The 55,555-nt window shown below is 63.7% G+C and carries 53 protein-coding genes and 2 pseudogenes (2 of these 55 running past the window's edge); 25 read left to right on the top strand and 30 right to left on the bottom strand.

Annotated elements, in window-relative coordinates; translation table 11 throughout:
• Nucleotides 1-12: the beginning of a pantetheine-phosphate adenylyltransferase gene (gene coaD / locus QA649_RS23190; protein ID WP_283019230.1), read on the bottom strand. Its footprint begins 486 nt before the window's first position; only the first 12 of its 498 coding nucleotides appear in the window; its start codon is at nucleotides 10-12; the stop codon falls past the left edge of the window.
• Between the two features lie 269 nt (nucleotides 13-281).
• On the opposite strand from coaD, the gene QA649_RS23185 reads away from it, so the two are divergent.
• Together QA649_RS23185 and QA649_RS23180 are read left to right on the top strand one after the other, a co-directional pair.
• Complete coding sequence (locus QA649_RS23185) at nucleotides 282-539, top strand: hypothetical protein (RefSeq protein ID WP_018642145.1); 258 nt, start codon at nucleotides 282-284, stop codon at nucleotides 537-539.
• A 193-nt stretch (nucleotides 540-732) separates the two neighbouring features.
• Nucleotides 733-2,586, top strand: a complete 1,854-nt coding sequence (locus tag QA649_RS23180) for a KUP/HAK/KT family potassium transporter (RefSeq protein ID WP_283026075.1) — start codon at nucleotides 733-735, stop codon at nucleotides 2,584-2,586.
• A gap of 54 nt (nucleotides 2,587-2,640) precedes the next feature.
• Here QA649_RS23180 and QA649_RS23175 read toward each other — a convergent pair whose 3' ends face one another.
• The 3 genes and pseudogenes from QA649_RS23175 to QA649_RS23165 form a co-directional block, all read right to left on the bottom strand.
• Entirely contained in the window at nucleotides 2,641-3,408 is a 768-nt protein-coding gene (locus QA649_RS23175; RefSeq protein WP_283019229.1) for a hypothetical protein, read from the bottom strand.
• A gap of 434 nt (nucleotides 3,409-3,842) precedes the next feature.
• On the bottom strand, nucleotides 3,843-6,611 hold the full coding sequence (gyrA, locus tag QA649_RS23170) for a DNA gyrase subunit A (protein ID WP_283019228.1): 2,769 nt from the start codon (nucleotides 6,609-6,611) through the stop codon (nucleotides 3,843-3,845).
• A 168-nt stretch (nucleotides 6,612-6,779) separates the two neighbouring features.
• Nucleotides 6,780-7,179, bottom strand: a pseudogene (locus tag QA649_RS23165) (DUF2306 domain-containing protein).
• Between the two features lie 335 nt (nucleotides 7,180-7,514).
• Here QA649_RS23165 and QA649_RS23160 point away from each other — a divergent pair.
• On the top strand, nucleotides 7,515-7,844 hold the full coding sequence (locus QA649_RS23160; protein ID WP_018642150.1) for a low molecular weight protein tyrosine phosphatase family protein: 330 nt from the start codon (nucleotides 7,515-7,517) through the stop codon (nucleotides 7,842-7,844).
• 18 nt (nucleotides 7,845-7,862) lie between these two features.
• On the opposite strand, the gene QA649_RS23155 is transcribed toward QA649_RS23160, so the two are convergent.
• The gene (locus QA649_RS23155) at nucleotides 7,863-8,357 is read right to left on the bottom strand and encodes a single-stranded DNA-binding protein (protein WP_018642151.1); all 495 of its coding nucleotides are present in this window, start codon (nucleotides 8,355-8,357) and stop codon (nucleotides 7,863-7,865) included.
• 465 nt (nucleotides 8,358-8,822) lie between these two features.
• Between QA649_RS23155 and QA649_RS23150 the strand changes: the two genes are divergently transcribed.
• The 6 genes from QA649_RS23150 (at nucleotide 8,823) to QA649_RS23125 (ending at nucleotide 16,681) form a co-directional block, all read left to right on the top strand.
• On the top strand, nucleotides 8,823-9,584 hold the full coding sequence (locus QA649_RS23150; protein WP_283019226.1) for an outer membrane beta-barrel protein: 762 nt from the start codon (nucleotides 8,823-8,825) through the stop codon (nucleotides 9,582-9,584).
• 234 nt (nucleotides 9,585-9,818) lie between these two features.
• The gene (locus QA649_RS23145) at nucleotides 9,819-10,505 is read left to right on the top strand and encodes an outer membrane protein (protein ID WP_283019225.1); all 687 of its coding nucleotides are present in this window, start codon (nucleotides 9,819-9,821) and stop codon (nucleotides 10,503-10,505) included.
• Nucleotides 10,506-10,745: 240 nt separating this feature from the next.
• Nucleotides 10,746-11,498, top strand: a complete 753-nt coding sequence (locus tag QA649_RS23140; RefSeq protein WP_283019224.1) for an outer membrane beta-barrel protein — start codon at nucleotides 10,746-10,748, stop codon at nucleotides 11,496-11,498.
• Nucleotides 11,499-11,786: 288 nt separating this feature from the next.
• A complete protein-coding gene (uvrA, locus tag QA649_RS23135) occupies nucleotides 11,787-14,762 on the top strand; it encodes an excinuclease ABC subunit UvrA (RefSeq protein WP_283019223.1) in 2,976 nt (991 codons plus the stop codon).
• Between the two features lie 119 nt (nucleotides 14,763-14,881).
• A complete protein-coding gene (locus tag QA649_RS23130; RefSeq protein ID WP_283019222.1) occupies nucleotides 14,882-16,105 on the top strand; it encodes a hypothetical protein in 1,224 nt (407 codons plus the stop codon).
• A 12-nt stretch (nucleotides 16,106-16,117) separates the two neighbouring features.
• Nucleotides 16,118-16,681, top strand: a complete 564-nt coding sequence (locus QA649_RS23125; RefSeq protein WP_283019221.1) for a DinB family protein — start codon at nucleotides 16,118-16,120, stop codon at nucleotides 16,679-16,681.
• Nucleotides 16,682-16,730: 49 nt separating this feature from the next.
• Here QA649_RS23125 and QA649_RS23120 read toward each other — a convergent pair whose 3' ends face one another.
• Entirely contained in the window at nucleotides 16,731-17,267 is a 537-nt protein-coding gene (locus QA649_RS23120) for an RNA 2'-phosphotransferase (RefSeq protein WP_283019220.1), read from the bottom strand.
• Between the two features lie 64 nt (nucleotides 17,268-17,331).
• Here QA649_RS23120 and QA649_RS23115 point away from each other — a divergent pair, with 64 nt between their 5' ends.
• Both QA649_RS23115 and QA649_RS23110 read left to right on the top strand, forming a co-directional pair.
• Nucleotides 17,332-17,973, top strand: coding sequence for an HAD-IA family hydrolase (locus QA649_RS23115; RefSeq protein WP_283019219.1), 642 nt, complete (start codon nucleotides 17,332-17,334; stop codon nucleotides 17,971-17,973).
• Nucleotides 17,974-18,007: 34 nt separating this feature from the next.
• Complete coding sequence (locus QA649_RS23110; protein ID WP_283019218.1) at nucleotides 18,008-18,934, top strand: nucleoside hydrolase; 927 nt, start codon at nucleotides 18,008-18,010, stop codon at nucleotides 18,932-18,934.
• Between the two features lie 72 nt (nucleotides 18,935-19,006).
• Here the strand turns inward: QA649_RS23110 and QA649_RS23105 are convergent, their stop codons facing one another.
• The 3 genes from QA649_RS23105 to QA649_RS23095 form a co-directional block, all read right to left on the bottom strand.
• Nucleotides 19,007-19,945 (bottom strand): cytochrome D1 domain-containing protein, encoded by a 939-nt coding sequence (locus tag QA649_RS23105; RefSeq protein ID WP_283019217.1) that lies wholly within the window; start codon nucleotides 19,943-19,945, stop codon nucleotides 19,007-19,009.
• Between the two features lie 2 nt (nucleotides 19,946-19,947).
• Nucleotides 19,948-20,514 (bottom strand): SRPBCC family protein, encoded by a 567-nt coding sequence (locus QA649_RS23100; protein ID WP_283019216.1) that lies wholly within the window; start codon nucleotides 20,512-20,514, stop codon nucleotides 19,948-19,950.
• A gap of 777 nt (nucleotides 20,515-21,291) precedes the next feature.
• A complete protein-coding gene (locus QA649_RS23095; protein ID WP_283026253.1) occupies nucleotides 21,292-21,507 on the bottom strand; it encodes a hypothetical protein in 216 nt (71 codons plus the stop codon).
• A 169-nt stretch (nucleotides 21,508-21,676) separates the two neighbouring features.
• Between QA649_RS23095 and QA649_RS23090 the strand changes: the two genes are divergently transcribed.
• Nucleotides 21,677-23,740 (top strand): DUF1217 domain-containing protein, encoded by a 2,064-nt coding sequence (locus tag QA649_RS23090; protein ID WP_283019215.1) that lies wholly within the window; start codon nucleotides 21,677-21,679, stop codon nucleotides 23,738-23,740.
• 16 nt (nucleotides 23,741-23,756) lie between these two features.
• On the opposite strand, the gene QA649_RS23085 is transcribed toward QA649_RS23090, so the two are convergent.
• The 3 genes from QA649_RS23085 to QA649_RS23075 all read right to left on the bottom strand — a co-directional run bounded on the left by QA649_RS23085 (nucleotide 23,757) and on the right by QA649_RS23075 (nucleotide 26,837).
• Complete coding sequence (locus QA649_RS23085) at nucleotides 23,757-24,617, bottom strand: DUF296 domain-containing protein (RefSeq protein ID WP_283019214.1); 861 nt, start codon at nucleotides 24,615-24,617, stop codon at nucleotides 23,757-23,759.
• A 9-nt stretch (nucleotides 24,618-24,626) separates the two neighbouring features.
• Nucleotides 24,627-26,234 (bottom strand): acyl-CoA synthetase, encoded by a 1,608-nt coding sequence (locus QA649_RS23080; protein ID WP_283019213.1) that lies wholly within the window; start codon nucleotides 26,232-26,234, stop codon nucleotides 24,627-24,629.
• 105 nt (nucleotides 26,235-26,339) lie between these two features.
• Nucleotides 26,340-26,837, bottom strand: a complete 498-nt coding sequence (locus QA649_RS23075) for a hypothetical protein (protein ID WP_283019212.1) — start codon at nucleotides 26,835-26,837, stop codon at nucleotides 26,340-26,342.
• A gap of 94 nt (nucleotides 26,838-26,931) precedes the next feature.
• Here QA649_RS23075 and QA649_RS23070 point away from each other — a divergent pair, with 94 nt between their 5' ends.
• The 3 genes from QA649_RS23070 (at nucleotide 26,932) to QA649_RS23060 (ending at nucleotide 28,194) form a co-directional block, all read left to right on the top strand.
• Nucleotides 26,932-27,300: a hypothetical protein gene (locus tag QA649_RS23070; RefSeq protein WP_283019211.1), complete on the top strand. Its 369-nt coding sequence runs from the start codon at nucleotides 26,932-26,934 to the stop codon at nucleotides 27,298-27,300.
• 91 nt (nucleotides 27,301-27,391) lie between these two features.
• Complete coding sequence (locus QA649_RS23065; protein ID WP_283019210.1) at nucleotides 27,392-27,907, top strand: DUF3828 domain-containing protein; 516 nt, start codon at nucleotides 27,392-27,394, stop codon at nucleotides 27,905-27,907.
• 11 nt (nucleotides 27,908-27,918) lie between these two features.
• Nucleotides 27,919-28,194: a GNAT family N-acetyltransferase gene (locus QA649_RS23060; protein ID WP_260423972.1), complete on the top strand. Its 276-nt coding sequence runs from the start codon at nucleotides 27,919-27,921 to the stop codon at nucleotides 28,192-28,194.
• Between the two features lie 48 nt (nucleotides 28,195-28,242).
• Here the strand turns inward: QA649_RS23060 and QA649_RS23055 are convergent, their stop codons facing one another.
• Together QA649_RS23055 and QA649_RS23050 are read right to left on the bottom strand one after the other, a co-directional pair.
• Nucleotides 28,243-28,641 (bottom strand): SPW repeat protein, encoded by a 399-nt coding sequence (locus tag QA649_RS23055; protein WP_283019209.1) that lies wholly within the window; start codon nucleotides 28,639-28,641, stop codon nucleotides 28,243-28,245.
• 165 nt (nucleotides 28,642-28,806) lie between these two features.
• Nucleotides 28,807-29,739 carry a tetratricopeptide repeat protein gene (locus QA649_RS23050; protein WP_283019208.1) on the bottom strand — a complete coding sequence of 311 codons (933 nt, stop codon included), beginning with the start codon at nucleotides 29,737-29,739 and terminating at the stop codon, nucleotides 28,807-28,809.
• Between the two features lie 103 nt (nucleotides 29,740-29,842).
• Here QA649_RS23050 and QA649_RS23045 point away from each other — a divergent pair, with 103 nt between their 5' ends.
• Nucleotides 29,843-30,118 (top strand): GNAT family N-acetyltransferase, encoded by a 276-nt coding sequence (locus tag QA649_RS23045; RefSeq protein ID WP_211401962.1) that lies wholly within the window; start codon nucleotides 29,843-29,845, stop codon nucleotides 30,116-30,118.
• A gap of 50 nt (nucleotides 30,119-30,168) precedes the next feature.
• Here the strand turns inward: QA649_RS23045 and QA649_RS23040 are convergent, their stop codons facing one another.
• Nucleotides 30,169-30,570 (bottom strand): DUF3597 domain-containing protein, encoded by a 402-nt coding sequence (locus QA649_RS23040; protein ID WP_283019207.1) that lies wholly within the window; start codon nucleotides 30,568-30,570, stop codon nucleotides 30,169-30,171.
• Between the two features lie 337 nt (nucleotides 30,571-30,907).
• On the opposite strand from QA649_RS23040, the gene QA649_RS23035 reads away from it, so the two are divergent.
• Nucleotides 30,908-31,816, top strand: coding sequence for a DUF2189 domain-containing protein (locus QA649_RS23035; protein ID WP_283019206.1), 909 nt, complete (start codon nucleotides 30,908-30,910; stop codon nucleotides 31,814-31,816).
• A 127-nt stretch (nucleotides 31,817-31,943) separates the two neighbouring features.
• On the top strand, nucleotides 31,944-32,768 hold the full coding sequence (locus tag QA649_RS23030; RefSeq protein ID WP_283019205.1) for a lytic murein transglycosylase: 825 nt from the start codon (nucleotides 31,944-31,946) through the stop codon (nucleotides 32,766-32,768).
• Nucleotides 32,769-32,841: 73 nt separating this feature from the next.
• Here QA649_RS23030 and QA649_RS23025 read toward each other — a convergent pair whose 3' ends face one another.
• Complete coding sequence (locus QA649_RS23025) at nucleotides 32,842-33,168, bottom strand: hypothetical protein (protein ID WP_283019204.1); 327 nt, start codon at nucleotides 33,166-33,168, stop codon at nucleotides 32,842-32,844.
• A gap of 635 nt (nucleotides 33,169-33,803) precedes the next feature.
• Between QA649_RS23025 and QA649_RS23020 the strand changes: the two genes are divergently transcribed.
• The 5 genes from QA649_RS23020 (at nucleotide 33,804) to QA649_RS23000 (ending at nucleotide 38,517) form a co-directional block, all read left to right on the top strand.
• The gene (locus QA649_RS23020) at nucleotides 33,804-33,956 is read left to right on the top strand and encodes a DUF1127 domain-containing protein (protein WP_007590701.1); all 153 of its coding nucleotides are present in this window, start codon (nucleotides 33,804-33,806) and stop codon (nucleotides 33,954-33,956) included.
• Nucleotides 33,957-34,083: 127 nt separating this feature from the next.
• A complete protein-coding gene (gene trmFO, locus QA649_RS23015; RefSeq protein ID WP_283019203.1) occupies nucleotides 34,084-35,511 on the top strand; it encodes a methylenetetrahydrofolate--tRNA-(uracil(54)-C(5))-methyltransferase (FADH(2)-oxidizing) TrmFO in 1,428 nt (475 codons plus the stop codon).
• Nucleotides 35,512-35,518: 7 nt separating this feature from the next.
• On the top strand, nucleotides 35,519-36,613 hold the full coding sequence (locus QA649_RS23010; protein ID WP_283019202.1) for a serine/threonine protein kinase: 1,095 nt from the start codon (nucleotides 35,519-35,521) through the stop codon (nucleotides 36,611-36,613).
• A gap of 95 nt (nucleotides 36,614-36,708) precedes the next feature.
• Nucleotides 36,709-37,260, top strand: coding sequence for a CAP domain-containing protein (locus QA649_RS23005; protein WP_283019201.1), 552 nt, complete (start codon nucleotides 36,709-36,711; stop codon nucleotides 37,258-37,260).
• A 78-nt stretch (nucleotides 37,261-37,338) separates the two neighbouring features.
• Nucleotides 37,339-38,517, top strand: coding sequence for an aminotransferase class V-fold PLP-dependent enzyme (locus QA649_RS23000; RefSeq protein WP_283019200.1), 1,179 nt, complete (start codon nucleotides 37,339-37,341; stop codon nucleotides 38,515-38,517).
• Between the two features lie 12 nt (nucleotides 38,518-38,529).
• On the opposite strand, the gene QA649_RS22995 is transcribed toward QA649_RS23000, so the two are convergent.
• Genes QA649_RS22995 through yajC form a run of 6 tightly spaced genes read right to left on the bottom strand, consistent with a single transcriptional unit; the run spans nucleotide 38,530 to nucleotide 44,177 of the window.
• A complete protein-coding gene (locus QA649_RS22995; RefSeq protein ID WP_283019199.1) occupies nucleotides 38,530-39,771 on the bottom strand; it encodes a threonine ammonia-lyase in 1,242 nt (413 codons plus the stop codon).
• A gap of 45 nt (nucleotides 39,772-39,816) precedes the next feature.
• Nucleotides 39,817-40,680 (bottom strand): phytoene/squalene synthase family protein, encoded by an 864-nt coding sequence (locus QA649_RS22990; protein WP_283019198.1) that lies wholly within the window; start codon nucleotides 40,678-40,680, stop codon nucleotides 39,817-39,819.
• Complete coding sequence (locus QA649_RS22985) at nucleotides 40,677-41,060, bottom strand: MTH938/NDUFAF3 family protein (protein ID WP_018642181.1); 384 nt, start codon at nucleotides 41,058-41,060, stop codon at nucleotides 40,677-40,679. The genes QA649_RS22990 and QA649_RS22985 overlap by 4 nt, the downstream gene beginning before the upstream one ends.
• A gap of 60 nt (nucleotides 41,061-41,120) precedes the next feature.
• Complete coding sequence (gene secF / locus QA649_RS22980) at nucleotides 41,121-42,140, bottom strand: protein translocase subunit SecF (protein WP_283019197.1); 1,020 nt, start codon at nucleotides 42,138-42,140, stop codon at nucleotides 41,121-41,123.
• A gap of 10 nt (nucleotides 42,141-42,150) precedes the next feature.
• On the bottom strand, nucleotides 42,151-43,755 hold the full coding sequence (gene secD / locus QA649_RS22975; RefSeq protein ID WP_283019196.1) for a protein translocase subunit SecD: 1,605 nt from the start codon (nucleotides 43,753-43,755) through the stop codon (nucleotides 42,151-42,153).
• Between the two features lie 47 nt (nucleotides 43,756-43,802).
• Nucleotides 43,803-44,177: a preprotein translocase subunit YajC gene (gene yajC / locus QA649_RS22970; RefSeq protein WP_071913636.1), complete on the bottom strand. Its 375-nt coding sequence runs from the start codon at nucleotides 44,175-44,177 to the stop codon at nucleotides 43,803-43,805.
• A gap of 182 nt (nucleotides 44,178-44,359) precedes the next feature.
• Here yajC and QA649_RS22965 point away from each other — a divergent pair.
• Nucleotides 44,360-45,351, top strand: a pseudogene (locus QA649_RS22965) (ATP-binding protein).
• A gap of 311 nt (nucleotides 45,352-45,662) precedes the next feature.
• Here QA649_RS22965 and QA649_RS22960 read toward each other — a convergent pair.
• From QA649_RS22960 to QA649_RS22940, 5 genes are all read right to left on the bottom strand, one after another.
• Nucleotides 45,663-46,640 (bottom strand): HAD family hydrolase, encoded by a 978-nt coding sequence (locus tag QA649_RS22960; protein WP_283026074.1) that lies wholly within the window; start codon nucleotides 46,638-46,640, stop codon nucleotides 45,663-45,665.
• A 234-nt stretch (nucleotides 46,641-46,874) separates the two neighbouring features.
• Nucleotides 46,875-48,551, bottom strand: a complete 1,677-nt coding sequence (locus tag QA649_RS22955; protein ID WP_283026073.1) for an arylsulfatase — start codon at nucleotides 48,549-48,551, stop codon at nucleotides 46,875-46,877.
• A gap of 114 nt (nucleotides 48,552-48,665) precedes the next feature.
• A complete protein-coding gene (locus tag QA649_RS22950) occupies nucleotides 48,666-49,661 on the bottom strand; it encodes a formylglycine-generating enzyme family protein (protein ID WP_283019195.1) in 996 nt (331 codons plus the stop codon).
• A gap of 475 nt (nucleotides 49,662-50,136) precedes the next feature.
• Nucleotides 50,137-51,534, bottom strand: coding sequence for a LysM peptidoglycan-binding domain-containing M23 family metallopeptidase (locus tag QA649_RS22945; RefSeq protein WP_283019194.1), 1,398 nt, complete (start codon nucleotides 51,532-51,534; stop codon nucleotides 50,137-50,139).
• A 109-nt stretch (nucleotides 51,535-51,643) separates the two neighbouring features.
• Complete coding sequence (locus QA649_RS22940) at nucleotides 51,644-52,294, bottom strand: protein-L-isoaspartate(D-aspartate) O-methyltransferase (protein ID WP_283019193.1); 651 nt, start codon at nucleotides 52,292-52,294, stop codon at nucleotides 51,644-51,646.
• A 239-nt stretch (nucleotides 52,295-52,533) separates the two neighbouring features.
• Between QA649_RS22940 and QA649_RS22935 the strand changes: the two genes are divergently transcribed.
• Nucleotides 52,534-52,905 (top strand): response regulator, encoded by a 372-nt coding sequence (locus QA649_RS22935; RefSeq protein ID WP_283019192.1) that lies wholly within the window; start codon nucleotides 52,534-52,536, stop codon nucleotides 52,903-52,905.
• Nucleotides 52,906-53,017: 112 nt separating this feature from the next.
• Here QA649_RS22935 and surE read toward each other — a convergent pair whose 3' ends face one another.
• The 3 genes from surE to serS all read right to left on the bottom strand — a co-directional run.
• Entirely contained in the window at nucleotides 53,018-53,785 is a 768-nt protein-coding gene (surE, locus tag QA649_RS22930; protein ID WP_283019191.1) for a 5'/3'-nucleotidase SurE, read from the bottom strand.
• Between the two features lie 107 nt (nucleotides 53,786-53,892).
• Nucleotides 53,893-54,249 (bottom strand): hypothetical protein, encoded by a 357-nt coding sequence (locus QA649_RS22925; protein WP_283019190.1) that lies wholly within the window; start codon nucleotides 54,247-54,249, stop codon nucleotides 53,893-53,895.
• A gap of 66 nt (nucleotides 54,250-54,315) precedes the next feature.
• A protein-coding gene (gene serS, locus QA649_RS22920) for a serine--tRNA ligase (protein WP_283019189.1) crosses the window boundary here: on the bottom strand, nucleotides 54,316-55,555 show its 3' portion. Its footprint extends 92 nt past the window's final position; 1,240 of the gene's 1,332 nt are visible here — the last part of the coding sequence; its start codon lies off the right edge, out of view — the gene reads right to left on this strand; the stop codon is at nucleotides 54,316-54,318.

The following is a 55,555-nucleotide window of genomic DNA, read 5'->3' as shown; positions in this document are numbered from 1 at the left end:
GATGCGCGACATGGCCCCGTCCTACCGCGCCCGGCCCTGCCCGGCAAGCCGGGCAGGTTCCTTGTCCGTTTCTGCCCGTTTGCCGGAAAATGTCAGCTGGAGGTGTCGGGCCAGGGCCGGTTTGTTTCGTCCTGGGGGCGGCCACGAAACAAAACAGAGTGTGAACGAAACCATTTCCGGCCTCCGCGAAGACGTCCGGAAACTGGCCATGGTTACTAATCCGGCCAACGAACGACGGGCCGCAGACTGGGCGTAGGCGGCCGCATCACAGGGGACAGTCAATGATCAAGGCGCTTTCAGCGATCGCACTCTCTGCGTGTGTTGCCGCAGCCCTCACCCTCCTGCCCGGCTTTGCCCCGACGGTCGAAGCCAGCGTGCCGCAGCCGCTCGCCAAGAGCGACCGGCTCGATATCCGCACCATCGGCCGTGACTGCTCGCAGCAGGCCTGGCCGAATTTCGAGGCGTCCTGCCTGCGCCGCGCCGGCAGCAAGGCCAATGTCCGCGAGGCCCGCCTCGTGACCGCCGACCGCACGCCGTAGTCGGCTCTGTCAGTTTCGCGTCAGCAAAGCCCCTCAAGATAAACCCCATGGATATTTGCGACGTCTCGTCGCAGACTGCGTGATGCTCGCGCCCGTCGGAATGGCCCGGCGGGCGCGATCCCATCGGGGGGTGCCTTTGTCCAGTACGCCTGCAGTCGCATCCGGCCATCATCCCGATCCACTGCCGCTTGCCATGACCATGGGCGCCCTCGGGGTGGTCTATGGCGATATCGGCACCAGCCCCCTTTACGCCCTGAAGGAAGCCGCCAAGGCGGCTGCCCATGGCGGCACGCTAAGTCACGACGCTGTCCTGGGGGTTGCCTCGCTGATCCTCTGGGCGCTGCTGCTGATCATCTCGCTGAAATATGCGCTGCTGATCCTGCGCGCGGACAACCGCGGCGAAGGCGGCATCGTTGCCCTCTTGGCCCTGCTCCACGCGCGCAACGCCCAACCCGGCACCTGGCGGGCGCATCTCCTCGTGGTCGGCCTCGTCGGTGCCGCCCTGCTCTATGGCGACGGCGCGATCACGCCGGCGATCTCCGTGCTCAGTGCCATCGAGGGCCTCAAGGTCGATGCGCCCTCGCTCGCGCCGGCGGTCGTGCCCGTGACCGTCGCCATCCTGATCGGGCTGTTCATGATGCAGAAGCAGGGCACGGGCTTCATCGGCCGCATTTTCGGACCGGTGATGCTGGCCTGGTTCGTGGTCCTCGCAGCCCTCGGCATCCACGGCATCGTCAAGGCGCCGGGCGTACTCGCGGCGCTCAGCCCGCTCTATGCCTTCGACTTCCTGATCCACCAGGACTTCCACATCTCCTTCGCGATCCTCGGCGCCGCCTTTCTCGCGGTGACCGGCGGCGAAGCCATGTATGCCGACATGGGCCATTTCGGCCGCCTGCCGATCCGGCTCGCCTGGTTCGCGATCTGCCTGCCCGCGCTGGTGCTGAACTATTTCGGCCAGGCCGCGCTCTTGATCACCGATCCCACTATGATCGAGAACCCGTTCTTCCAGCTCTGCCCGGACGCCCTGCACTATGCGCTCGTCGCCTTCTCCGCGGTCGCGACCGTGATCGCCTCGCAGGCGATCATCTCCGGCGTGTTCTCGCTGACCCAGCAGTCGATCCAGCTCGGCTTCCTGCCGCGCATGCAGATCCGCCACACCACCAGCCATGCGATCGGCCAGATCTACGTGCCGCTGGTGAACTGGCTGCTCGCCGCCGCAACCCTGGCCGCGGTCCTGAGCTTCGGCTCCTCGGACGCCCTCGCGGGCGCCTATGGCATCGCAGTGTCGCTGCTGATGGCGATCACCACGCTGCTGGCCGCGCTGGTCGCGATCCAGTGGGGCTTTTCGCCCTGGCTCGTGGTGGCCGTGAACGGCTTCTTCTTCGCGATCGATCTGATCTTCTTCTCGGCCAACTCGATCAAGCTGTTCGAGGGCGGCTGGTTTCCGCTGCTGCTCGCCGGCCTCGTCGCCTTCCTGATGCTGACCTGGCGTGCCGGCGTGAAGCTGGTCGAAGCGGCACGCGGCCGGCTGCGCCAGCCCGAGGAGGATCTGATCGAGACCGCGGTCAACAAATGCAGCGCAAGGCTCCCCGGCACCGCCGTATTCCTGGCGTCGGCGGCGCGCGGCGTGCCGCTCGCGCTGACCCAGTTCGTCAAGCACAATCGCGTGCTGCACGAACGCGTGCTGCTGGTCACCGTACTGATCGAGGAATCGCCGCACATTCCCGACGAGGAACGCGCCGAGGTGATTGAAATCATCCCGGGCATCACCCGCGTGGTCCTGCATTACGGCTTCATGCAGAACCCGACCATCTACGACGGGCTGACTCTCACGTGCCGCCAGGGCAAGCTGCCCGGCATCGATCTCGCCGACATCACCTATTACGTCGGCCGCGAGACCATCATCCCGCGCGAGGACGTCCCGGGCATGTGGGTCTGGCGCGAAGGCGTGTTCGCCTTCCTCCAGCGCAACGCCGAACGCTCCGCCGCGTTCTTCGGCGTGCCGACCAAGCAGGTCGTGGAGTTTGGGACCGAGCTGGAGATTTAGGGCAAGAATGCTGGCGCCCGAACGTGACTAGCAGTTCTAAAAAGCCAGCGAATTTTACCCCTCGATTTGAGGCTTAACCTCCTCAATGAATCTCCTTTTGAACCAGCTCCATTTGGCCAATTCGTTCCAACTCTCCCTTGCTTCGAAATGTGCAATGTTTTCGTCAGCGGTCTTCAAAACCGACTGGAACCAAGACTTACGTTCCGCCAATTTGATACGACGGACCATCTCGGAATAGCACCGCAGATACCAAATACCATCGGTGTCTTCCGCTAGTCGGTGGACAGTATCGGTACGAATCGTCAGGCGATTAATTATCTGATAGATCCGTGAAGAAACTGCAATTCTTGGATAAGTCGCGACTCGGCTTTCGAGATTGTAGGCGTCCACCATAGCCTCCCCAAGCACGACCCCATTCGAATGATAAAGTTGCCCGATAGTGAGACCTCCGCGCGTTAACATTCCAATTTTTAAGGCTTCAATGGCTACCCCAATAGCAAAGTCTTGAGCAACCTTGACGTACATCTCGACTAAAATCGCCTCTGTCTTCTCGTCTCCCGGCTCCACTATCGGGTAACTCGCAACAATGTTGTCGGAGAATGTTGATACCTCCGGAGTTACCTTGAATTTATAACTTCCGTCCGGCTGAGAATGGCCGTCAATAGAGAAGCTCGTTTTCTGCGCAGCAACTTTCGTCAACAGTGCGATTAGCTGTCGAAGCTGATCTTGAGAAGGCGAGTTGACTGCTTGCGACATTCCGAGAAAATCGAGATACAATACAAAGTGCTTAACCAGCCGCCGGCTAGTATCTTCGCCCGACATCCCGCTTCTCCTCTGGATAGACACGACGTGGCGACTCGCGCATCGGCAGCGCTTCAATCCCAAAAGATCAATCGCCCCACCTGTATCATTCTCTTGAAGAGCTGTCGCTTCGGTCGGTCCGGGATATCACGAGAAAAAGGAACATCTCATGCATCATTTGGGACCTTACATTGCTTTCGTAGCCCAAGCTCTCTCAGCGATACTCGCATTCACAGCATCATACTATTGGCTACGTTCCGCTGAGGGAGTCGCGCCTCCGATGACCTGGGCGGGAATCGCCGATTTGAAGCCTTGGCTCGATCAAGCTGCTTCGCGAAACAGATGGGCCGCAATATGGGCGGCAGCATCTGCATGCGCACAGGGTATCGCGATCCTCGCTTCGTTGTACTAGCGAGCGGTAGGCGACGACCAGCGAGGAGAATAGCGCCAGCGCATCACTCCCCATTCGCCCCGTTGCCGCTCTCGGCCTCTTCCGTGATGTGCTCGACCGAGACGACGTGCTCGTCCTCGGCGGTGTCGAACACGATGACACCTTGCGTCGAGCGACCGGCGATGCGGATGCCTTCGACCGGGCAGCGGATCAACTGACCCTTGTCGGTCACCAGCATGATCTGGTCGGCCTCCTCCACGGGGAAGGACGCCACGAGATTGCCGTTGCGGTTGTTGACGCTCATGGCGACGATGCCTTTGCCGCCGCGGCCCGTGGTGCGGTACTCGTAGGACGAGGTCCGCTTGCCATAGCCGTTGACGGAGACCGTCAGCACGATTTGCTCGGCCGCCGACATCTCGGCATAGCGCTCCTGGGTGAGCTGGAAGTTGCCAGAGGTCTCTTCCGCCTCGGTATCTACCGCAGGCTCCTCGGTCGTGGGCTCGCCGGCCACCGCGCGGCGCATCTTCAGATAGGCCGAGCGCTCGTCGGACGTGGTCTCGACATGGCGCAAGATCGACATTGAGATGACCTTGTCATCTTCAAGTGAGATGCCTCGAACGCCCATCGAGGTTCGACCACCGAAGACCCGAACACCGTGCTCCTTGATCTCGCCATCCTTGTCAGGTCGAGGGTCACTGACCCGGAAGCGGATACACTGGCCGGCGGCCGAAGTCAGCAGCACGTCGTCGTGCTCGGTACAGATCTGCACGTCGACGATCGCCTCACCCTCATCGAGCTTCATCGCGATGATGCCGGAGCGGCGGACGTCGACGAAGTCGGACAGCTTGTTGCGCCGGACGTTGCCGCCCGTGGTGGCGAACATCACGTCGAGCTGGCCCCAGGTCGATTCATCCTCGGGTAGCGGCATGATGGTGGTGATGCGCTCGCCCTGCTCCAGCGGCAGGATGTTGATCATGGCCTTGCCGCGCGCGTTGGGCGCTGCCATCGGCAGCCGCCAGACCTTTTCCTTGTAGACCTGGCCGCGCGAGGAGAAGAACAGTACCGGAGTATGAGTCGATGCGACAAAGAGCCGGCTGACGAAATCCTCGTCGCGGGTCTGCATGCCGGAGCGGCCCTTGCCGCCGCGGCGCTGCGCCCGGTAGGCCGACAGCGGCACGCGCTTGACGTAGCCGGCGTGCGAGACGGTGACGACCATGTCCTCGCGCTGGATCAGGTCCTCGTCCTCGACCTCGCCCTCCTGCTCCATGATCACGGTCTTGCGCGGGGTGGCGAACTCGGCCTTCACCTCGGCAAGCTCGGTCTTGATGATGTCGAGGATGCGAGCGCGCGAGCGCAGGATCTCGAGATAGTCGCTGATCTCGCCGGCGAGCTTGGAGAGCTCGTCGCCGATCTCGTCGCGGCCGAGCGCGGTGAGGCGTGCGAGGCGCAGCTCCAGGATCGCCCTCGCCTGCTCCAGCGACAGGCGGATCGTGCCGTCCGCGTTGATGCGGTGGCGCGGATCGTCGATCAGCGTGATGATGTCCTCGACGTCGCGGGCGGGCCAGTCGCGCGTCATCAGGGTCTCGCGCGCGGCAGCCGGCGTGGGCGAGGTCCGGATCACGCGAATGATCTCGTCGATGTTGGCGACCGCGATGGCGAGGCCGACCTGCTCATGCGCGCGCTCGCGCGCCTTGCGCAGCTTATATTTGGTCCGTCGGGTGACGACCTGCTCGCGGAAGCCGACGAAGATCGTCAGCATGTCCTTCAGGGTCATGGTCTGCGGACGGCCGGAATCGAGCGCGACGGCGTTGACACCGAAGCTCGTCTGCAGCGGCGTGAACTTGTAGAGCTGGTTCAGCACGACGTCGGGCACGGCATCGCGCTTGAGCTCGACGACGACGCGATAGCCGTCACGGTCGGACTCGTCGCGCAGGTCGGAGATGCCCTCGATCTTCTTTTCCTTGTAGAGCTCGGCGATGCGCTCGACCATCGTCGCCTTGTTCACCTGATACGGGATCTCGGTGATGACGATCGCCTCGCGTTCTTTCCGGACCGTCTCGAAGGTGACCTTGCCGCGCATCACGATCGAGCCGCGGCCGAGATGGTAGGCGCTGCGGATGCCCTGGCGCCCGAGGATGATGCCGCCGGTCGGGAAATCCGGGCCCGGGATGATGTTGATGAGCTCGTCGATGGTCAGCGACGGATTGTCGATCAGCGCGACGCAGGCGTCGATCACCTCGCCGAGATTGTGCGGCGGGATGTTGGTGGCCATGCCGACCGCGATGCCGCCGGCGCCGTTGACCAGCAGGTTCGGGAACCGCGCGGGCAGAACCACCGGCTCTCTTTCGGAGCCGTCGTAATTGTCCTGGAAGTCGACGGTGTCGTCGTCGATGTCCTCGAGCAGCTTCAGCGCGATCTTGGTCAGGCGGGACTCGGTGTAGCGCATTGCCGCCGGCGGATCGCCGTCGACCGAGCCGAAATTGCCCTGCCCGTCGATCAGCGGCGCGCGCATCGAGAAGTCCTGCGCCATGCGCACCAAGGCGTCGTAGATCGCCTGGTCGCCGTGCGGGTGATACTTACCCATGACCTCGCCGACGGCACCGGCGGACTTCTTGTGCTTCTTGTCCGGGGTGTCGCCGCGATTGTGCATCGCGAACAGGATGCGGCGGTGGACCGGCTTCAACCCGTCGCGCGCATCGGGCAGCGCACGCGCCACGATCACGCTCATGGCGTAATCGAGATAGGACTTCTTCATCTCCTCGTAGATGGAAACGGGGCGAATGTCCGAGGGATGCGCCGGCTGGTCGCCGGGCTTGTTGTCGTCGTCAGCCAAGGGGGAATCCGGTGAGTTTTTGTCTGGGAATCATATAGCGCATCACACCCCTGATAACCACCCTTGCCGGGCCTCGGGAAGCGCTTTTTCCGACTGTTTTTCCAGAGACTTACGCCCTTCCCAACACTGTCCCGGACGGGGCCCGAACGGACCGGGCGGAACCACCCCTTACGCGCCGAAAATCACGCTGTGCATGACGCGCCCGGGCACCAGCGTGAACAGGCCCGCCACCACCAGCGCTCCGGCGAAGATGAGGATCATCATCCGCCGGTGGTCGGCAACACGATGCGTGTGAGCCCGCCATACCGCCAGCGGCAGAACCACCAGGGTGAAGATCGACAAGAGATGGATCGGACTGAACGGCCCGACCAGACGGATCTGGTGGATCCAGAACGACGAGGCAGCCACGACCAGCATCAGGACCACCCAGATCCAGCCGATCGTCCGGTGTGGCAGCGTGCCCTTGGGGGCGGAGAACTGGATGAGGCCGAGCAGGAAGGCGGCCATGGCGGCAAAGGCATGCAGCGGGATCGCTGGGCGCGGCCTCAAGCAGCGGCGCAAGGCTCATGCGGAGCTCCCTCAGGTCGCACGGCGACCGATGTGAATAGGATTAACATGAAGTTAATATCATTCACATCACACCCCGTCAAAGACTTGAGGTTGCACGTGAGGCAAGCGCGGAAAACTCGAGCCTTACCTGCTGATTGGTAAGAAATCCTGCCACTTCACGCGAGCGGACAACGCGATACAGGAGCATTCGCGCCCGGCGTCAGAGCGGACGTCGTCGATACCATCGACCAGCAAGCGGTATTTATGTAGCAGGAACTCTTCGAAGCCTGGCCCGCAAAGCACCGGCGGTCATTCCCACGGACACTGATCGATCATCACCGAGAGAGCGGTAAAGTGACCAACGTCCTTTTCGTCTGCAGCGCCAATCGCCTCCGCAGCCCTACCGCCGAACAGGTGTTTTCGACTTGGCCGGGGATCGAGACCGACTCGGCCGGCATTGCAAACGGCGCGGACGTGCTGCTGTCCGCCGAGCAGGTCGAATGGGCCGACATCATCTTCGTCATGGAGAAGACCCACCGCAACAAGCTGAACCGGAAATTCCGATCCAGCTTGAATAACAAGCGGGTCATCTGCCTCGACATTCCGGACGACTACGAATTCATGGATCCTGCCTTGGTCCGGATCCTTGAAAACCGAGTTGGCCGTTATCTGCGCCGGGATTAGCCGGCTCTCCCGCAGCCGTCAGAACGGGATGTCGTCGTCCATGTCGCTGTTGCGGCCACCGCCGGCGGCAACGGGACGGCGCGGGGCGCTGCTGACCGGACCGGAAGAGCCGAAATCGCCACCCGGCTCGTCGCCGAAGCTGCCGCCTCCGCCGCCGCCACCACGGCCATCGAGCATCGTCAGCGTCGAGTTGAAGCCCTGGAGCACGACCTCGGTCGAGTACTTCTCGACGCCGCTCTGGTCGGTCCATTTGCGGGTCTGGAGCGCGCCTTCGATGTAAACCTTCGCGCCCTTCTTCAGATACTGCTCGGCGACCTTGCAGAGCCCTTCATTGAAGATCACGACGCGGTGCCACTCGGTCTTTTCCTTGCGCTCGCCGCTGTTCTTGTCGCGCCAGGTTTCCGAGGTCGCGATGCTCAGATTCGCGATCGGCCGCCCGTCCTGGGTGCGGCGGATTTCAGGATCCTTGCCGAGATTTCCAACCAGAATGACCTTGTTGACGCTTCCCGCCATCGCCGCTCTCCACTCCAAATGCCACTGAATTCGTAAGGCCGCATTCGCAAGGACCGCACCGCGCCCCGCGGTCCTCTGCAACCTGTTGACGCGACCCTATACGCTTGCGCGGACCGATCAGCCCATCAGCGCTCAGGTTATCCCCACATATAGCATCGCCTGCCGGTCTGTTCCAGATTTGTTCTTTCTGGGGGATGCGGAATATTCGGCCCGGGCGGTGCCTACATGCCTATCAAAATAGTGCGCCCCGGATGGAACTTTTTCAGGTTCCCAAAATCAGCAAAAAGCGCTTAGCATTCATCAAGTTACCCGCCCCCCACTTGCCCTGCGACTGTTGCATTTCGGAGACGGACTTTGCCTCCCGCTTAAGCTACGGTTGCCTCGGAATTGAGTTCATATGGGCGTCGCGCCTGATCGGCCGCTTCGGGGACCCTCAAGAAGCGGACCTTACCCGGGGAGACTGCAATGAATAAGATTTTAATTGGTACAATCGGTGCTGTGGCGTTGGGCCTGTCGGCTCCCGCGAGCGCGGCGGATCTGGCGGCGCGTCCTTACACCAAGGCTCCGCCCCCGATGGTCGCGACCATCTACGACTGGAGCGGCTTCTACATCGGCATCAACGGGGGCTGGGGCTCCAGCCGCAATTGCTGGGACTTCGTGACCCCAGTCACCGGTACGCTGATCACCGACGGCTGCCATAACGCAACGGGCGGCACAATCGGTGGTCAGGTCGGCTATCGCTGGCAGTCGGCCAATTGGGTGTTTGGCGTGGAAGGCCAGGGCAACTGGGCTGACTTCAGTGGAAGAAACGTCAGCCCGACCGCTGCAGCTCAGCAGAACCGTACGCGGGTCGATGCCTTCGGCTTGATTACCGGTCAGGTCGGTTATGCCTGGAATAACGTTTTGGTCTACGTGAAGGGCGGCGGCGCCGTAGTGGACGACAGATACGACCTCATCGTCGCGCCGGGCTTTGTGGGTGCTGGCACGACCTTCGGTTCAGCCAGCGGAACACGCTGGGGCGGAACGGTCGGCGCGGGAGTCGAATTTGGCTTCGCCCCGAACTGGTCGGTGGGCTTCGAGTACGATCACATCTTCCTCGGCACGCGAAACGTCGACTTCACCTTTGGCGGAGCCTTCGTTCAGACCGAACGCGTCCGTCAGGACGTCGATCTCGCCCTCATCCGCGTGAACTATCGTTGGGGCGGCCCGGCGATCGCCAGGTACTGATCGCAAGCATAGTCTTTTCTGACGAAAGGCCGGCCTTGTGCCGGCCTTTTTGCTGCGTGCGAGCGAAGAAAACGATCAGTCAGCGATTATGACGTTTTGTGACTGTTGTGGCTTTTTGGGTACACAACTTGCGGCTTCGCTGGTGTAAGCACGACGCCAGTTGGACCACGGCGTCCGATGCCCTTCCGTTCACGGAAGGCAACAACAGAAACTGGGACTGGGATTAGGTTGAAAATGAAGAAGGTTTTGTTGGCTTCGGCCTGTTTGTTCGCTCTGGCTGCCCCCGCGTCGGCGGCTGATCTCGCGGCCCGCCCGTACACCAAGGCTCCGGTGGCTGTGGCTTCGGTCTACAACTGGACCGGCTTCTACCTCGGTATCGTCGGCGGCGGCGCCTGGGAAGACTCGGGCAGCCCGCGTATGCAGGGTGGCTTCGTCGGTGGCACCGCCGGCTACAACTGGCAGACCGGCAACGTCGTGTTCGGCGTCGAGGCCGATGGCTCCTGGGCTGACGTCAGCGCCTCTGTGACCGGCGCGACCGTCGTCCCCGGCTTCGGTGTCGTGACCGCGACCGCGAGCTCGAAGACCGACGCCATGGGCACCGTGCGCGGCCGTATCGGCTACGCCGTCAACAACGTGCTGTTCTACGGCACCGGTGGTTATGCCTGGATCGACAACAAGATCACCCTGTCCGCCCTCGGCGTGACCGCGTCGGACAGCAAGTGGCACTCCGGCTGGACCGTCGGCGCGGGCGTCGAAGCGTTCTTCGCTCCGAACTGGTCGGTCAAGGGCGAGTACCTCTATCGCAGCCTCGGCGGCGAGACCTACTTCTCGGGCGCCCTGCCCACCGGCACGCTCAACTTCCACACCGTGCAGGTCGGCGTGAACTATCACTTCGGCGGCCCGATCGTCGCGAAGTACTAAGCTTCGTCTCCGACGCTCTTGCGTTACGAAAGGCCGGCCTCGCGCCGGCCTTTTTGTTTTTGCGCGGGTAGCAGTATGCGCCAACTACTCGCGTTTTCGGCGAGATGTGGCTGAGATGTGGCTCCCCAGTGACACAACCTTAGGCTTCGATGGTGTAAAGCTGTGAACGTCAGTTGGCTCATAGGGTCCGCTGCTCTTCCTTGCGGAAGGCAACAAAGAGAAACGGAACTGGGGAATCAGATGAAGAAGATTTTGCTGGCTTCGGCCAGCCTGTTCGTACTCAGCGCGTTGACACCGGCCTCGGCGGCCGATCTTGCGGCCCGCCCCTACACCAAGGCGCCGGTCGCTGTGGCCTCGATCTACAACTGGAGCGGATTCTACATCGGCGCCAACGCCGGTGGCGGCTCCAGCCACAATTGCTGGGATACGACCGCTGTGGTCGGCGTGGCTGTCCCCGTCACGGCTGAAGGTTGCCACAATGCGACCGGCGCAATCGTCGGCGGCCAGATCGGCTATCGTTGGCAGTCCGCCAGCTGGGTGTTCGGCCTCGAAGCCCAGGGCGATTGGGCTGACCTGAAGGGCTCGAACACCAGCTCGCCCGCCGCTTTCTTCCCGCTGGTGAACAACACCAAGATCGACGCCATCGGCCTCTTCACCGGTCAGGTGGGCTACGCCTGGAACAACGTGCTCTGGTACGTGAAGGGCGGCGCGGCCGTCACCCACAACAAGTTCAGCGGCACTCTGGCCGGCGTCACGCTCGACACCGCCAACGAGACCCGCTGGGGCGGCACCGTCGGCACCGGCATCGAGTTCGGCTTCGCTCCGAACTGGTCGGTCGGCGTCGAGTACAACCACTTGTTCATGGGCAAGCACACCGACACCTTCACCTTCCTGGGCGTGAACACCCGCAGCGATAGCATCAAGCAGGACGTGGACATGGCCACGGTTCGCGTGAACTATACCTTTGGCGGCCCGGTCGTCGCCAAGTACTGAGTTCAGTACTGAGCGTCGCTCCGACGCCCTCGCGTTACGAAAGGCCGGCCTCGCGCCGGCCTTTTTGCTTGGCGGCACGTTCCAGCGCAGTTCCGCAAGCCCCGCTGCTGCCACGTGCCGCCAGCCCGCCAACATTCCGTTGACGATTCGCAACTCCCTCTGGAAATCCGTCTCCGTTCTTCCTACGTTCGCTGCCATACCCATCGGCGCCGATCCCGGTTCCGGGCGCAGCGCGCCTTTTTTGTTGGCGCGATCGCGCACCTTTGGGCTTCCTTGAGGGCAACTCGGATGGATGAAGTGATCAAGGCGAAGCGCCAACAACAGAACGCGGGCTCCAGCCTGCGCGCAATTACGATCCGTGGCGCGCGCGAGCACAACCTCAAGAATATCGACGTCGAGATCCCCCGCGACAAGCTGGTGGTGTTCACTGGCCTCTCCGGCTCCGGCAAATCCTCGCTCGCCTTCGACACCATCTACGCCGAGGGCCAGCGCCGCTACGTCGAATCGCTGTCGGCCTATGCCCGCCAGTTCCTGGAGATGATGCAGAAGCCCGATGTCGACCAGATCGACGGCCTGTCGCCGGCGATCTCGATCGAGCAGAAGACGACCTCGAAGAACCCGCGCTCGACCGTCGGCACCGTCACCGAGATCTACGACTACATGCGCCTGCTCTGGGCCCGCGTCGGCGTGCCCTATTCGCCGGCCACCGGCCTGCCGATCGAGAGCCAGACCGTCTCGCAGATGGTCGACCGCGTGCTGGCGCTGCCCGAGGGCACGCGTCTCTATCTGCTCGCCCCCGTCGTGCGCGGCCGCAAGGGCGAGTACCGCAAAGAGCTCGCCGAATGGCTCAAGAAGGGCTTTCAGCGCGTCAAGATCGACGGCACCTTCTATGAGCTGGCGGAAGCCCCGACGCTCGACAAGAAATTTCCGCACGACATCGACGTCGTGGTCGACCGCATCGTCGTGCGCGCCGACATCGGCCAGCGCCTCGCCGAGAGTTTTGAGACCGCGCTGAAGCTCGCCGAGGGCCTCGCCGTCGTCGAGTTCGCCGACGCGCCGGCCGCCGCGCCCGCCGAGGAAAAGAAGAAGACCGCAAAAATCCACGACAAGAGCGGGCCCGAGCGTATCCTGTTCTCGGAAAAGTTCGCCTGCCCGGTCTCCGGCTTCACCATTCCCGAGATCGAGCCGCGGCTGTTCTCGTTCAACAACCCCTATGGCGCCTGCCCGGCCTGCGGCGGCCTCGGCGTCGAGCAGCATGTCGACGAGGACCTCGTCATCCCCGACAAGGAGCTCTCCTTGCGCAAGGGCGCGATCGCGCCCTGGGCCAAGTCATCCTCGCCCTATTACGAGCAGACGCTGACCGCGCTCGGCAAGCACTACAAGTTCACGCTCGACACCAAGTGGAAGGATCTCGCCAAGAAAACCAAGGACGCGATCCTCTACGGCTCCGGCGAGGACGAAATCAAGTTCTCCTACCAGGACGGCGTGCGCTCCTACGACACCAAGAAGCCTTTCGAGGGCGTCATCACCAACATCAACCGCCGCTATCGCGAGACCGAGAGCGAGTGGGCGCGTGAGGAGCTGGCAAAGTATTTCCACGACGTGCCCTGCGAGGGCTGCAAGGGTTTCCGGCTCAAGCCCGAGGCGCTCTGCGTCAAGGTCGGGACTAAGCATATCGGCGAGATCTCGGAGCTGTCGGTCAAGAAGGCCGGCGAGTGGTTCGAGACCGTGCCGGAGGCGCTGAACAAGCAGCAGAACGAGATCGCCGGCCGCATCCTGAAGGAGATCCGCGAGCGCCTGACCTTCCTGCTCGACGTCGGCCTCAACTATCTGACGCTGTCCCGCTCCTCGGGCACGCTGTCCGGCGGCGAGAGCCAGCGCATTCGCCTGGCCTCGCAGATCGGCTCGGGCCTCACGGGCGTGCTCTACGTGCTGGACGAGCCGTCGATCGGCCTGCACCAGCGCGACAACGCCCGCCTGCTCGATACGCTGAAGCGGCTGCGCGATCTCGGCAACACCGTGGTCGTGGTCGAGCATGACGAGGATGCCATCCGGCTTGCCGACTACGTGCTCGACATCGGGCCCGGCGCCGGCATGCATGGCGGCAACATCGTTGCCGAAGGCACGCCTGCCGAGATCATGCGCAACCCGAAATCGCTCACCGGCAAGTACCTGACCGGCGAGCTCGAGGTCGAGGTGCCGGAGCGCCGTCCGCCGAACCATCGCCGCACCATCAAGGTGGTGAACGCGCGCGGCAATAACCTCAAGAACGTCACCGCCGAGATTCCGCTCGGCCTGTTCACCTGCGTCACCGGCGTCTCCGGCGGCGGCAAGTCGACGCTCCTCATCGACACGCTCTATCGCGCCATCGCCCGCAAGCTCAACAATGCCAGCGAGGGCGCAGCCCCGCACGACCGCATCGAGGGCCTCGAGCACATCGACAAGATCATCGACATCGACCAGTCGCCGATCGGCCGCACCCCGCGCTCGAATCCGGCGACCTATACCGGCGCCTTCACGCCGATCCGCGAATGGTTCGCCGGCCTGCCCGAGTCAAAAGCGCGCGGCTACGAGCCCGGCCGCTTCTCCTTCAACGTCAAGGGCGGCCGCTGCGAGGCCTGCCAAGGCGACGGCGTCATCAAGATCGAGATGCACTTTTTGCCCGACGTCTATGTCACCTGCGACGTCTGCAAGGGCAAGCGCTACAACCGGGAGACGCTGGAAGTCCTGTTCAAGGGCAAGAGCATCGCCGACGTGCTCGACATGACCGTCGAGGAAGCCGCCGAGTTCTTCAAGGCGGTGCCGCGCGTGCGGGAAACCTTCCAGACCCTGCACCGCGTCGGCCTCGATTACATCCATGTCGGCCAGCAGGCGACGACCCTCTCGGGCGGCGAAGCCCAGCGCGTCAAACTTGCAAAAGAGCTGTCGAAGCGCGCCACCGGCCGCACGCTCTACATCCTCGACGAGCCGACCACCGGCCTGCACTTCCACGACGTCAAGAAGCTGCTGGAGGTGCTGCACGAGCTGGTCGCACAGGGCAACACGGTGGTCGTCATCGAGCACAATCTCGAGGTCATCAAGACCGCCGATTGGGTCATCGACCTCGGCCCTGAGGGCGGCGACGGCGGCGGCGAAATCGTGGCGTGGGGACCGCCGGAAGACATTGCCAAGGCACCGCGGAGCTACACGGGCAAGTTTCTGGAGCCGGTGCTGAAGAAGGCGCGGAAGCCGAAGCGGCGGAGCACGAGCGAGGCGGCGGAGTAAGGCTGCACCGCAACAAAGTCGCCATCTTCGGCCCAACCTTTTGGACTTGTTTGACTGATATGTTTAGACTTGGATTGTATGATCCAGTCCTTTCATTCAAACGTTGAAGTCCTTTCCTAATGCCGCTCTTAGCTTTTTGGGAGTCGAACCCGGACGAGGTGAGCCAAACATCGATCGAACAGATCGTAGCGATGGCTGGTGACGGCAACTTAAGGGATGGCAGTATCTGCTCCGACGAACTTCGGCAGTACTTAACCCAGGCTGACACTTCGAAGCTTGCGAGCTACGTTGAGCATTGCCTTTCGAACAGTTTCGCGAAAGGCGGGCAGGTCTTACAGGATCTCGTGAATGAGCTAGGCCGCCGCTTGGACTTCAAAGTTACAAACGGTCGCTACCAAGGCACAGTGAACGCAATTGGCTTTGACGGGATTTGGCTTTCACCTGAGGGCCACACCATCATCGCCGAAGTAAAGACCACTGACGCGTATCGGATCCCATTGGACACTATCGCTTCGTATCGACGCAAGTTGCTGGACAACGCGGAAGTAACCGAACCTTCATCGATCTTGATACTCGTCGGAAGACAGGACACAGGCGAACTCGAGGCGCAGATAAGAGGATCGCGTCATGCGTGGGACATAAGGGTTATCAGCGCGGATTCGCTCCTCAAGCTCATTCAGCTGAAAGAGAATTCAGACGACTCCGAAACCGGACGTAAAATCCGGAGCCTTCTAACGCCGATGGAATTTACCCGATTGGATAGCCTAGTGGATGTCATGTTCACGACAGCCACTGATGTCGAAACCAACATCATTCAGAACGCCGTTGAGAAGGCCGAGGCGGCGGACGTTGCCACCAGCAAGGAATCATCTGCAACACCTAGCGGCTGGGAATTCACCGACGCCACTGTATTGGACGCCAAAAGAGTAAATGCAATCGACGCGCTTGCAAAACGACTTGGATCAAAATTCATCAAGAAGAGCCGAGCTCTCTACTGGGACTCTTCACATGACACTCGCGTCGCATGCTCCGTGTCGAAGCGATATACGAGAGGAAGCTATCCATACTGGTATGCCTATCATCCTCAATGGGATGAGTTTCTTGGCGGCGGCAGCAAGGCATTCTTCGTGCTCGGATGTATGGATCTCAACGCCGCCTATGCGATCCCATTAGATGTACTGCGAAAACACCTACCCGCACTCAACACGACCACCACTGAGCGAAGTACGTATTGGCATATTCATCTCTCTGAAACGCCGAATGGTTCGATCGCCCTGCAATTGCCAAAGACATCTCGTCAGCTATCGCTGGAAGATTTCCGCGTTCCCCTGGACTTGCCTTAGGAAAGAATCGCAATGTCCGCTGGCCTCGTGCAAACCTACCGCGCCTTCGCGCACAACAGTGCCTGGGCGAACCATCGCCTGCTCGCCGCCTGCGCCGGCCTAAGCCAGTCGGAATTCGAAGCCCACCGCACCGGCTTCTTCCCGAGCATTCAGCGCACGCTGAACCATATCTACGTCATCGACCTCTTCTACATCGATGCACTCGAGGGGGGCTGGCTCGGACCGCGCGCCTGGGCGAACGAGGTGCCGTACGCCTCAGTTTCCGAGCTGAAGCCTGCCCAGGCAGCGATGGACAAGCGCCTGCTGACCATCTGCGACGCGCTCACGCCCGAGCTTCTCGACGGCGATGTCCGGATCAACCGCGACACCAGCGTCCAGACCGAACGCCGCGACCGGCTGCTGATGCACCTGTTTCAACATCAGATCCATCACCGCGGACAGGCGCACGCGATGCTGTCCGCAACCAGCGTCGCGCCGCCCCAGCTCGACGAGTTCTTCGCGGCGGGAGAGGCGCCGCTCAGGGCCGCCGAGTTCGCCGAGCTCGGATGGACCGAGGCGACCGTGTGGAAGGCCTAGTGCGCTTCCCAAAGAACTGCGCAGCGGCGTTCCGAACGAGCATGCCGGCTCAGCGCAGGAATTCCGGCGGCACATGGTCGGTCAACCAAACGCCGTTGTCCGCGCGGTAGAACTTGAGCCCCTTCGCGTGCATGCCGCCCGCATCGACCCTAAAGATGTGCGGCTTGCCGTGGCGCTGCCCGACCCGCTGTGCCGTGGCCTCGTCGGAGGACAGATGCACCTGTTGGCGCGCCTGCGGCTTCAAGCCCTCGGCAAGGATCGCATCGACGAACCGCTTCGCCGTGCCGTGGTACAGGATCGACGGCGGCTCCTGCGGCGGCAAGCCAAGCTCCACCGAAACGGAGTGTCCCTGGGCAGCCCGGATCATCAGCCCGTCAGCTGACAACGAAAATCTCTTCTTGTCGCTGCTTGCGACGACGCCGAGCAGGTCGGTGCGGTCAAACGTCGTCCCCGCCGCATTGGCTTTTTCAACCAATTCGTCGATATTGACCCAACCCTCGGCACTGAGCGTCAAGCCGATCTCGTCGGGCTTGTGTCTCAGCACGAAGCTGAGGAACTTGCTAAGTTGAACCTGATCGACCGGCATCTGTGTCTTCCTGTTTTACTCTTGTACATCCGGCCACTTGGCTCGACCAGACTTACCCGCCTCCATGCCCTACTCCCTCGTTATCTTCGACCTCGACGGCACCCTCGCCGACAGCTTTCCCTGGTTCCTGCGCACCATCAACGACGTCGCCGATCGCTTCGGCTTTCGCCGCGTCGCCGATGAGGACATCGAGCCGCTGCGGCATGCTTCGAGCCGCGACATCCTCACCCGGCTCGAGGTGCCCTTGTGGAAGCTGCCGGCGATCGCGCGGCATGCGCGGCGGCTGAAGGCGGAGGCGGCAGCGGAGATTTCGCTGTTTGCGGGCGTCGAGACGATGCTGCGGACGCTGACTGAGAACGGCGTGCAGCTCGCGCTGGTGACCTCCGACAGCGAAGCCAATGCGCGCGAGAAGCTCGGCGAAGCGGCTGCGTTGTTCGCGCATTACGACTGCTCGGCATCGCTGTTCGGCAAGGCCGCAAAATTCCGCCGCGTCGTCCGCCGCGCCGGTCTGGAGCCGAGCAAGGTGATAGCGATCGGCGACGAGGTCCGCGACATCGAGGCGGCGCGCGCGGTCGGCATCGCCTGCGGCGCGGTCAGCTGGGGCTACGCGGCCCCGGCGGCGCTGCGGGCGCTTGCGCCCGATCACATGTTCGCCCAGATGGAGGAGATTGCCGAAGTGGTCTGCCGGATCCAGCAGAGCGCCTGATCCGCAATCGCAGCGCACGGCCGGGGAGACGCCGATGACACTCACGGACGCAAGCCGCCTCAAGCTCCTGGAGCCGCCGGTCGGCCGGCTGCGAGTCGTGCTCGACACCGACACCTATAACGAGATCGACGATCAGTTCGCGCTCGTGCAGATGCTGCTGTCGACGGACCGCCTCTCAGTCGAGGCGATCTACGCCGCGCCGTTCTTCAATGCGCGCGCGGACAGTCCCGGCCACGGCATGGAGCTGAGCTATCAGGAAATCCTGCGCCTGCTGGACCGCCTGAACGTCGCTCCGGAAGGCCTGGTTCATCGCGGCGTCACCGACTATGTCGGCCCCGGCAAGACGGCGCGGACGGCACCCGCCGTGGACGACCTCATCGCCCGGGCGCGCGCGGGCACGCCGGACAATCCGCTCTACGTCATCGCCATCGGCGCCATCAGCAACGTCGCCTCTGCGCTGCTGAGGGCGCCCGATATCATCGACCGGATCGTCGTGGTCTGGCTCGGCGGCCATGCGCTGGAATGGCCCCACACGGTCGAGTTCAATCTGAAGCAGGACGTCGGCGGCGCGCAGGTGCTGCTCGACAGCGGCGTGCCGCTCGTGCTTGTCCCCTGCATGGGCGTCACCTCGCGCCTGCACTCGACGGTGCCGGAGATCGAACGCTACGTCGAACCCCACGGCAAAATCGGCGCGTTTCTCGCCATGCGCTTCAAGGAATATTCGTCCGACCACATGGGCTGGGCCAAGGAGATCTGGGACATGGCGCCGGTCGGCTGGCTGCTCAACCCTGCGTGGGCACCGAGCGTGATCATCCCCGCTCCGATCCTCACGGATCAGATGACGTGGAGCATCGACCGCCGACGGCATCCGATCCGCTACGTGACCTATGTGGACCGCAACCCCATCCTGAAGGACTTTTTCGTGAAGTTGCGAGAATTCGCCGCGACGAAAGTGCCGTAGCCCGGATGGAGCGAAGCGCAATCCGGGAAAGCGTCCCCGCATTCCGCTTCGCTCCATGCGGGCTACACACCCCTACTCCGTCCTGCGCAAGAACGCCCCGAACGCGCGCGGGCCGTCGCCGGTCTTGATCTCGCCGATCACCTTCAATTCGGCCGCGTCGATGATATCAAGCGTGTTGCTCTCCCAGCAGGCGACGATGATGCGCTTGCCGTCGGCGGTCGCATTGATCCCTTCGGGATAGTCGCCGACATTGATGCGCTTGATCGGCTTCAGGCTCGTGAGCTCGAACACGCTGACCGTGCCGCCATATTGGTCGGTGACGAAGCCGCGCCCTTGCGTCAGCGCCACCGCATAGGGCCGCATTCCAACCGGCACGCGGCCGACCTCGCGCGCCTCCGCGATGTCGATCACGGAGACGTCGTCGGAGCCGACATTGGCGGTGTAGGCGCGCTTGCCCTCGGCATCGATGGTAACGCCGAACGGGCGCGTGCCGACCTTGATCACCGCCTTGCGCTGGCGCGTCGCCGCGTCCACGACCGAGACGCTGTCGTCGTCGCGGTCGGCCGACAGCAGCAGCTTGCCGTCGGGCGTCACTGCCAGCCCCGACGGCGAGGCGCCGACCGCGATGCTGGCTGTGACGCTGCGGCTCGCGGCATCGATCACCCGCACCGCCGCCGCGTACCAGTCGGCGACATAGACGGTGCGGCCGTCAGGCGCCACGGCAATGCCGAGCGGCCCGCCGCCGACCTCGATCCGCCCCGTCACCTGCCGCGCGGCGGCGTCCACCACCGTCACGGCCTTGGCGTCCGGGCTCGTGACATAGGCAAAGCGCCCGTCGGCACTGACGGCGACGCCGGCCGGCTTGCCGCCGATCGGGATGGTCGCAACGCTGCGCGAGGTCGCGAGGTCCACGACCATCAGATCGTCGCTGAGCTGGTTGGTGACGAACGCCTCTTCGGCTGACGCCTGGGCGATGCTGGCGGCGAGCGCCGCCAGGACCAGGACCCGCACGGTCAGCTTCCGCTCTCGATCTTCTTCTTCAGCGCCTCGAGGCCGGCCTTGTAGAGCCCGCTCACCGCGGTCTTGGCGGCTTCGTCGCTGAGCTCGGGCGGCGGATCGTTGTTGGGAAAGCCGCGGTAGAACGCGCCGGCCCATTCCAGCGTCGCGCCCTTGCCGTCGGCGCTCGGCGTCAACGTCAGCGTCGAGGAATAGTTGGTGACCGGCAGCACCTTCACGTCGACGCTGGTGATCCGGTAGGAATAGGTCATCGCGGCGGCGTCAAACTTGTAGAGCTCCTCGTCGACGGTCGCGCCGCCCGTCAGCGTCAGCTTCCGCGTCGCGCCGATCTCGTTGCCCTTCTCACCCTCGGTCTTGGTCACCGGCGGTAGCCAGCTCATGTCCTGGAAATTGCCGATCACCGCCCACACTTTCGCCGGGGCTGCGTTGATCTCGATGGATTCCCGGACCTTCTGCCGGGTCGGCCCATGGGCCCAAACCGGCTCGAACGCCGTCGTCAGGGCGATCCCCACCACCGCCAGCGCCGCCACCCCGGCGAGCGCCGTTCCGCTTCTCATCCTCATACCGTTTCCTCACTCTTGGATCTGCGCGACTTGAGGCGCGCTGGGATCATCGTAGCGCATTTTGGGGCCGAGGGGAGACCGGTTCGTGGCGCCGTTGCGGCGACGATGGCTCCCCACGTTCACACCATCCCTTGCGTTGCCCGACGGGCAAAACACACAAGACCGGGGTCAATGCATCAGGACGAAAACAATTCGCTTTACGCGAATTCGGAATTATCGCATGTTGCAGCCATCCCAGCCCGGTCCGAGGGGCGTATCGCGATCGTCACGACACGCGGGATGGGACGTGGTGGACGCAGGCGGCGTCGGCGCGAAGGTGGTTTGCAGGGCGGGTCACGCCGCGAGCAAACGGCTAGCGCGCACACGACCGGTGCAGCCTGCGTACGGCAAAATCGTGTGGTCCTGGCGCCCGGGGTCTGTGCGCCAAGTCCTGCTGTGATGCTGCGACCCAACCGGGCGCGCGCATCAGTCATCCGCAGGGCGACGGGGGCAATAGTGCATCGCTCCCCGGGGAGAGCACGACATAAGCCGTCAAACCACTGCGCAGGGAAGGCCGGATGTTTGGGCTTCACCTGTATGCCGCTGTGCAGCTTCTCGTAGCGCAATTTTCGCACAGTGGACCGTGGGTGCCAGCCGGCACCCGGCCTTCCCTGCGCCCTCGGCATTCCTTGGGGGCGGTGATTGAAGCAAAGCTCGGGCAGAACCAGCCGCGAGAACGGGAAAGTGTGTCAGCGACTTCGAACGCGCGATGGAAGAGGAAGCATGTCGCCCAAACCGTCATTGCGAGCGCAGCGACGACGGAGAGGTGACCCTCACCTGCTCCGCCAGCATCGGCGAATGGGTCGCTATGATGACCTGGCAGACGCGCGACTCGTCCATGCGCCGGAGCAGCTTCAGGAATTCATCCCGAGCCATCTCTTGATTAGAACGTATCAGGAACACCACCTTCGCGTAAGCTGCATCTGAGAAACAAATGGAAACAAACAGCAACAAACACGGTATGCGTCACTTGGACACGAACTAAAACCTTCGATTGTGGACTGGAATCGTCCTAAGAGAACGTAGCTGTGAGACTGCCGCTGGCATGAGGCCAGCCCCCACCTCGCGACCCGGCAATGATTGACGGAAGTCCAGGACCGTAACAAGCCGCGAGGAATGCGCGATGGTATCAACGTATTTCAGCTACAACTACATTTCGCACCATCTCAAGCAGTCCCTGACGCGGGTTGAACAGCAACCCGACGTCGCGAAAGAGGCCGCCTATTACAAGGCCAACATCGGCAAGGTGAAGACCGTCGACGATCTCATGAAAGATTATCGCCTGTATCATTACGCTTTGAAGGCGTATGGCCTGGAAGACATGGCCTACGCCAAGGCGTTCATGAGAAAGGTGCTGGAGAGCGACCTCTCCGATGCAAAGAGCTTCGTCAACAAGCTGGTCGACAAGCGTTACCGGGAGTTTGCCGCGGCATTCTCCTTTAATGGCGGTATAAAGCCGGTTGCGCAATCGGAGGACCAGACCGATGAGACGATCGGTCTGTACACGGCAACCATGAAGAAGCGGGTCGACGCACTAGCCGACGATACGAAATACTACAGCGCCCAGATCGGCAGCGTCAGCAGTGCAGACCAGCTCCTGAACAACGATCGTCTTCGCAACTACGTCTATTCGGCATTCGGGATCGATCAGAGCAAGTGGCCGCGCGACACGATAAGTCAGGTCCTGCGCAGCGATCCATCCGATCCAAACAGCTACGTCAACACCACCTTCGCGTCTCAGTTGCCCGGCCTCAACGCCCAGCTCGCTCAAGCCAAATCGGACGTGAGTGCCACCACTACGAAGATCGCCGACTACACGGCCCAACTCTCGCAACCAGGCGCCGACGTGGCCCAGTTGAACGTCCAGATCCTGGTCGAAAAATATCACCTGGAATCATATACGAAGAGCGTATCCAGCCTCAACGACCAGATATCGACGATTGGCAACTTTGTCGATCTCGCCGGCGCATTCGAGTTTTCGCCTGACGGGTCGCTGCCGTCGGGTGTGCCCGCGCAGACTGCTGCGAACGTCACGCTCACGACAAAGCGGTTCGACGACAGCAAGGCTGCCGTCTATGCGGCGGCAAGCCCGCTGAACGAAGCCCTGGCAATCAGGCAGTTCAGAAACGCCATCCTCAACATCAAGTCAGTCCAGGCGTTCGTATCGACTCCGGCCGTGTATGATTTTGCGCTGGGCGCCGTCGGCCTCGATCCCAAAGCGGTCCCGCCGGACACCGTCAAGGCTGTCCTCGAAAGCGACCTCGGCGATCCCAAGAGCTACGTCTATAAGCTCAAGGACAATCGGTACGTCGAGCTCGCACGCGCCTTCAACTTCGACGCGAAAGGCAATCTGACGACCCCCTTGGTGGCCCAGGACCCGGCAAAAGTCCTCCAGACCGCGAAGGACTACGTCATTGCAGTCGTGAAACAGGCAAGCCCCGAGCAGCAGAAAGCGGTTCGGGAACAGGCCCAGAAAGACGCGACGGCTTATCAGGAAGCCATCGCAGGCATAGACAGCGTCTCCGAGCTGCTTGCGAACCGGAAGATGGTCGATTTCATTCTCGTCGCCAAGGGTTTGGACCCCAAGAAGGTCAGCACCGAATATCTGAAGAAGATCTTCGCCTCCGACCTGAACAATCCAAAGAGCTTCGCGAACACCGAGAGCGATCATCGCTTTGCCGAAATCGCGGCGTCGTTCAACTTCGACAGCAAGGGCAACGTCGCGCGCCTTGCGATGATGGGGCCGCAGAAGCAGGACCAATTCCGGGAAACACGGGCGAATTATCTCCAGCAAAGCCTGGAGCAGCAGCAGGGGGATACGAATCCGGGCGTGCGCCTGGCGCTCTATTTCCAGCGAAAGGCCGGGGAAATCACGTCCGCATACGACATCCTTGCCGACAAGGCTCTTTCGGAGGTGTTCAGGACCACCTTCAATCTGCCTGACTCGATGGCGTCGATGCCGATCGATCAGCAGGCCAAGTTCGTGGACAAATTCATGAAGATCAAGGATCTCTCCGATCCCGCGAAGGTTGAAAAGCTGCTGGGCCGTTTCTCCGCCATGTATGACGTCAAAAACGGCCAGAGCATCGGTCAGGGACAATCCCCTTTGCTCAATCTCTTCCAGGGATCAGGCTCAGGGATAAGTGACTCCACGTACTTGGCTATCGCCAAACTACGTTCTCACTGATGATCGTTCGCCGAGACTAGCTCAACACCTCGAGCACCAATTCCATCGTCATCAGCACGGGATTGTCGCCACGAATCAGACGCCCTTCGGCGATGCCGCCCATGTAGTCGATCAGGGCAACATCGAGTACAGCCTCCAGCTCCCCGGAGGGACCAGACGCGATCGTCCCGGCCGTTATCGCCAGCTCCGTCGCGAACGGCTCGGTCACGCCGCCTTGGGTGAAGCGCGCGCCGATGGTCGAGCCGACGCCGCCATGAATCTTCGCCCGCGCGATGCCGTGTGCGCGGCAGAAGTCCTCGAGGCAGAAGGCAAAATCCTGATTGGGGCGCAGCCGCAGCGCAAAGGCACGGCTGGTCGTGCGCGCACCGGTGCTCGCAGCCGCGACCGGTCCGAACAGCTTGAAATTGGTCTCGGGATCTGGCTCGGCGGTGAACATCGCGCCGTCGAGGCCAAACGCCTCGACCTCGAACGGCTCGGCAACGATGGTCTCGTCCGGCAGCATGTGGCCGCCGCCGGCGTGGCCATCGGATTCGGTCCAGAGCCCATGGCAATGAAAGAACGGCGCGCCGTCGCGCGTGCCGAGCGTCATGCTGCCGAGCTTCGTGCGCGTCACACCGGCCGGCCGATAGGTCTCGCTGTAGAACGCGGCATTCTCGCCGGTCTTGGACAGCGCCGGCATGACATAGCCGAACGGCCCGAGCGTACCTCCGCGAAAATTCAGCACGCCGCCGGCAAATCCCTCCGCCGCAAAGCCGCGACGCGCGGCCTCCAGCAGCGGCAGGCCGGCCTGAAGCGTAAAGGAGAAGGCACGCCCCTTCGCCTCCGCCCATTGAATGCGCTCTGCTACGGGCGCGCCGGGCTGCTTGATACTGCGCATCACCTACGCTCAGCCCGCCTTGATTTTGTCGAGGTCGAGCAGGCCGCGCGCCTCGAGCTCATCGCGCACCATGCGCTTCGGCACCTTGCCGTAGCCGGATTTCGGCAGCGCTTCCCAGAAGAAGAAGCGCTTCGGCATCTTGTAGCGCGGCACCTTCGGGCCGAGGAACGCCGCCATCTCGGTCTCGCTCACGGCCTTCGCGCCTTCACGCGCGACGCAGACGGCAACACCGACCTCGCCCCAGGTCGCGTCTGGCACGCCCAGCACGGCGACCTCGCCCACCGCGGGGTGCGTCAAAATCTTCTCCTCGATCTCGCGCGGATAGATGTTGGAGCCGCCGGAGATGTACATGTCGGAGGCGCGTCCGGTGATGTAGACAAACCCCTCCTCATCCATATGACCGAGATCGCCGGTGCGGAACCAGCCGTTGCGGAACGCCTTGGCATTGGCTTCGGGGTTGTCGTAGTAGCCGGCGAACACCGCAGGTCCGATCACGCAGATCTCGCCGCTCTGGTTCGCCTTGAGCTCGCGGCCCTCGTCATCCTGGATCGAGACCTGCATGCCGGTGCGCTCGAAGCCGCAGGTGCCGATCTTCGCATGCGGGCCGTCCTCGGGATCGTGCAACGCCGCCGGCAGCACGGTGATGTTGCCGGTGACCTCGCCGAGACCAAAATACTGCACGATGACCTTGCCGAGCTTCGTCAGCGCCGACTTCTGGTCCTCGCGATACATCGGCGCGCCGGCATAGATCACTTGCCGCAACGAGGAATGATCGTATTTGTCGACGGCGGGATGCTCGACCATCATCTTCAGGATGGTCGGCACCGTGAAGAGATTGCTGACGCGGTGGGCCTCGATCAGACGGAACGCCTCGTTGATGTCGAATTTTTCCGTCGGCAGCAGCACGGTGCAGACGCCACGCACGGTCTGCACCAGCTGGTGGACGCCCGCGCCATGCGACAGCGGCGCCACCACCAGCGAGGCATCGTTCTCGGTGACGCCCGGGGTGAGATCGGCGAGATGGTTGGTGACGACAAATCCCATCTGGCCGTGGGTCAGCACCGCCGCCTTGGAGCGGCCGGTGGTGCCGGAGGTGAAGAAGAACCAGCAGGGATCGTCGTAGTCGACGTCGGCATTGACGACATCTGCGCCGGCGTTCGAAGCGATGGCGTCGGCCACCGAGCGCTCGCCGAACGTGGCCTTGCCGTCGAGGCTCCAGGTGAATTGCAGCGCGCCGCCCTTCACCGCCGCCGCATGCTCGGGAAAATCGACGTGGCACAGAAACGCCTTCGCGCCGGAAGCCTCTGCGAGGTAGGTGACCTCATCCGGCATCAGGCGGAAGTTGGTGGGCACCCAGACCGCACCCAGCCGGAACGCGGCGAACATCGAAAAGAACATCTCGTCGCCGTTCTTGGAGTGGACGAGGATGCGGTCGCCCTTCGTGACGCCGCGCGCGGCGAGCGCCGCGGCCAGCGCCGAGACCTGCGCGTCGATCTCGCGCCACGTCCAGGATCGGTCGCCCCAGACGAAACCGGGACGCGATCCATGCCGCCGCGCATTCTGCGTCAGCATGTAGGCGAGATTCATGACGCGGCGGGACATGCGCAGGGGCTGCATCGGGCTTCCTCTTCGAGCGCGGACGGCGCGCAAGCCGCCCGCTCATTGCAGCCCATTTATCGCCATCGCCGGCGCCCCTGCAAGGCCGCCAGCCGCACACCTGCCCTACGGTTGCCTGAACGCAAATGGAGTTGCCGTGATCGCCTTCTCCTTGGAGCAGGCCTGCGCACCGAAACCGCCGCAATAGCTCCCATGCAGATCGAACCGGACAACGCGCGCGGCGCCGCGCTTCATCGGCGGCGCCAAAATCTTGTAGCTGCGGACATAGCCGTCAAACACCGAACGCACGCTGCCATCCGGCAGCGTGACCAGGATGTTCATGACGCAGCCGCCGGTTCCGCAATAGGTGGTCTCGCGTTCCCCGCATTTGGTGTCGCGGAAATCGACGATATAATCGTCGCGGCCGTCGCCGGTCAGGTCGACCTTGCGCACCGTGTCCGGCGCATAGGTCACCGCGCCTCCGTCCTGGCTCTCGCATTCCTCATTGGCGTAACGCAGAGCCTTCTGCACGCCGGGCGGATAGTCGGCCGGATTGAACGGCTTTGCGTCGTCGCCGCGCGCGGCCGTGGCAAGGAGGGTCAGCAGGAGCATCAGATATCGCATGCGCGTTGGTCGTGCGCAGGCCCGCCATCGTTCAGGGAATCTTAAACATGATCGGCGCAACCTCGCTCAGTTCTCGCGTACAGAGTGCCGCATCATGGTCAAAGCGCCCGCCCTCCTCGTCTTGTCGCTGGCGCTCGCCGGATGCGCCATGGCCCCGCAAGCACACCTGGCCTCCGATCCCGCCTTCAAGCCTGCACGTTACGCGTGGGATGGCGCCGGCGAGGATCCCAATCAGCCGCGCGCTGCCTCCGCACCGTCGCGAACGACGCGTACCGCCGCCACATCCGAGCGCACCGGGTCGCGAGCCGGACTACAGCCCTATTCGAAGGAATGGTGGCAGGCGCAGGACGGCATCGAGGCCGAGCAGGACGCCAGGGTCAACCGCTCCCTCGTCATCTGCCAGGGCTGCCTTCGCCCACAGCCACAGGCGGAAGATTCCAGGCTCGCCAAAGCGAGCGATTGAACCGAACGGCCTTCACATCGGTCTACAGAGATGTGCGCCGGCACCGGCCGCCCCGGCCTGCCGTCATGCGCCATCATCTCAGGGACATCTCATGCTCACCCGTCGCTCCTTCGTCGCCGCTTCTCTGCTCGCCGGCATCTCCCCGGCATTGGCCGAGACCCCTGCCCCCGCCGATCCCATTACCATCCTGACTGCGATCTACACCCGCGCGGCCAAGGGCAAGGGCGATGGCGGCGGCGCCTTCATCATCGAGAACAAGGCGGCCAAGGCAAAATATCTCTCCAAGGCGCTGGTCGCGCTGTGGGCCAAGGCGGATGCGCATACGCCGAAGGGCGATGTCGGGCCGATCGATTTCGATCCGGTCACCAATTCGCAGGAACCGGACGTGAAGTCGTTCAAGGTGGACGCCGAGAAGATGGAGGCGGACAAGGCGATCGTCGCGGTCACCATCACCGGTCACCGCAACGACCGGAAACCTGCCGACCTGATCGTGCGTTACGACTTCGTGCGCGAGGCAGGTAGCTGGCGGATCGACGATATCAGGGGTGCCTCCGACGGCGAGGCCTGGTCGATCCGCAAGATGCTGACGGACTCCCTCAAGAGCTGACCGGAGACGACATGAGCGACGTCATCGACAACAAAGCCCACCACCGCTTCGAGTTCGAGGTCGAGGGCCACCTTGCGACCGAGCATTACAAGCTCGACGGCAATGTCATCACCTTCGAGCATACCGAGGTGCCGAAGGAGCTCGGCGGCAAGGGCGTCGGCTCAAAGCTCGTGCAAGGCGCGCTCGACCAGGTTCGCTCCGCCGGATTGAAGCTGATCCCGCAATGCCCGTTCGTGAAGGCGTGGATCGAGAAGCACCCGGACTATCAGGATCTGGTGAAGCGATAACCGCGCAGGCCCGCCCGTAGCCGGGCGGGCCTTGCCGATATCGACGGTCTACTGCCCATGCTTGAGCATGTCCTGATCGTTCAGATCCCAGTCCTGCCACAGCAGCAGCACGCCGAGGAGAACCACGGCCGCGCCAAGGCTCGTGTGGTAGATGCGCAGGAACCCTTCACTGGAATAGCCGAGGAAGTAGGGCGAGGCGATGAGCCACAATCCGACCAGGATCGTCGCCACTTCCTGCCAGCGTTGCAACGCGACATATTCGAGCTGGCTGATGCCAAACACGATCAGGCCGACTGCGACGGCATTCAGGATGACCATCGAGTCCCCGACGATCGCGGGCTGATCCTGGATGGGAAACCACGGCGAGACGACAATCAATGCGCCCAGCAGCATCCCGGACCAGTCTTCCCATGTGCGATGAGTATTCAAGAAACCAAAGTCCGACATCGTACCCTCCTCTGACAGAGGCACACGTCGGCGGCTGGCGATCACGACTTCCGAATGTCTGGCGACCCTGCCTGCCGCATTCGGACGTATGTCCTAGGGAACACGTGGGAACCGCCCGTGACCGCGCAAGAGTGAGAGCGAGGATTATTTCATATCGCACCGCAGCTAGAGCGCCCCGAGCTTCCTCAACGACTCCTGTGCCGTCTGCAAGCCCGGCTTCAATTCCAGCGCCTTCCTGAAATCGGCGATCGCACCCTGCTTGTCGCCCAGCCGCAGCTTAGCCTGTCCGCGGTTGTTCCAGGAGAGCACGTCTGAGGGATCGTATTGCAGCGCCTTGTCGTAGTCGGCGAGGCCGCCCTTGTTGTCGCCCTGAAAGAGCCGGATCATGCCGCGATTGCGCCAGCCACGTGCATCCGTCGGCGCAAGCCGGATGGCCTCGCCATAATCGGCGGCCGCACGATCGAGCTGCTCGCTGTCGCGATAGACGTTGCCACGGTCGATATAGGCGAGCATATCGGGCGCAAGCTTGATCCGCGTGGTGTAGTCGGCGAGCGCATGCGTGGTATCGTGCTTGCGGGCGTAGACGTAGCCGCGATTGGCATAGCCGGTGGCATAACTGGGATCGCGCTTGATCGCGGCGTCGAAATCGGCAATGGCGCCGTCGAGGTCCCCCTTGCTGTAGCGGGATTCGCCGCGGTTGCTGTAGGCCAGCGCCAGTGACGGATCGAGCTTGATGGCCTGGTCGTAATCGGCGATGGCGCGATCGTAGTCGCGCTTGAAGCTATAGACGCGGGCACGGTTGTTGTAGGCGCAGGCATAGTCCGGCGCGAGCCGGACCGCCTCGTCGAGATCGGACAGCGCGGCGTCGAGCTCGCGCTTCTCGGTGAAGCCATGGCCGCGATTGCAATGGGCGCCCGCGAGCCTGCGACCGGTCTCGCTCCCGGTGTCAATGACGCTCGAGCAGGCCGCGACCCGCTGGTCCGGCGTGCTGGTCGGCCCGACGCACGCCTCCCAGGCCGGACCGCCTTCGGCCGCAGCCAGCACCGGTGCCGTCGAAGCGAGCGCGACCAGCAAGGCCATGACGAGCGGGACACGCATTTTCCGGATATCTCCCCTGCGGCAACCTCCCTTGGTCGCATCTTGGCAAGGGCCGGTTCAGCCGCCTAGATCAGAGGCAGACATCGTTTCGGAAGGATTTCGCATGGCGGCATCGGTACGCGACAACAAGGACAAGAGCCGCTTCGAGCTCGATGTCGGCAGCGACATCGCCTTCGCCAATTACCGCCTGACGCCGTCGGCGGTGATCATCACCCATACCGAGACGCCGCGCGCGCTGCGCGGCCGCGGCATCGCCTCCGAGCTGGTCAAGGGTGCGCTGGATCTGATCCGCCGCGACGGCAGGAAGGTGATCGCCGGCTGCGGCTTCGTCGTCGACTATCTCGACAAGCATCCGGAGGATGCCGACCTCGTCGCCTGAACGCAAAAGGGCCCGCGCGATCGCGGGCCCTTCGACGACCGAGAGATCGGTCAGTGCTTGATCTCGGGCGGCAGCTTGCCGCCATTGGCAGCGAGCTTGGACATCACCTGCTTGTGCAGCCAGACGTTCATGCTGGCCGAGTCGTTCATGTCGCCGCTGTAGCCGAGCTCCTTGGCGAGGTCCTTGCGCGCGGCCAGGCTGGAGTCGATGTCGAGCGCCTTCATGAGGTCGACGATCGAGGTGCGCCATTCCAGCTTCTCGCCCTTGTGCGCGGCGACCGCCGCGTCGACGATGGCCGCAACGTCCACGGTCGCCATCGGCGCGGACGCCGGCGCCGATCCGGCTGGCGCGGTCCCTGCGGGGGCACTGCCCGGCGCTGCGCCACCGGCGGGCGCTGCGGAAGCCGGATGGCTGCCGAAGATCGCGCCCATGATTTTCCCGAAAATACTCATGTCTGCTCCCCGAAAAGGATCCGTTGGAAGGGCCTCGAGTGGCCAACTTATAGACCAAGTTACTGCGTTGCGCCCGCGGTGTTCTGCGAACCCGCGAACAGCATGAGCTTATCTGCGGCGAAATGACGGCCGAATGACATCGTCGAGGTTGCATTGCGGCATCAAATTTCACCCAGGCGTGAGGGACAGGACTCGGAATTGGGAGTAGCCTCAAGGTTCAACTCGCGATCCCGTCCGGAATTCGCGTCTGGTTGGAATCGCGAAACTCAGAGAAGAGCGGCCGCTTGCGCCGTTTGCCGGCGTCGAGTGCGGCTGCCCGGCAAGGGAGCTAGCGACCATGGCGACACTCTACCAGGGCAATGTCCCGACGATGGCCCAGCCCACTGATGCGGCTGGACCAGTCATTCGAACCATTCGCCTGTCCGATCTGCACGAGGCGCTCCGGCGCGGCTGGGAGGATTTCAAGGCGGTTCCGAGCCACGCCATCATCCTGTGCGTGATCTATCCGGTGCTGGGCCTCGTGCTCGCCCGCGTGGTGATGGGCTATTCGGTGCTGCCGCTGCTGTTTCCGCTGGCCGCGGGCTTCGCCCTGATCGGCCCGTTCGCCGCCCTCGGCCTCTACGAGCTGTCGAGCCGACGCGAACGCTATGAGGAGGCCAGTGCCTGGGATGCCATGGAGGTGCTGCGCTCGCCTTCGTTCGGCGCGATGCTCGGCCTCGGCACGCTGCTGCTCGCGCTGTTCGTGACCTGGGTTGCCACCGCGCAGGCGATCTATGTCGCGGCGTTCGGTTATGAGGGGGTGACTGGGATCTCGGATTTCCTGACGCGCGTGCTGACGACCCGGCAGGGCTGGTGGCTGATCGTGGTCGGCTGCGGCACAGGCTTCCTGTTCGCGCTCGCCGCGCTCTGCCTCAGCGCCGTGTCGTTCCCGCTCATGCTCGACCGCCATGCGGGCGCGTTCGAGGCCATGGTGACCTCGCTGCGCGTCGTCGCCAGGAACCCGGTGCCGATGGCGGCCTGGGGCCTGATCGTCGCCGTGCTGCTGGCGCTCGGCACGATCCCGGCGTTCCTTGGCCTCGCCGTCGTGATCCCCCTACTCGGCCACGCCACCTGGCATCTCTACCGCAAGGTGATCGTCTCCGATCCCGGCGCGCGGCCCGTACCGCCTCCGCCGCATCGTCCGCGCAAACCGGCCGCCGACTTCCCCGCCAATCTCTTCCCGTGGCGGAATCGAACGGACGCTTAACGATCTCGTGACATCCGATCCTGCCCGGTTGCGGGCAGGATCGGCCCACCATGCGCCTTGCTTTGGCCGCGGTTACAATCAAAATTGCGCCGCCGGTCAGATCACTTCACGGAATCCATTTCATCTGATGACCCCGACGATTTCTCGTCTCGCTCTCGCAGCCCTCGCCCTCTCCGCGTCAATCCTCTCCGCCGAGCCAGCGCTTTCCGCTGCTGCCTGCGGCTCGGGCAATTTCGACGCCTGGCTTGCGGATTTCAAAGCCGACGCCGCCGCCAAGGGTATTTCGCAGCAGGCCATCACTGCGGGCCTGGCCGGCGTGACGCTCGACCAGAGCGTGCTCAACCGCGACAAGTCGCAAAAGGTCTTCACCCAGACCTTTGAGGAGTTTTCCGGCCGCATGGTGCCGCCGCGCATGACGCGCGGCTCCAACATGATGAAGCAATACGGCTCGGTGCTGTCGCGTATCGAGCAGACCTACGGCGTGCCGGGCGAGGTGCTGGTCGCGATCTGGGGTCTGGAGACCGATTTCGGCGTCAACACCGGCAAGTTCGCCACCATCCGCTCGCTGGCGACGCTGGCCTATGACTGCCGTCGTTCCGATCAGTTTCGCGCCGAGCTGCTGGATGCGCTGCGCATCGTCCAGCGTGGCGACCTCGCGCCAGCCGACATGAAGGGAGCCTGGGCCGGCGAGCTCGGCCAGACCCAGTTCATGCCGTCGTCCTGGATGAAATATGCCGTCGACTTCGACGGCAACGGCAAGCGGGATCTCCTGCACAACGCGCCCGACGTGCTCGCCTCCACCGCCAATTATCTCGCCGGCTATGGCTGGCAGAAGGGGAAGGATTGGCAGCCGGGCAGCCCGAACTTCGCGGTGCTGCAGCAGTGGAACAAGAGCGAGGTCTATTCCAAGACTGTCGCCTATTTTGCCGCCCAGCTCGCGCGCGCTCCTTAAAGACACTTTGGGAACGCATAGGGCCGATCGCCCTGCGACCGGCCCTCTCTTGGGTGCGTTTGTGCCTACCCGTTTACTTGCCCATTGTGGCTTGCATCGCCTTGTTCAGATGCGCGCCGCACGCACCCATCTTGCCGTTGAGCAGCGAATCCTGCGCCGCCGCGATCTCCTTCTGCGCGACGAACTTGCTGTCGCCGTCGGCCATGTTCTCGATCGCGGTCTCGGTCTTCTCCAGATTGGCCCCGCTGCAACCACCCATGGCGTGCTTGGCGGCCTGGGCCGGCGCGACGGCGAATGCGGCGGCGGCAATTGCGATAACCCCGAGTAACTTCGTCATGATGTTACTTTCCTTCTCTTGTTCTTGGGACAGACCCAGCGACATTGCCGGAATCTGCAGCATGACTTTCCTCCGGTTGCGGCAACTTGCCGCAATAAATTCCCCGCGAGATTTGCGTGATGTTGCGCGCCGCGCAGAGCCGCATGCGAAACTTCTGATTTTCATTACAACTTGGTAATCGGGACACGCACGCCTGGCGTGTGTGCATCGCATCAACGGGACGCGGTCAGCTCACTGACGCGATGGCGGCGAATGTCGCCGAAGGTCATGAGAGTACTCGTGACGGCGGCGCCGACGAATCTAGCTTGCGGTCGCGACGGAAAACGCTCCAAATACTAGAATATATATTCATTTCTATATCGGCCCCGATTCATGCGAATCGCGCATGCGAGACTTGGGCTTACAAGCTGACCCATGGTGTTGCCGATCACGGAGACGCAACTTATTTCACTCCTCATCGGAACCGCCATGCCCGCTATAAGACCGTGATTTCACGGCCTTTTGTTGCGGTGTAGGGTTAGTCCCGCCCACCTGTTGGGCAGGACTGCCAAGAGGTTAATCGCCCCTTACCGATGCTATGCGCCCGCCGCTTAGCTGCATCGCAACATCGGAACTTTCGCACTGCACCACTCTCACCTATATTCATTTCAACGATGACGCCTTAGGCAAAGGCTGAATCGAACTACAGGAGACTACCAATGCTGCTCTCGCTCATCCGCATGATCCAGGCCTTCCGGGACTATCAGCGCAATGTTGCCGAGTTGTCCCAGCTCAGCGATCGCGAACTGGCCGACATCGGCCTCGATCGCTCGGACATCCCGCGCGTTGCCGCCGGCCAGTATCAGGGCTGAAATCGTTCAGCCCTTCACCGGAACGAACCGATAGCGCCCGCCTCGTGCGGGCGTTGTCGTTTCCGGAGGCAGAAAACTCGATCTCGGCGATTCCACTCGTCGCCAAAAAGCGCTACCTGTCCGCCCCATGACAGGACCCCATTCCAATAATGTGCATGTGATCGGCGCCGGCCTTGCGGGCTCCGAGGCCGCCTGGCAGGTCGCCAAAGCCGGCGTGCCCGTGGTGCTGCACGAGATGCGGCCGGACCGCATGACCGAGGCGCACCGCACCGACGGGCTCGCCGAGCTCGTCTGCTCCAATTCGTTTCGCTCGGATGACGCCGCCAACAATGCCGTCGGCCTCCTCCACGCCGAGATGCGCCGCCTCGACTCGCTGATCATGCGCGCAGCCGACGCCAACCAGGTGCCCGCCGGTGGCGCGCTCGCGGTCGATCGCGAGGGCTTCTCTGCGGCCGTCACCAAGGCGCTGAACGAGCATCCCCTGATCGAGATTGCCCGCGGCGAGGTCGCAGGCCTGCCGCCGTACGACTGGAGCAACGTCATCGTTGCGACCGGCCCCCTCACCTCCGCCCCGCTGGCCGACGCCATCCGCGAGCTGACCGACGAGAGTGCCCTCGCCTTCTTCGATGCGATCGCTCCGATCGTGCACCGCGAATCCATCGACATGTCGGTGGCTTGGTTCCAGTCGCGCTACGACAAGGTCGGCCCCGGCGGCAACGGCGCCGACTACATCAACTGCCCGATGACCAAGGAGCAGTATGACGGCTTCGTCGCAGCCCTGATCGCCGGCGAGAAGACCGAGTTCAAGGAGTGGGAGACCAACACGCCCTATTTCGACGGCTGCCTGCCGATCGAGGTGATGGCGGAGCGCGGGCCTGAGACGCTGCGCCACGGCCCGATGAAGCCGGTCGGCCTCACCAATCCGCACGATCCCACCACGAAGGCCTACGCCATCGTGCAGCTGCGCCAGGACAACAAGCTCAGCACGCTCTACAACATCGTCGGCTTCCAGACGAAGCTGAAATATGGCGAACAGCAGCGCATCTTCCGCACCATTCCAGGGCTGGAGAAGGCCGAGTTCGCCCGCCTCGGCGGCCTGCATCGCAACACCTTCCTGAATTCACCAAAGCTGCTCGACAGCCAGTTGCGCCTGCGCGCGCAGCCGCGGCTCCGCTTTGCCGGCCAGATGACGGGCTGCGAGGGCTATGTGGAATCGGCCAGCGTCGGCCTGATTGCCGGCCTCTACGCAGCCGCGGATGCGCGTGGCGAAACGCTGACGAGCCCGCCGGGCACGACGGCCCTCGGGTCATTACTTGGCCACATCACCGGCGGCCACATCGAGACGATCGAGCCGGGCACGCGCTCGTTTCAGCCGATGAACATCAATTTCGGACTGTTCCCACCGCTCGCGAGCGTGCCGACCAAGAAGCCCGACGGCACGCGGCTGCGCGGCAACGAGAAGACGGTGGCCAAGAAGCAGGCGATGAGCGCACGGGCGCTCGCCGATCTCGATCGCTGGATCGCCGATCACCTGCGCATTGCCGCCGCCGCGTGAGTTTTCGATGAGCCTCCCCAAAGACGACGCCGCAGAGCTCTCGGCGCGCTGGATCGAGGGCGTGCTGCTCAAGCGCGACGTGTTCTCGACCGTCGAGCGCGGCCGCTTCCGCGGTGACAATTGCGAGGTCGACGCGGTGCTGCGTCGGCTCGACGAGGTGCCGTGGTGGTCGTTCCTGCTGGCACGGCATCTATTCGCACGCGAGAAGCATGCGCTGGCCCTCGCCAAGGGCCTGAATGTCGGCCCAGAGCTGCTCTGGGCCGGCCGCCGCGCCTTGGTGCGCGGCTTCGTCGACGGCGTCGCACTGCATCTGGCAAAGCCCCATGGCGACCTCGCCTATTTCCGTTCGGCCAAGGCGGCGCTGCGGCGGCTGCGTCGTGCCGGCATCTGCCACAACGATCTCGCCAAGGAACAGAACTGGCTGGTCGGCCGTGACGGCCGCGCCTATGTGACGGACTTCCAGCTCGCCGCGTGCTTCGCGCGGCGCGGCCGGCTGTACCGCATCCTCGCCTATGAAGACCTGCGACATCTGCTCAAGCACAAGCGCTCCTACGCGCCGGAAGCGCTGACGCCGCGCGAGCGAAAAATCCTGGCGAAGAAGTCGTTCGCCGCGAGCCTATGGCTTGTCACCGGCAAGAAGGTCTACCGCGCCATCACCCGCGGCCTGTTCAATTTCACCGACCGCGAGGGCGGCGGCCGGCGGCTCGTCAACGATGCGCCGGTTCTGGCCGAGCTGATCCGCAAGAATCCGGCGGTGCGTGACACCGCCATCGTCGCCTTTGCCGATCGGCGCTCCGGCGTCGGTCTCTATGCCTTCGTCGAGGCGGATCAGGCCACGCTCGAAGGCCAGCTCCGAAGCGAGCTTTCGGCCGCCAAGGGTCCCAAGCCGCCGGAGCACATCCAGGTGGTGCACGCGCTGCCGCGCGACACCAGCGGCAAGCCGCGGACCGAGATCCTGCAACTGGTCGCCATGAACCAGCTCGACCTGATCGAGCCGATGATGAAGAACGACCAGGACCGCGCCTTCCTCAAGGATATCCTGGAACAGCGCAAGAACCTGCGCGACCGCTTCAATTTCGAGGCGGACCTGCCGGCCGGCTAGTCTGGCGGCCCGCGCCTTGAAGCGTCCACAATGGCGATAGAGAAGCGGTCGGATCATTCGGGCTTGGCGGGGTCATGGGCACTGGGGGGACGACGATGTGGCGTGCGGTTGGCGGTCTGATCGCGGGCGCGCTGCTGCTTGCGGCCGCCCCCGCAATGGCCGATTCCCCGGCCGAGCAGATCTCGAGCTTCCGCCTCAAGCACGGTGAAGTCCGCGTCGTCCGCGACGCCACGCTCGACCGCATCGCCATGGACCAGGCCCGCGCGATGGCGGCAAAGGACGATCTCAGCCACGACGCGCTCGGCCCGTTCAACCGGCGCGTCGCCCCGGCCGGCGCCGGCCGCGCCGCCGAGAACATCGCCTATGGCTACGACAATTTCGAGAAGACGCTCGGGCAGTGGATCGACTCGTCCGGGCACCGCAAGAACCTCCTGCTGCACAACGCCTCCCGCGTCGGCATCGCGAGCGCCAGGAACGCCAGCGGCAAGCGCACCTATTGGGCGATGGTGATCGCCGGTGATTACGAGCCGAAGGGCAAGAAGAAAAAGGATAAGGAGCCGCTGGTTGCCGTCAAACGCGAGGCCGCACCTGCCAGCAAGCCCAAATCCAGCAACTGCCACGTCAAGCTGCTCGGCCTTTGCATCTGAGGCCCAGCCCGGCCGTCTTGCTCACAATCCTCGACGCATCTAATTCATGCTCGAAGATCGCGAGAAGCGGAGGCGCAAGTGATCGACATCGACCGAATTCGTGCCGACACGCCGGCCACCTCTCGGCTCGCCTATCTTCATAACGCCGGCGCGGCCCTCATGCCGGCGCCGGTTGTCGCGGCGATGAAGGAGCACATCGATCTGGAGAGCGAGATCGGGGGCTATGCGGCCGCCGACCGCGAGGCGAGCCGGCTTGATTCAGTCTACGGCTCGGTCGCGCGTCTGCTGAACGCCGCGTCTGACGAGATCGCGCTCGTGGAGAACGCGACGGTTGCCTGGCAGATGGCGTTCTACGCGCTGCCGTTCAGCAAGGGCGACCGCATCCTGACCGCCGAGGCGGAATATGCCGCCAATTATGTCGCGTTCCTGCAAGTCGCTGAACGTACGGGCGCGATCATCGACGTGGTGCCGAGCGACGCAACGGGCGAGCTCGACATCCAGGCGCTCGAACGCATGATCGACGCGCGCGTGAAGCTGATTTCCATCACCTGGGTCCCGACCAATGGCGGGCTGGTCAATCCCGCGGCGGCGATCGGCAGGATCGCGCGGGCGCACGGCATTCCCTATCTGCTCGACGCCTGCCAGACGGTCGGCCAGATGGAAGTCGACGTCGAAGCCATCGGCTGCGACATGCTGTCGGCGACGGGGCGCAAATTCCTGCGCGGCCCGCGCGGCACCGGGTTTCTCTATGTGCGCCGAGCACTGCTGCAACAGCTCGAGCCGCCGATGATCGACCATTTCGCTGCTCCCTGGGTCTCGCGCGATGAATATCGGCTGCGCGACGATGCGCGACGCTTCGAGACCTGGGAGAACAATTACGCCGCCCGGCTTGGGCTCGGCGCTGCCATCGATTATGCACTCGATATCGGCATGGGCCCCATCGAGCAGCGCTGCCGCCTGCTTACGGACCGTCTTCGCAGCGGCCTCGCCTCCATTCGCGGCATCACCGTTCGCGACCTCGGCCGCACGCCGGGTGCCATCGTCAGCTTCACGGTGGAAGGGCATGAGGCTGACGCCATTGTTCGCAGCGCCGCTGAGGCGGGCATCACCATCGGCGCTTCGGATCCGGCGAGCACACGCATCGACTCTGAAATCCGCGCGCTGCCGCCGCTCGTGCGAGCATCCCCGCATTACTACAACACGGAAGCCGAGATCGACCGGCTGATCGACCATCTCGCCGATTTGGCGCCACGCTAGCGCCGCGCGCGCTCAGGTGCAGCGTGCGCTCAGTCCGGATGCGCTGAGCCTTGCCATGACCTCCTCGAGATGCGCGCTGTCGCGGGTCTCGATCACGAGTTGCAGCAGCGTCGCCTTGGCCGGCAGGTCGGAGAAGGTCCGCTGGTGCGAGACCTCGATGATGTTGGCGCCGGCTTCGGCCAGCAGTGCCGCCACGGCGGCCAGCTGCCCGGGCCTATCAGGGATATCGAGCGACAGTTGGGTCAGGCGCCCCTCGCGCGCGAGTTCGCGGGTGAGGACGGAGGCGATCAGCCTTGTGTCGATGTTGCCGCCGCTCAGGACGAGGCCGACCTTCTGGCCGGCGAATCGAGACGGATCGGACATCAACGCGGCAAGGCCGGCGGCGCCGGCGCCTTCGACAACCGTCTTCTCGATCGAGATCAGGGTCGCCAGCGCGCGCTCGAGCTCGGCTTCGTTGACCAGCGCGATATCGTCGACGAGGCGGCGGACGATTTCGGTCGTGATCTTGCCCGGCGATTTCACCGCGATGCCTTCGGCGAGCGTGTCGCCGCGCGCCGGAAGATTGCCGTCGTGGATCGCATTGTGCATCGAGGGATAGAGCCAGGCCTCGACGCCCAGGACCCGCAGCGACGGCTTGATCGACTTCGCGGCAATGGCGATGCCGCTGATCAGCCCGCCGCCACCGATCGGGACGACCAGCGTGTCGAGCTCCGGCACGGCCTTGAGCATCTCGAGGCCAACGGTGCCCTGCCCCGCGATCACGAGCGGATCGTCGTAAGGATGGACGAAGATCATGCCGCGGGCTTCGCCGTGGCTGCGGGCAAAGGCAGCCGCCTCTTCCAGCGTCGCGCCTGTCACCACCACCTCGGCGCCGTGATGCCTTGTGTTCTCGACCTTCACCATGGGCGTGCCGATCGGCATCACGATGGTGGCGGGAATGCCGAGCCGCCTGGCGTGATAGGCGACGCCCTGCGCGTGATTGCCCGCGGACATCGCGATCACGCCCCGCGCGCGCTCCTCCGGCGTCAACGCAGTCAGACGATTAAGCGCACCGCGCTCCTTGAATGAGGAGGTGAACTGGAGGTTCTCGAATTTGAGCCAGATGTCGCAGCCGCAGATACTGCTCAGTGTACGGCTGTAGCTGCAGGGCGTCTCGACGACGGCGCCCCGGATGATCTCCGCGGCGGTGTGAATATCGCCAGGTGCGACCGGAAGGCCGCTGAGATCGGAGGACGTTTGGGACAACTCAGCCATAGGACAGCATAGAGCATTTGCTTAGGCCAGGCGATAAGCCAACCGCTATTTGGTAAATTCCCGGGAACGTGAAGCCCGCCATAATGTCCACAGCGTCCGCAGCCGCGACGGTGGCTGCGGCGCAAACGGATTGCGCCCGGGCTGCGACAGGCGCTTGAGGTCGGCCTGCGCCTGGCTTAGCGGCAGAAACGCCGGTCGCACCGACGGCGGCAGCTGCGCCAGCAGCGACAAGGCCGTGGTCACATGCTGCTGCGCCTCGCCGGCGAGCTGGTCCAGCACGGCACGCAGGCTCGGCGTCTCCTTGCCGGCGAAGACATCCTCCATGCTGCAGCCATGGCTCGCCAGCACCTGTTGCGGCACGAACAATTGCCGGCGCGCGGCATCGCGCGGCAGATTGGCGATGATTTGCACGATGCCCTGCGCCAGCCCGGCGTGCCTCGCGAGATGCTCTGCCACGTCCGACGGCGCCCCCATGATCCGGGCTGCGAGCATGAGCAGCGCCGATGAGGTCGCGGCCAGATAGCCCTCCAGCGCCGCCATGGTCGGCATGGGATCGTTGTAGAGATCGAACTGGTGCTCGTCGGCGAGCAGCGACAGCGGCTCGACCGGCAGGTCGAAATCGCGGATCGCGCGCAGCAGCTCGGCCGCCACCGGATTGCCCTCGGCGCTGCCATGGACATGGCCCGAGAGCATGTCGGTCCACCATTGCAGGCGGATTTCGCCGGGCAAGGGCTGGCTCACCTGGTCGCGGACGCGGACGATCTCGACATTGAAAGCATAGAGCGCCAGCAGCGCGCGGCGCTCGGCGGCGGGCGCGAACAGCGTCGCGGCGTAGCGCGGAAAGTCGTGGCTGCGCACGAGATCGGCGCAGAAGGCAGCAGAATCGGGCGGCGGCGGCGCGGCGCTCATGGCACGGCGATCAGCGCGGCTGCGACGCGCCGCCGTTCGCCGATCATGATGTTGTAGGTGCGCACGGCCGGGCCGGTCTGCATCGTGTCCAGCACCACCCTCACCGCCTTGAGCGCCTGGCGCAGCTCCGGCGGCGGCAGCCAGTGGCCGGTTCCGGTGCCGACCAGGAGCGTGTCGATGCTGTTGGCCGCCGCGAACACCCGATCCAGCGAATAGCGGTCGATCTTCGCGGGGTCCGTCACGTCCCAGGCCCAGATCGCGTCGGGGAGGCAGAGCAGCGATCCCCGATGCGACATGCCGGCAAAGGCGAAGCCGCCCTTGCCATAGGCATCGATCGGCGCCGAGCGCGGGAAATGCGGTGCGTTGGGATCGCCGGCCATCTGGTTCGTCCGAATGAGCTTATCGCCCCCGCAAACGCCTGCGGGGGCCTGCAGTTCGGATCATGCCTTGTTTTTCTTCGCCGGCGTAGCCGTATCGGGCGCATCCTCGCGATGCTCGCCGACGCCGAGATAGATCAGAATCGGCGCCGCAATGAAGATCGAGGTGTAGGTGCCGACCAGCACCACGCCGAACATCATCACCGCGGTGAAGCTGTGGATGGCGTGGCCGCCGAACAGCAGCAGCGCGAGCAGCGCTAGCGTCACCGTGACGTGGGTGATGATCGAGCGCGACAGCGTCGAGTTGATGGACTCGTTGAGCAGCTGCGGCATCGGCATCTTCTTGTAGCGCCGCAGCATTTCGCGGATGCGGTCGTAGATGACGACGGTGTCGTTGAGCGAATAGCCCAGAATGGTCAAAAGCGCCGCGATGCTGGTCAGGTCGAAATCGACCTGACTGATCGACATGAAGCCGATCGTCAGCACGATGTCGTGCACGTTGGCGATCATGGCGCCCAGCGCGAACTGCCATTCGAAGCGGAACCAGAGATAGATCAGGATCGCGACGATCGCGAGCATCAGGCCGAGCATGCCATAGGCCAAGAGCTCACCGGCAACGCGCGGACCGAGCACCTCGGTGCGCTGAATGTCGACGCTGTCGCCGAGCGCGCCACGAAGCTTCTGCAGGGCTGCCTGCTGTGCGGCGTCGCCCCCCGGCTGTTCCGCAACGCGGATCAGCACGTTCTCGGGGCCGCCGAACTGCTGCAACTGGACTTCGCCGAGACCCAGGGCGTCGAGCTTGGTGCGCATCGCCGCGATGTCGGCGGTGCCGGACTTCGCCTTCACCTCCAGCAGCGTGCCGCCCTTGAAGTCGATACCGAGGTTCAGCCCGTGGGTGAAGAACAGCGTGATGGCGACGATCGACAGCGCGGCCGAGATCGGGAAGCTGATGCGGCGGAAGCGCGTGAAGTCGAAATGGGTATTATCAGGAACGATGCGCAGCGACGGCAACAGGCCAAGCGCCGCGACCACGGTGAGGATGGCAATGAGGACGCCGAGCCCGATGAGAACGGTGTGAGTCACGATCAGGCTCCTAGATCGGCACGCTCTGCGGCCGCTTCCACCGCACCCACCAGGCGACGATCAGCCGGGTCAGGGTGAAGGCGGTGAACACCGTGGTGATGATGCCGATGCCGAGCGTCACGGCGAAGCCGCGCACCGGGCCGGTGCCGATGTAGAACAGCACGGCGGCGGCAATGAAGGTGGTGATGTTGGAATCGAGGATGGTGGCGAGCGCCCGCTTGAAGCCCGCGTCGATCGCCGAGATCGCGTTGCGGCCGCCGCGCAGCTCCTCGCGGATGCGCTCGTAGATCAGCACGTTGGAGTCCACCGCGATGCCGACGGTGAGCACGATGCCGGCGATGCCGGGCAGCGTCAGCGTGGCATTGAGCAGCGACAACAGACCGAAGATCATGGCGACGTTGATCGCGACCGCGACGTTGGCGAACACGCCGAACAGCCGGTAGGTCAGCAGCATGAAGATGATGACCAGGATCGAGCCCACATAGGCCGCAAGCTCGCCCTTCTCGATCGAATCCTGGCCGAGGCCCGGACCGACGGTGCGCTCCTCGACCACGGTCAGCGGCGCCGGCAGCGCGCCGGCGCGCAGCAGAATGGCGAGGTCGTTGGCCGATTGCACCGTGAAATTGCCGGAGATCTGGCCCTGGCCGCCGGTGATGGGCTCGCGGATGACGGGCGCCGAGATCACCTTGTTGTCGAGCACGATCGCGAAGGGCAGCCCCACGTTCTCTTGCGTCGCCTGCGCGAACTTGCGCGCACCCGAGGTGTTGAACTTGAAGCTGACGACCGGCTCGCCCGTGCGCTGGTCGAAGCTCGCCTGGGCATCGGTCAAATCGCCACCGGCGACCAGCACCTGCTTCTTGACCACGTAAGGCGTGGGCGGCGGCGAGGCGCTCATCAGCAGCTCGGATTCCGGCGGCAACCGTCCCTGCTGCGCCTGATCAGGCGGCACGGAGGTGTCGACCATGCGGAATTCCATTTTCGCGGTCTTGCCGAGCAGCTCCTTCAGGCGGGTCGGGTCCTGGAGGCCGGGGACCTGCACCAGGATGCGGTCGTTGCCCTGGCGCTGGATGACGGGCTCGACGGTGCCGAGCTCGTTGACGCGGCGCTCGACGATCTGGATCGATTGCTCGATGGTCTTGCGCATGCGGTCGAGCATCGCGGCCTGCGGGATGCTGAGGCGGATCACGCCGCCGCCGGCGTCGGACACCTCAAGGTCGCGCTGACCGCTGGATCCCATCAGGCCGCCCAGCGGCTGGGACAATTCGCGCAGCTTGGCGAGCGCCGGCTGCACGTCGGTTTCCTTGGTGATGCGAACCTCGGCCGCGTCGTTGCGCACGGTGACGCCGCCGGTGAAGCCGATCTTGGCGTCGCGCAGCGTCCGGCGAACGTCGTCGCGGATCTGGTCCAGCCGCTCCTTCTTCACGTAGTTGGAATCGACCTCGAGCAGCAGATAGGAGCCGCCCTGAAGGTCGAGGCCAAGCACGAGCCGGCGCTGCGCCCAGGCCGGCCAGGTCTTGACCTGCGCTTCGGGGAAGAAGTTCGGGACCGCGCAGAGGCACACGATCAGCGCCGTCAGGATAATCCCGAGCGCCTTCCACCGCGTGAAATACAACATCGACTGGACCTGTCAGATCGGGAGACTTGAGATGCTCGCGGAAGCGCTCACTTCGACGCGGCGTCGTCCTTGGCGGCTTCCTTGCTATCCTTGGATTCCTTCGCCGGCTCGCCCTTGGCGCGCACGCCGGAGATCATCTGGCGCATCTGCCGCACGCGCACGCCGTCGGAAATCTCGAACTCGATCTGGTCGTCGTCGACGACCTTGGTGACCTTGCCGACGAGGCCACCCGAAGTCACGACGGTGTCGCCGCGGCGGATGTTCTTCACGAGGTCGGCATGGTCGCGCACCTTCTTCTGCTGCGGGCGCAGAATCAGGAAGTACATGATCACGAAGATCAGGGCGAACGGCAGCAGCGACATCAACATGCTGTTGGTGTCGCCGGCGCCCGCGGCCTGGGCATACGCAGGGGTAATGAACATTCGGACGATCCTCGTAGGAACGGGGGAAAGCCGGTCAGGCCCTCAAGGGGCGACCGGCTCGGTCAAATTCGCGCGGACTATAGCGGCCACCGCCCCAATTGCAACGCTGCCAGACCGTCGATTTGGCCACCTTGCGGCGCGCCGTCAGGCCCGATAAGGCTGCATTCTCAGGAACTTCGGACATGCCCAAAAAACCAAGCAAAAGCCCGGCCGGCAAAGGCCCCCGCACCCTGCCAAGAAGCCCGCCCCCGTCGCGGCAAAACGCCCCACGGCGGTCGCAAAGGCGGCTTCCAAGGCATCCCCGGACCTCTCCCAGGAGCGCATGGTCCGCGCGCTGGAGACGATTGCGGCGCACCTGTCCGCCCAGGGCAAGCAGGCGGCCGAACGCGAGTCGTTCGAACGGGCTGATGCCTATGTCTGGCACCCCGACGGCCGGCTCTCGGCCGTGCCGCGGGTCAGCCGCGTCGAGCTGTTCCTGCTCAAGGGCGTCGACCGGATGCGCGACATCCTGATGGAGAACACTGAGCGGTTCGCGGGCGGCCTGCCCGCCAACAACGCCCTGCTCTGGGGCGCGCGCGGCATGGGCAAGTCGTCGCTGGTGAAAGCGGCACATGCCAGCATTAACGCGGACCGGAAGGCCGCCGACAGGCTGAAGCTGATCGAGATCCACCGCGAGGACATCGAAACGCTGCCGATGCTGATGGAGAAGCTCCGCGACGCCGGCTTCCGCTTCATCGTGTTCATCGACGACCTCTCCTTCGACGGCAATGATGCGTCCTACAAGTCGCTCAAGGCCGTGCTCGAAGGCGGCATCGAGGGCCGGCCCGATAACGTCATCCTCTACGCCACCTCCAACCGCCGCCATCTGCTGGCGCGCGACATGATCGAGAACGAGCGCTCGACCGCGATCAATCCCGGCGAAGCGGTCGAGGAGAAGGTCTCGCTGTCCGATCGCTTCGGCCTCTGGCTCGGCTTCCACCGTTGCAGCCAGGACGAATATCTCGCCATGGTGCGCGGCTATTGCAGCCATTTCGGCATCAAGGTCGAGGACGAGGCCCTGGAGCGCGAGGCGCTGGAATGGTCGACCACGCGCGGCTCCCGCTCGGGCCGCGTCGCCTGGCAGTTCGTGCAGGAGCTGGCGGGACGGCTGGGCGTGAAGCTGACGGCGCAGTAGCGGTCGGATTGCAACCCAGTTACGGCCGTCTTTCCCCGAAGGCGGGGAATCAAGGGCGGGCGTGAAACCTGCTCTGTCGGCGTGTAGGGATCTGGGGGCGTCTTTTTGCCCTCAGATCAAGCCATCACTCACCGTGGGCGCCCGACGCCGCTGAAGCTTGCTGAAATGCGATTGACGATCGCAGCTACGATGGCGTCTCCTAAACAGAGTTCCGAGAATTCCCCCGACCAAGTTCGGCACCAATTCCCGACCCGCCGCGAGAGCCAGTTGCCCGGTTTGCGCCTTTCTCCTGCCCGGCATGGGCTTCACCTCTAATCAAACGAAAAGATCCGCTTCCAATCCTTCTTCATGTCCACGACGGTCCACCTGTTCTGCGCCGCGGCATCGAGAGCGACATCGAGCTTGCCGAAATGTGATTGGCGATCGTAGGCATATTCACGTTCCGCATCCGTATGGTGGACGATCAGGCCGAACCGCACGCCGCCGGTACCGAGCGTCGCCCATTGCAGCATTTCCAGGTCGCCATCGGAGTTACCGAATGCGGCAATCGGACGCCGGCCAATGTGGCTATTGATCCCGATCGGCTTGCCGGTCTTATCGTCGATGAAATCGACCTCGGGCAGGCGAAATAGAACCGGCGTGCTGTCGCGCATTTCATATCGGGTCTTGATTGACGATCCGACGACCTGCTCGGGAGGCACTCCATAAATCGTCTCAGTCCACGGCCGCATGAATTCGATACCGCCACCTGACACGATGAAGGTCTTGAAGCCGTTGGTGCGGAGGTAAGCGAGCAATTCGAGCATGGGCTGATAAACGAGTTCGGTGTAGGGGCGTTTGAAGCGGCCATCACGTGCGGTCGAAAGCCAGTCTGTGACGATCTTCTCAAACTCCGCTGTCGTCATGCCGGCGTGAGTCACCGCCACCAGCTCGGCCATGCCCCGTTCTCCGAAAGCTGCGAGCGCCTTCAAGTCGCCGTTCAGCACTGCCGCGAAGGGCTGCTTGTCCTTCCATTCCGGATGCATGGGCGCAAGAGCCTTCACGCGATCCAGCGCAAAAGCGAGCTGCACATACATCGGCTGTTCGATCCAGAGCGTCCCGTCGTTGTCGAAGGTCGCGATGCGCTGATCGGGCGGGACGAAATAGGGCCCGCCGCGCTCTGTGACCCGTGCGACGAAGTCGACGATCGAAGCTTTCGTCGGGCCCTCATTCCAGGATGGCAGAGGACCGGTTTGCGTCTGGGCCACGGCGGACGTGGAGCGCAGAGCGGCAGGTAGAAACGGAAGCATCGTCAGCGACGAGAGCAGTTCGCGCCGGTCAAGGCGGGGAAATCGCATGAGCTGTTTCATTGTCGATCCGTTTCGATTGTGCGGTCGCTATCGGTCAACACTGAAAGTGCAAGGCTGGTGTATCGCAGCTGTCCGTCGCGCGGTTGCCGATACGCTGCTTCGTGAGCAGTTGGACTCTGAATGCAGTGGATTGGCGAGCGCCGAAAGCGACGCCCGCCAATTCATACTGATCCATTAGTCGCTGCGACCAGCAGTCTTGGCCTGCTTGACCTGTTGCAGCACCTGATCGAGGTTGTAGCTCGCCGGGTCCTGCAGCGGCGGGTACGCGGTATAGGTCTCGAGTTCCTTCAGCCAGAGCGCCTGGCCGATGGGCAGCATGTTCCAGTCATAGACGTAGGCGGTAGAAGGGGATCCGATCGTGCCGCTCAGGCCCATGAGTGTCTTGTATTGTGAACCGATCGAGGTCTCGAACGGGTCTCGCTTGATGTTGACGACCTGGGCCCAGTGATAAGGAAGGGCTCCGGAAATAAAGCCCGCCGGGTTGTCGGACACCATCGTGAAGTAGATCTTCCAGTTCTTGTAGCGGACCGCCGATGGTTCCTTGCCCGAATAGTAGAAGAAGGTATCGCGCGCCGACTTTTCCGAACGCCCGGAAAGGTATTCGGTCTGATCGACGCCATCGAGCGTCGTCTTGACGATGCCGGGATATTGGCCGGCCTCGATGCGCTTCTTCAACGCGTCTCCCTTTGCGCCGCCACCGATGTTGACAAACGTGGGCAGCCAGTCGAGTGACGCGAAGATGTCATTCTTGATGGTGCCGGGCTTGATGACCCCCGGCCAGCGAACGAGCGCCGGAGCGCGCATGCCGCCTTCCCAGGTGCTCAGCTTGCCGCCCTTGAACGGAGTCGTGCCGCCGTCGGGAAAGCTGATGGTTTCTGCGCCGTTGTCGGTCGTGAACACGACGATCGTGTTGTCGAGCTGTCCCATGTCCTGAAGCTTCTTCAGCACATAGCCGATGTTGTCGTCCAGCTGCTTCATGCCGGCCTCGTTGAGGCCCCAGTCCTTGCCGCCGGGCTCACCGATCATGGCCGTGTATTTGTCATTCAGCACGGTCGTGATGTGCATACGCGCGGGGTTGTACCAGACGAAGAAAGGCTTGCCCGTCGTCTTAGGATCGTTGCGATCCATGAAGTCGATGACCTTGGCCGAGATTTCCTCGTCCACCCCCTTCGATCGCTCGAGTGTCAGCGGGCCCTGGTCGATGCACTGCTGGGTCCTGGATGAACCATCCGACTTGCAGAATAGGATGTTGCGCGGAGGCGTCAGGCAAACCGCTTCTTTCGGATCGACCGCGCCCGGTACCTCCGGGATGCCGGGGATCGGCGTATTCTTGCATGGCGGGGCGACCGTTTGCTGGCTGGGGGTCTTGTTGATGTCCGGGAAGCTCACGCCCTGCATCGCATCGAGGTGATACAGGTAGCCCCAGAATTCCTGGAAACCATGCGCGGTCGGCAGCGCGTCGGTGTGATCGCCGAGATGGTTCTTGCCGAACTCGCCGGTGTTGTAGCCGAGATCGAGCAGGAACTTTGCGAGCGTCGGCGTGCCGGGCCGCAGATAGGACGGGCTGCCGGGCAATTGCGGAGGAATCATTCCGGTGCGCAGCGGATGCATGCCGGTGAAGAAGGCGTTGCGACCCGCGGTGCAGCTCTGCTCGGCATAGTAATGCGTGAATATCGCACCTTCGTTGCCGATGCGATCGATGTTGGGCGTCTCGCCGACCATGAGGCCGCGATGGTAGATGCTCGGCTGGTAGAGACCGATGTCGTCGCCCATGATGAAGAGGATGTTGGGCTTTTGCGCTGGCTGGGCCGTCGCCGGAGTGCTGACCAACCCTGACGACGGTATCATCATTGTCGCACCGAGCAGCGCTGAGCAGGACCGCTTGAGCCAGGTTTGCGTCTTGTGCGGCGTTGCGATCGAAAGCGTGTCATTGAATAGGCAATCCAACATGGCATCACTCTCCCATTAAGATGCGTCGGAGGCTCCTCGCCTGATGCACCGAAATCCAAGATGACTTGTGGATGTGTCGACCGGCTCAGCATGTCGCGCAGCCGGCCGGTAGCGCCGGCAGTAATTCGGCGCGCACAAATGCGAGCCGCCTTTGATGACCTTGCGTGGAATCTTGACGTTGATGGTTCTGGGGTCGTAGCTATCGGCCTCACGGCCGCCGCGCGGGTTCTCTGGAATGCAGCATGCCTTTGCAGCATCGGCCTCGTGTCGAGGCGAATACCAGTCGGACGTCCACTCCCAGACGTTGCCGATCAGATCGTGCAGCCCGTATCCGTTCGGCGGAAATGCGGTGACCGGCGATGTCCGTTCGTATCCATCTTCCCTGGTGTTTTGGCGTGGAAATTCGCCCTGCCAGGTGTTGGCCATGTGACGGCCCTCGGGCGTAAATTCATCTCCCCACGCGAACTCGGCGCCATCCAGCCCGCCGCGCGCCGCGAATTCCCATTCCGCCTCGGTCGGCAAATCCTTGCCGGCCCATTTCGCGTAGGCGAGCGCGTCGCTGAAGGCCACATGCACGACGGGATGATCGTCCAGCCCACGGATGTCGCTGCCCGGCCCGTAGGGATGCCGCCAGTCCGCGCCTTTGGCGAAGGTCCACCACTGGCTGAAGTCCCGGAGACTGACTGGATAGGCGGGCGGCAAGAACATCAGGGAGCCCGCATAGACCATGTGCAGGAGAATTCCGGGATAGTCCTTTGGATCGGGCGGAATCTCGGCAACGGTGACGTGGCCGGTAGCTTTTACGAATGCCTTGAATTGCCGGTTCGTCACTGGATGGCGATCCATCCAGAACGCATCCACGGTGACACGGTGGACCGGCGCTTCCTCCGGATAGTGCCGATCCGACCCCATGCGAAACGTGCCGCCCGGCACGTGCAGCATCCCCTCACCTGCTGGACGCTGGAACGATTGTCGGTAATCAGGTGACGATTTCGTACCAGCCAGCTTCATTCCGATCTCCGGACCGGTGGCATGCGCTGCTAGGGACACGGAACGAAGGACTTGCAGGTTGATCTAAATCAAAGGGTCGTGGTCCGGTTGTTCACGACGTTGCTGGGTCCGCCAGCAAGCCCCGCCACGTCTGCTGCGCTATCGAAACCTAAGCAGAGTCAGAATATTAGGGCGTCTCACCGGCCATCGGCTACTTTGCATGGGGTTGTTTTTCGAGATTTGATGGTCCGGTCCCAAAAGCCTCAAGCCGAACCTGATCTCGTTCCTCTTAGCGAGCAAGCGACCAACGTGGTCCAGGCTCCGCTCAAGCCATAAGCGACGAACTCAGCGATTTCGAGTGCGTGCTGGTCTAGGCAATGGGGCACGGCAGATTCTCGGCTTAGCGAGTGCCGTCCTTGGAATCGCGGATCGTCCGCCTACGCGGACGATGATAACGCGTGCGTCGAGGGAGCGCGCTCTGGCGACGCGACGCGCCTCACGCCCCGTTCAGGAATTGAAGCGGGTCAACCGGGCTCGATCCCTTGCGGATCTCGAAGTGGAGCTGCGGCGACGCCACCTCCCCGGATTGACCCGACTTGGCAATGACCTGACCGCGCTTGATGGTGTCGCCGCGCTTCACCAACAGCTCACTCGCATGGGCATATGCGGTGACGTAGCCGTTGGAGTGCCGAACCAGGACCAGATTGCCGTAACCCTTCAGCTCGTTGCCGGAATAGGCGACGACGCCGTCTTCAGCTGCCTTGACCGGCGTACCCTCGGGCACCGCGAGATTGATGCCGTCGTTGGACTTGCCGTTGGTCTTGGCGCCGTAAGTCGTGACCACCTTGCCGCGCACCGGCCAGCGGAAGGTCGGCAGCGCGCCGGTGGCCTCCGCAGCCTTCGCCGGCGTCTCGGCGGGCTTTTCTTCGACATTAGCCGTAGCTTGCGCCAGGCGAGCGCTCTGCACAGGCGCGACGGCTGCCATCTTGGTGGCGGGAGCCGGTGCCGCAGCAGCCGCGACCGGCTGAAGTGTACCCGCAACCGGAGCAGCGCCGACGGGAGCCGCAGCAACCGGCGCCACGAGGGCGGCGGTCTTGGCACCGGGTACAGTCAGCCTGGTGCCGAGCTTGAGCTTGGCCGAGGGTTCGAGGCCGTTGGCACGGGCGAGCTCGGCCGCCGAGATATGGTTCTTGCGCGCGATGCTGGCGAGCGTGTCACCGCGATTGACGAAATGAGTGCTCGGAGGCGCAGCGACGGCAGCAACCGGCTTGCCAGCAGGCGCCATCGCCGGAGCCGCGGCGACAGGAGCCGCCACAGGTGCGGTGGCCGGATGCGGGATGATCAGCTGCTGACCGGGCGAGAGCGCGCGCGGCCCCTTGTAACCATTGGCGGCGAGGATCGCCTGCGGCGTCACGTGATAGCGTTTGGCCAGCACGTCCAGCGTGTCGCTGGTGCCGACGATGATCTTGGTTCCACCCGCCGGCTGTGAGGCCGCGACCGAGCGCGGCGGCACGGTGGCCGTGGTCTCCAGGTGCGGCTGCGCCGGGGGCGCATAGGAGCTGACGCCGCGGCCGCCTCCGGACACGCCGCCGCCCGAAGTGACGGGATAGGATTGCGGTGCGGACACCGCCGGCGGCGGCAAGGGCTGCGACTGATAGTAACCGGGCTGCGTCTGCGGCCGCGCATATTGCGGCAGCTCACGCTGCTGCTGCTGCGGCGGCGGCGCCTGCTGCACCGAACCGGTCTGATCGGAAGCAAAGGGATTGGAGAAATTCGACTGGGACAGCCGCGACGACATGTCGGCGCTGCACCCTGCAAAGCTGAAGGAGATCAGCGCCAGCACCGCGACCTGCGGCACGCGGCGCGAGTAAAGCAACTCGGCGACGACAGACATGGTTACTCACTCGTACGCAACAGAACTGGTGTTTTAAGTAAACACGCGCCGAGTAAATAACGGCTTAACCCTCCCAATAAGATGTTGGCGGAACAGCCGATCCGGAATTCTACAGCTCCCGCGCCACGCCGGGCAGTGCCGGCACGAAGCGGACGTCGACGAGTTCCTTGCGCTCGATCCCGGCCTCGGTCCGGGTCAAGCGGATCAGCGTCTGCACGCCCTGATGCGGTCCGACCGGAGCGATCAGGATGCCGCCGACATCGAGCCGCTCGACCAGGTTCTCCGGAAGCTGCTCCACCGCGGCGGTGACGATGATGCGGTCGAACGGGCCGATATTGGGCGGCAGGTTGAGGCCATCGCCGAGCATCACCTCGACATTGTGACAATCGAGCTTTTCGAGCCTGGCGCGTGCGGCATCGGCCAGCTTGCGATAGCGCTCGACCGTCAGCACCTGGCCTGCAAGCCGCGACAGCACCGCCGCCTGATAGCCGGAGCCCGCGCCGATCTCGAGCACGCGGTGCTGCTTCCGGAGCTGGAGCTGCTCGGTCATGTAGGCGACGACGAAGGGCTGGCTGATGGTCTGCCCGCACGCGATCGGCAGCGCGCTATCGCGATAGGCCCCCTCACGATCGGCCTCGTCGACGAAAAGCTCGCGCGGCACCTCCTCCATGGTCCGCAGCACCGCCTGATCGCTGATGCCCCGACGCCTCAGCGTGAGCTGAAACATCATCTTTTCCGGCGGATGCTGATTGGAAGTCATCGCTGCTTGTATCGTCTCGTCAGGTCCGGATCGTCGCTTGCAGAGCTCAAGGCCCGGGCGAGAATCTTGTTCCTGCCCCGGAACCCATGATAACCTTTTGCTGCAGTATTTGACCACAAATTGGCCTGCAGCGGTTTGGCCGCAAAGGCCAGTTTCGACGCTCGTTCGTCGAAACGCGCATTGCGTCGATTTGCGTTATCTGCGAACGTTTTTCGCAAATGGGCAAGGACTCACCGACAATGACTGCGTCAGGGCTTTCGGGCCGCTCTGTATTCCTCGTCGAAGACGAGGTGATGATCAGGATGATGGTCGCGGACATGCTCGAAGAGCTCGGCTACAAGGTCGCAGCCGAAGCCGGCGATATCACCGAGGCCATGCGGCTCGCCCAGGCCACCGAGTTCGACATCGCCATCCTCGACGTCAACGTCAACGGCAAGGTCATCTCGCCGGTCGCCGATGTCATCAAGGCGAAGGGCTGTCCCTTCATCTTCGCCACCGGCTACGGCTCCTCGGGCCTGCCCGAGCAGTATCGCGACCGGCCGGCACTGCAGAAGCCGTTCCAGCTCGACGCGCTCGGCAAGACCATCGAAGCCGCCCTTCGCGGCGGCTAGGAGACTCCCGTAGCCCGGATGGAGCGAAGCGAAATCCGGGAATCGTGCCACAAGCTGCAACCGCCCCGGATTTCGCTGCGCTCCATCCGGGCTACAGGTTCGCCGCGAACCGCTACTTCAGCGTCGCGCTCAGCGCTTCCGAGAACGCTTCGTTGGTGCGATCGAGCCTGAGCGGCGTGACCGAGACATAGCGATCGCGCAGCGCGGCGAGATCGGTGCCGTCGGCCGGCGTATCCATCATCGCCGCGCGCTCGAAGCCGATCCAGAAATAGGGATTGTTGCGCCCGTCCCTGCGCTCGTCGATCCTGAGGAAGCCGAGATTGCGCTTGCCCTGGCGCGTGACGCGAATGCCGAGCACATCTTCCGGCGCGCAGGACGGGAAGTTGACGTTGATGACGGTGTCCTTCGGGATGCCTGCGGCGATCACCTTGCGCAGGATGTCCGGACCGAATTTCCGCGCCGTGTCCCACGGCGGCCGTTCGCGGGTCTCGACGCTGAACTCCTGCGACAGCGCGAATGACGGCAGCCCCAGGATGGTGCCTTCCAGCGCGCCGGCGATGGTGCCGGAATAGACAACGTCCTCTGCGACGTTGCGGCCCTTGTTGACGCCGGACAGCACGACATCGGGCGGCTTGGTGCCGAGGATGTGCCGCGCCCCCATGATCACGCAGTCGGTCGGGGTGCCGCGCACGGCAAAGTGCCGCGGTCCGACCTCGCGCAGCCGCAACGGATCGTTCAGCGACAGCGAATGCGACACGCCGGACTGGTCGAGCTCGGGCGCGACCACCCAGACATCGTCGGACAATGCGCGCGCGATCTCCTCCACGACCTTGAGGCCGGGAGCGTGAATGCCGTCGTCATTGGTGCAGAGAATGCGCATGTGAATGGTCGATCCAGAAAGCGGGTTCCGAGCCGTCTTATCCGGCTATGGCCGATCAGGCAAACCGGGCCAATTTCGGAGCCGGCCAGGTTCCCGGGCCTGTCCCGTTACCGACGGACGCGCCATTGCGGCAGGAAGCGCGCCAGCCGGCCCTCGACACTCAGTTGCATCGCCGGCAGGGCCGGGCTCACGACGGGCGCCTCGACCACGCCGAGCGCCGCCAGTTGCGCAATGATCGGGTCCGGTGTCTGCGGAAAACGTTCGCGTGCGACTGTCAGCGCCTTGTCGAAGTCCACGGCATTGACGCCGGGCTTGGCCCGCCGGCTCCGCACGAGATCGTCGTCCCAGAGCCGCGAGATCTCGATGTCGAGCACACCACGTAAACGCTGGTCGACGGCCTGGATGCCGGCACCGGTCACCGCCCATTGTCTGCCGACCCAGAAGATGTCGCGGTGCAAGGCCATGAACGGGAGTTTCGCATTGACGGGTGGGTGGCCGGCAGGATAACCGGCCGCCCGATCTTCGCAACCCTACTCGCGCGCGATCACCTTCAGCCCGCCCATATAGGGCTGGAGCACGCTGGGGACCGCGATCGAACCGTCCTCCTGCTGATAGGTCTCCATCACGGCGATCAGCGCGCGGCCGAGCGCGGTGCCGGAGCCGTTCAAGGTGTGGACAAAGCGCGGCTTGCCATCGGGGCCGCGCGAGCGGGCGTCCATGCGGCGGGCCTGGAAATCACCGCAGACCGAGCAGCTCGAGATCTCGCGGAACGCGCCGCCCTCGCCCTGCCCGGGCATCCAGACCTCGATGTCATAGGTTTTTTGCGACGAAAAGCCCATATCCCCGGTGCATAGCGTCATCACGCGGTAATGCAGGTCGAGCCGCCGCAGCACTTCCTCGGCGCAAGCGAGCATGCGCTCGTGCTCATCCTTGCTGGTCTCCGGCGTTGTGATCGAGACCAGTTCGACCTTGGTGAACTGGTGCTGACGGATCATGCCGCGCGTGTCGCGCCCTGCGGCGCCTGCCTCCGCACGAAAACACGGCGTCAGCGCGGCCAGCCGCATCGGCAATTGCTTCTCGTCGAGAATGGATTCGCGCACGAGATTGGTGAGAGCCACCTCCGCAGTCGGAATGATGCCGAGACGCTCGGTCCGCAGCCGCTCCAGCTCGGGCGCGGCGAGCAATTCGCCCTTGATTGCCCAGAACTGGTCGTCCTCGAATTTCGGCAACTGACCCGTGCCGAACATGATCTCGTTGCGCACGAGCAACGGCGGATTGATCTCGGTGTAGCCGTGCTCGTCGATGTGCAAATTCAGCATGAACTGGCCGAGCGCGCGTTCGAGCCGCGCCAGCCCCTTCTTCAGCACGACGAAGCGCGCGCCGGAGAGCTTCGCCGCGGTCTCGAAATCCATGTCGCCGAGCGCACCGCCGAGATCGTCATGCGGCTTGGCTGCGAATGCGTAGTTGCGCCGGTTGCCGAAGACATGGCGCTGCACATTGCCGTGCTCGTCGAGGCCGTCGGGCACTTCGCCGAGCGGCAGATTGGGGATCGCCGATAGCGCCGTGGCGAGCTCCTCGTCCGCGGCTTTCGCAACGGCCTCGAGCTCCGGCATCGTGGTCTTGAGCTCGGCGACCTCGGCCATCAGCGTGGCCGCACGCGCCTCGTCCTTCGCCTTCTTGGCATCGCCGATTTCCTTGGAGGCCGCGTTACGCCGCGCCTGGGCCTGCTCGGAAGCCAGAATCGCCGCGCGCCGCCTCTCGTCGATCGCC

The sequence above is a fragment of the Bradyrhizobium sp. CB1717 genome (assembly GCF_029714325.1).
Taxonomy (GTDB): Bacteria; Pseudomonadota; Alphaproteobacteria; order Rhizobiales; family Xanthobacteraceae; genus Bradyrhizobium.
This window is presented reverse-complemented; position numbering and strand designations above follow the sequence as displayed.

Bases quoted from the DNA above. Each gene is read 5' to 3' on its own strand.
- QA649_RS23185 (WP_018642145.1), top strand. From the start codon at position 282: ATGATCAAGGCGCTTTCAGCGATCGCACTCTCTGCGTGTGTTGCCGCA.
- QA649_RS23180 (WP_283026075.1), top strand. From the start codon at position 733: ATGACCATGGGCGCCCTCGGGGTGGTCTATGGCGATATCGGCACCAGC.
- QA649_RS23175 (WP_283019229.1), bottom strand. From the start codon at position 3,408: ATGTCGGGCGAAGATACTAGCCGGCGGCTGGTTAAGCACTTTGTATTG.
- QA649_RS23155 (WP_018642151.1), bottom strand. From the start codon at position 8,357: ATGGCGGGAAGCGTCAACAAGGTCATTCTGGTTGGAAATCTCGGCAAG.
- QA649_RS23150 (WP_283019226.1), top strand. From the start codon at position 8,823: ATGAATAAGATTTTAATTGGTACAATCGGTGCTGTGGCGTTGGGCCTG.
- QA649_RS23145 (WP_283019225.1), top strand. From the start codon at position 9,819: ATGAAGAAGGTTTTGTTGGCTTCGGCCTGTTTGTTCGCTCTGGCTGCC.
- QA649_RS23140 (WP_283019224.1), top strand. From the start codon at position 10,746: ATGAAGAAGATTTTGCTGGCTTCGGCCAGCCTGTTCGTACTCAGCGCG.
- uvrA (WP_283019223.1), top strand. From the start codon at position 11,787: ATGGATGAAGTGATCAAGGCGAAGCGCCAACAACAGAACGCGGGCTCC.
- QA649_RS23130 (WP_283019222.1), top strand. From the start codon at position 14,882: ATGCCGCTCTTAGCTTTTTGGGAGTCGAACCCGGACGAGGTGAGCCAA.
- QA649_RS23125 (WP_283019221.1), top strand. From the start codon at position 16,118: ATGTCCGCTGGCCTCGTGCAAACCTACCGCGCCTTCGCGCACAACAGT.
- QA649_RS23120 (WP_283019220.1), bottom strand. From the start codon at position 17,267: ATGCCGGTCGATCAGGTTCAACTTAGCAAGTTCCTCAGCTTCGTGCTG.
- QA649_RS23115 (WP_283019219.1), top strand. From the start codon at position 17,332: ATGCCCTACTCCCTCGTTATCTTCGACCTCGACGGCACCCTCGCCGAC.
- QA649_RS23110 (WP_283019218.1), top strand. From the start codon at position 18,008: ATGACACTCACGGACGCAAGCCGCCTCAAGCTCCTGGAGCCGCCGGTC.
- QA649_RS23100 (WP_283019216.1), bottom strand. From the start codon at position 20,514: ATGAGGATGAGAAGCGGAACGGCGCTCGCCGGGGTGGCGGCGCTGGCG.
- QA649_RS23090 (WP_283019215.1), top strand. From the start codon at position 21,677: ATGGTATCAACGTATTTCAGCTACAACTACATTTCGCACCATCTCAAG.
- QA649_RS23085 (WP_283019214.1), bottom strand. From the start codon at position 24,617: ATGCGCAGTATCAAGCAGCCCGGCGCGCCCGTAGCAGAGCGCATTCAA.
- QA649_RS23080 (WP_283019213.1), bottom strand. From the start codon at position 26,234: ATGCAGCCCCTGCGCATGTCCCGCCGCGTCATGAATCTCGCCTACATG.
- QA649_RS23075 (WP_283019212.1), bottom strand. From the start codon at position 26,837: ATGCGATATCTGATGCTCCTGCTGACCCTCCTTGCCACGGCCGCGCGC.
- QA649_RS23070 (WP_283019211.1), top strand. From the start codon at position 26,932: ATGGTCAAAGCGCCCGCCCTCCTCGTCTTGTCGCTGGCGCTCGCCGGA.
- QA649_RS23065 (WP_283019210.1), top strand. From the start codon at position 27,392: ATGCTCACCCGTCGCTCCTTCGTCGCCGCTTCTCTGCTCGCCGGCATC.
- QA649_RS23060 (WP_260423972.1), top strand. From the start codon at position 27,919: ATGAGCGACGTCATCGACAACAAAGCCCACCACCGCTTCGAGTTCGAG.
- QA649_RS23055 (WP_283019209.1), bottom strand. From the start codon at position 28,641: ATGTCGGACTTTGGTTTCTTGAATACTCATCGCACATGGGAAGACTGG.
- QA649_RS23050 (WP_283019208.1), bottom strand. From the start codon at position 29,739: ATGCGTGTCCCGCTCGTCATGGCCTTGCTGGTCGCGCTCGCTTCGACG.
- QA649_RS23045 (WP_211401962.1), top strand. From the start codon at position 29,843: ATGGCGGCATCGGTACGCGACAACAAGGACAAGAGCCGCTTCGAGCTC.
- QA649_RS23040 (WP_283019207.1), bottom strand. From the start codon at position 30,570: ATGAGTATTTTCGGGAAAATCATGGGCGCGATCTTCGGCAGCCATCCG.
- QA649_RS23035 (WP_283019206.1), top strand. From the start codon at position 30,908: ATGGCGACACTCTACCAGGGCAATGTCCCGACGATGGCCCAGCCCACT.
- QA649_RS23030 (WP_283019205.1), top strand. From the start codon at position 31,944: ATGACCCCGACGATTTCTCGTCTCGCTCTCGCAGCCCTCGCCCTCTCC.
- QA649_RS23025 (WP_283019204.1), bottom strand. From the start codon at position 33,168: ATGCTGCAGATTCCGGCAATGTCGCTGGGTCTGTCCCAAGAACAAGAG.
- QA649_RS23020 (WP_007590701.1), top strand. From the start codon at position 33,804: ATGCTGCTCTCGCTCATCCGCATGATCCAGGCCTTCCGGGACTATCAG.
- trmFO (WP_283019203.1), top strand. From the start codon at position 34,084: ATGACAGGACCCCATTCCAATAATGTGCATGTGATCGGCGCCGGCCTT.
- QA649_RS23010 (WP_283019202.1), top strand. From the start codon at position 35,519: ATGAGCCTCCCCAAAGACGACGCCGCAGAGCTCTCGGCGCGCTGGATC.
- QA649_RS23005 (WP_283019201.1), top strand. From the start codon at position 36,709: ATGTGGCGTGCGGTTGGCGGTCTGATCGCGGGCGCGCTGCTGCTTGCG.
- QA649_RS22995 (WP_283019199.1), bottom strand. From the start codon at position 39,771: ATGGCTGAGTTGTCCCAAACGTCCTCCGATCTCAGCGGCCTTCCGGTC.
- QA649_RS22990 (WP_283019198.1), bottom strand. From the start codon at position 40,680: ATGAGCGCCGCGCCGCCGCCGCCCGATTCTGCTGCCTTCTGCGCCGAT.
- QA649_RS22985 (WP_018642181.1), bottom strand. From the start codon at position 41,060: ATGGCCGGCGATCCCAACGCACCGCATTTCCCGCGCTCGGCGCCGATC.
- secD (WP_283019196.1), bottom strand. From the start codon at position 43,755: ATGTTGTATTTCACGCGGTGGAAGGCGCTCGGGATTATCCTGACGGCG.
- yajC (WP_071913636.1), bottom strand. From the start codon at position 44,177: ATGTTCATTACCCCTGCGTATGCCCAGGCCGCGGGCGCCGGCGACACC.
- QA649_RS22960 (WP_283026074.1), bottom strand. From the start codon at position 46,640: ATGCTTCCGTTTCTACCTGCCGCTCTGCGCTCCACGTCCGCCGTGGCC.
- QA649_RS22955 (WP_283026073.1), bottom strand. From the start codon at position 48,551: ATGATGATACCGTCGTCAGGGTTGGTCAGCACTCCGGCGACGGCCCAG.
- QA649_RS22950 (WP_283019195.1), bottom strand. From the start codon at position 49,661: ATGAAGCTGGCTGGTACGAAATCGTCACCTGATTACCGACAATCGTTC.
- QA649_RS22945 (WP_283019194.1), bottom strand. From the start codon at position 51,534: ATGTCTGTCGTCGCCGAGTTGCTTTACTCGCGCCGCGTGCCGCAGGTC.
- QA649_RS22940 (WP_283019193.1), bottom strand. From the start codon at position 52,294: ATGACTTCCAATCAGCATCCGCCGGAAAAGATGATGTTTCAGCTCACG.
- QA649_RS22935 (WP_283019192.1), top strand. From the start codon at position 52,534: ATGACTGCGTCAGGGCTTTCGGGCCGCTCTGTATTCCTCGTCGAAGAC.
- surE (WP_283019191.1), bottom strand. From the start codon at position 53,785: ATGCGCATTCTCTGCACCAATGACGACGGCATTCACGCTCCCGGCCTC.
- QA649_RS22925 (WP_283019190.1), bottom strand. From the start codon at position 54,249: ATGGCCTTGCACCGCGACATCTTCTGGGTCGGCAGACAATGGGCGGTG.